This window comes from Polynucleobacter sp. UK-Gri1-W3 (assembly GCF_018881595.1).
In the GTDB taxonomy this organism is placed as follows: Bacteria; Pseudomonadota; Gammaproteobacteria; order Burkholderiales; family Burkholderiaceae; genus Polynucleobacter.
In genome coordinates this window covers 57,672-114,674 of the sequence record NZ_JACVQA010000007.1, presented here as the reverse complement: position 1 = coordinate 114,674, position 57,003 = coordinate 57,672, and the positions used below count along the sequence as shown (strand labels likewise).

Sequence of the window (57,003 nt, the reverse complement as noted above, 5' to 3'; positions counted from 1 at the left end):
TATCTAGTACTTGGTTATAGCTCTCCAAGACAGCGTTAATTTCTTGGTCCTCGATCTTACGATTTCGTTTTTGCAGTGGAGATGAATCCAAGACGGCCTTAGGGCGTTGCGGATATGGCCTGCCCGTTAGGGAGTTATAAATAACTGCGCACAAAACCAATAAAACAGCATTACCCAAGACCGGGAAAAGCACAAAATGAAAGTCTACCATTCCGCCCAAAGGAATCAAAAGGGCCAAAGCTGCAGCAGGCGCGTGTAAGCAACGCAAAGTAAACATTGCCAAAATTGCGAGCCCAACGGACAGGGGGATTAATAATGGCAATTCGTGAACAAACTGCGTACAAGCAACACCTATCAAAGCAGAAACGCAACTACCCCCTATAACCGCCCATGGTTGCGCCATTGGGCTTGAAGGCAAGACAAATAATAAAAATGCAGTGGCACCCATCGAGGCGACAATCCATGGTGATGCGTTTCCGTAACTTGCAAGCAATAAACCAAGACCCATTATTGCGAGCAAGCCCAGCACAACTCCTAAAGCCGATCTAAACCTCTCTAACCAAGAAACTGAGGTAGTTTCCGGAAGAAAAATGGTAATTAACTTTTTAAAAAAATGTCTCAAAAGCGATCTCATTAAAGGCTTATTTTGAATGCACCAAAAGTGGTACTAATTTTGCTATTGTATGCAAATCCCTGTTTATTCTTATTATTCCGAAAGATTAACCGCAAAATACTATGGAACAAAAACTACCCCTACCCCCTTTTACTAAAGAAACAGCAATTCAAAAAATTCGAATGGCTGAAGATGCTTGGAATACAAGAGATCCCGAGAAGGTTTCCCTGGTTTATACGGAAGATACTATTTGGCGAAATCGGGCTGAATTCCCTAAAGGCAGAGAACAAGTCAAAGAGTTTCTTCGCCGCAAATGGGCCAAGGAGCTTGACTACCGCCTGATTAAGGAATTATGGGCATTTACAGATAACCGCATTGCGGTTCGTTTTGCCTACGAATGTCATGATGACTTTGGTAACTGGTCGCGAAGCTTTGGTAATGAGAATTGGGAGTTCAATGAAAATGGTTTCATGATGAGACGTTTCGCTAGCATCAATGATTTACCCATTAAAGAATCTAACCGAAAGTTTTTTTGGCCCCTAGGAAGAAGGCCTGATGACCATCCAGGACTAAGTGATTTTGGCTTCTGATAATTTAGATTTACTCGGAGGCTTTGCTCATGCGCTGATCCATAGTCGCCAGCATGTTTCTCCTAAAAGACTGATTGCACCAGGCCCTAACCTACCCCAGAAATTAGAAATTTTGAATGCGGCTGGAGCCGCTCCCGACCATGGAAAGGTAACGCCTTGGCACTTTTATGAAGTCAGTCCCGAAAGTCGTAATTTATTAGGTGACTTATTTGCAGACGCACTCATAGCAAGAGACCCAAGCGCAACGCTAACTCAAATTGATGAAGCAAAGCAGAAAGCTTTTCGAGGCCCCTTGCTTTTATTGGCAACCGCTAAGCTGAACAATGAACTTGACAATATTCCCGAGCAAGAAAAACTCATCTCCGCAGGGTGTGCAATTCAAAATATTTTGCTAATGGCTAATGCTTTAGGATTTGGCTCAGGACTATCAAGCGGTAAGGCTCTTTACAGCCAAAAGATGAGGGAATTATTTTTATTTAAAGATAAAGAGGAGCCTCTGTGCTTCATCACTATCGGCACTATCTCGGTTCATAAGCCCAATAAGCATAGGCCTGATGCAAATTCTTACAGTTCAGTTTTCTAGCTGAATCTATTGAACTTTTTTAGCTTCTCAACAATTAATTAACCATGCCATCAAGGTGTGCTGAGTAATCGTTAGCTCAAATTGCATTAGTCACACATCCGGAATCAAATATTGCTTGAGTGGTAAGCGTACTGGTAAGCGGGAGTAATAAAGAAAAAGCCCCGGTTATGAGGCTAAGTCATTGATGCATATAGTGAAAAACAGAAAAAATGCCAAAAGTACTGGCGGAGACGAGAGGATTCGAACCTCCGATCAGAGTTTTAGCCCCGATGCTCCCTTAGCAGGGGAGTGCCTTCGACCAGCTCGGCCACGTCTCCGTACTTCTTACTAATACAACGCCTCACAGTTTAACGGATAACCGCTTCTGAGGGGTTAATTGCGCTTTTGGCTTACCTCTGGTCCAGCTCAAATGCCTTGTGCAAGGCGCGTACAGCCAATTCCATGTATTTCTCATCAATGACTACTGAGATCTTGATTTCACTGGTGGAGATCATCAGGATATTGATACCCTCTTCCGACAAGGTACGGAACATCTTGCTAGCGATACCAACATGTGAACGCATGCCTACGCCTACTACTGAAACTTTAGAAACCTTTGGATCACCAGAGATTTCTTTTGCTTCAATGTGCGCTTGAACAGTGTTCTTCAGAATATCCAAGGCCTTTTGGTAGTCGGCGCGTGGAACTGTAAATGTAAAGTCTGTCTTACCCTCAACAGATTGGTTCTGAATAATGATGTCTACATCAATGTTGGCATCCGCAATCGGGCCAAGGATTTGATATGCGATACCTGGACGATCAGGAACTCCAAGAACGGTAATCTTTGCTTCATCACGCGCAAAGGCGATGCCGGAAATAACTGCGGCTTCCATAGTGCTGTCCTCTTCAAATGTAATCAAGGTGCCCGACTTCATCTCTTGGTCTAAAGGCATCAATGGGTCTGTCAAAGAAGACAGAACCCGGGTTTTAACTTTGTACTTACCTGCAAATTCAACTGAACGAATCTGTAATACCTTTGAACCTAAGCTTGCCATTTCTAACATCTCTTCAAAAGTAATCTTATCTAAGCGATGCGCATCTTCACAGACTCGTGGGTCAGTTGTATATACGCCATCAACGTCTGTATAGATTAAGCATTCATCCGCCTTTAAAGCCGCTGCCATCGCTACTGCTGAAGTATCAGAACCACCGCGACCTAAGGTAGTGATGTTGCCGTTAGGATCTACACCCTGGAATCCAGTAACTACTACAGCACGACCTGCATTGAGGTCAGCCAGGATTTTTTTGTCATCGATACTCTTAATACGAGCTTTGGTGAATGCTGAATCAGTATGCACAGTTACCTGCCAACCAGCGTAACTCACTGCATCAATACCTTCGCGCATTAATGCCAGCGCCAGCAAGCCTGAGCTAACTTGCTCACCAGTCGATGCAATTTGATCTAACTCGCGGGGATGTGCATCAGGATTGATTTCTTTTGCAAGACCAAGCAAGCGATTGGTTTCACCTGACATGGCCGAGGGTACAACCACCACTTGGTGGCCTGCACGCATCCATTTGGCAACGCGCTTGGCAACATTGGCAATGCGCTCAGTCGAGCCCATTGAGGTGCCGCCATACTTGTGAACGATAAGAGCCATAAAAACCGTCTATTTAACTATCTATAACAAGGAAATGATTCCCTGGAGGTCTAAAAAGGGCTTATTTTACAGGGTTTTGCACCCATTCCGGGATCACGCGCCTGCCGGTGGATATCAGGTGCGGATAACTCAACCCAATTCCGGCTACAGCGATCAATTCATCATTGACGTAGAGCAAAGGTGCTTGACGCTCCCAGGGCGGCACATCAGCCTCCTGGTACAGGTTTTTGAGGGTTTTACGGGGGGTCCTGGGCTTAATCTGAACCTTCTCGGAGCCTATGCGTTCTCTGAGGGTGACTTGATTGTTCTCTTGCGCTGTTTTTAACCAATCCGCCGGGAGACCCAATTGCTTGGAGTTTGCAGGTAACGTTTTGAGAACCCAGCGCCCTTCATCTAAGTTGGCAACTTGCAACATGCCACGCCATAAGTAAATTTTTCTCTCGTCATGCAGCCACTCCAGTTTTGCATCTGTCTTGACTTTTGCAAGGTCACGCCACCAAGCTTGTAAACGCTCTTGAGATGGCATCGCCAACTGTTGCGTTTGTAACCAGTAACGCAATACATTGTTAGCCGCTGGTAGATCGTCTTTAGCCAATGCCAGCAAAGGAATTACTTTTAACTGATCATTACTAAGAATGCTTTTTCCATCCTGTTGTGCCAAGCGATTCAGTAAGGTTTGCGCTTCTCCAAGTAACTGTGAACTGCGCGCCATATTGACCAATGCCTCTGGCTGAATTTTTTCTAGTGCCGGAATAATTCTTTTGCGAACTGCATTGCGACGGTATTTAATATCTTGATTGCTAGGGTCTTCAATCCATTTGAGCTTATGTTCTTTTGCATAAGCCTCAAGCTCTTGTCTGCTTTGATTTAAGAGTGGCCGCCAAAGCGTGATACTTGATTTGGTGGAGACCTCCCTGCTTGTAGGCATACCTGATAAGCCCGCTACGCCAGAACCCCGCAGGAGTTGGAGAAGAACTGTTTCAGCCTGATCATTTTGGTGATGCGCTAAGAGCAAATCCTCAATGCCATATTCTTCACAAAGATCTGTGAGAGCCTCATAACGGCCTGCTCTTGCTCTGGCCTCGATATTGCCTTGCGCTTCTTCGGTATTGAGATGAAGAAGCCTGAAGTCAAAATGAATCTTGTATTTTTTAGCGAGCTTTTCGCAAAAGATCAACCATTCATCAGCAGGCTTTTGTAAGCCATGATGAATATGAAAGGCATAAATTTGATTTTTGTTTTGTATTGTTGCTTTAGCTTGCGCCTTACAAACCGTGTCGAGCAACACAACCGAATCGAGGCCGCCACTTAAGGCAACCGCAATTCGTTTTCCTAAATTAGGACTTTGCAGTGATTTCCTTGAACTTGCCATAACTCATCAAGCGCTCATGACGGCGCTCAAGCAATACATCTACTTTCATGCCATCAAAAGTTTTTAAAGACTCAGTAAGTGCCTTACGCATATTGCTCATCATATTGTCGTAATCACGATGTGCGCCACCAATAGGCTCGGCAACAATCTTGTCAATCAGACCTAAAGTCTTTAGACGTTGCGCCGTTAAGCCTAGCTGCTCGGCAGCCTCTGGAGCCTTATCAGCCGTCTTCCACAGAATGGAAGCGCAACCTTCAGGCGAGATTACTGAGTAAGTAGAGTTTTGAAGCATCAGAACGACGTCACCCATAGCAATTGCTAAAGCACCGCCGGAACCGCCCTCACCAATAATTGTGGCGATGATTGGAACTTCAAGTTCTGCTTGCACAAATAAGTTACGGCCAATCGCTTCAGACTGATTGCGCTCTTCTGCATCAATACCAGGGAATGCACCCGGAGTATCAACAAAGGTAAATACCGGAATACCAAATTTTTCTGCAAGGCGCATTAGGCGCATTGCCTTGCGATAACCCTCAGGTCGACTCATGCCGAAGTTTCGCAGAGCACGCTCTTTAGTATCGCGGCCTTTTTGATGGCCGATCACCATACAAGGTTGATTCTCAAAACGGGCTAAGCCACCGATGATCGATTGATCATCCGCAAAAGTACGATCGCCATGCAGTTCATGAAAGTCAGTAAATAAAGCGCCAACATAATCTAGCGTGTAAGGACGCTGCGGATGACGCGCTACTTGAGATACTTGCCAAGGCGTCAGATTAGCGTAAACGTCTTTGGTAAGTTGCTGACTTTTTTCAGCAAGCGTTTTGATCTCATCGGAGATGTCTACCGATGACTCATCTTGCACAAAACGCAGCTCTTCAATCTTTGACTCTAATTCAGCGATTTGTTGCTCAAAATCCAGGAAAGTCGTTTTCATGATCTGATTTTAATATTCAACTGGGTTTGGGTCGATACTTCTCCACATATACCAGGTGGCAACCGTACGCCACGGTGCCCAATTGGCAGCTACTTCACGGGCCTCATGGCGGCTGACAGGCTCTCCACTGAAGTAATTAAGGGAAATGGCCTTAATGAGACCAACATCGTCTAAAGGCAGAATATTCGGGCGGATCATATTGAAGATCAGGAACATTTCGGCAGTCCAGCGACCAATCCCCCGAATTGAGCTTAATTCCTTGATCACGCTCTCATCATCCATATCTTTCCACTGATTGGCATGTAGTCGACCAGAATCAAAGTGATCGGCTAAATCTCGGATGTACTCAACCTTGCGTCCAGACAAACCAGCAGCGCGTAACTCCTCTACAGAGAGCGCTAGGATATTTTTGGGAGTAACTTTCTTTTTACTGGCGGCAACCACTTTATTCCACACTGATTGCGCCGCAGCTACTGAAATCTGCTGCCCAACTATTGATCTTGCCAAAGTATTAAATGAATCACCGCGTGTCACTAAAAATCCGGATCCAATTTTAGGAATCAGTTTTTTCAGAATACGATCATGCTTCATCAACTCTTTACAGGCTTGCTCCCAATAATCAGGCGCAACTTCTTGCAAAATAGATTCCGTTTTCTCTACTTTTTCCATTTTGTCTTTAACTGCAGTCATTAAGCTCTACGCCATTCTGTTAAGCCACCGGGTTTGTCTTCGAGAACAATTCCCTGCTCTAGCAATGTTTTTCGGATCAAGTCTGCCTTTGCGAAATCTTTTGCTTGTTTAGCAGCAACTCGGGCCGCAATGTGTTCTTCAATTTGCGCAGAACTTAAGCCATCCTGATCTTTAGTGCCTGCTTGCAAAAACGCAGTTGGATCACGTTGCAAGAAATTCAAGGGCGCGCCTAGGGCCTTCAATGTATTTGCGAGCAACTGCTTTTCATCGCCTTGTGCACGATTCACTTCACTTGCCAGGTCGAAAAGAACTGCAATCGCTTCTGGCGTATTGAAGTCATCATTCATGGCATCAGCAAAGCGCTTTGCCCATGGATTGTTTTGATCTAAAGACATTGCTTGGTCTTGATGCGCTTGCGCCAAGGCTGTATATAGGCGAGCCAACCCAGAACGCGCCTCTTCAAGTTGTGCATCGCTGTAATTAATTGGGCTGCGGTAATGGGCCTTCAACATAAAAAAGCGCAGTACTTCAGGATCAAAACTCTTTAAGACGTCACGTATTAAAAAGAAGTTGCCCAGAGATTTGGACATCTTTTCTTCATTTACACGGATGTGTCCGTTATGCATCCAGTAATTCACAAAGGGGGCATCGTCTTCTTTGCGGTCTTTGCCATACAAGGCACCTTCGCTTTGGGCAATTTCATTTTCATGGTGCGGGAACTGTAAGTCTGCGCCACCACCATGAATATCAAAGTGTTCACCCAATAAATCACATGACATTGCCGAACATTCAATATGCCAACCAGGACGGCCCTCGCCCCACGGTGATTTCCAGCGCGTATCTGCTGGCTCTTCAGCCTTTGCGCTTTTCCATAAAACAAAATCAAGTGGATCACGCTTGCCATCGCCTACTGCAACCCGCTCGCCAGCATTTAATTCATCTAAGGTCTTGCCTGATAATTGACCATAGCGTGGCAATAAGCGCACAGCAAAATTTACATCGCCATCATTTGCCTGGTATGCCAATTCGTTTTCAATCAGCTTGCCAATCATGCCCTGCATCTGTGCGATGTAATCCGTGGCGCGGGGTTCTTGATCGGGGTGCATTAGGCCCAACTCATCAGAGTCAGCATGCATAGCGTCAATAAAGCGATTTGTTAACGCAGAAATTGGCTCGCCGTTCTCAATAGCCCTTTTGATGATCTTGTCATCAATATCGGTGATATTGCGGACGTACACCACTTCATAGCCGCTAGCCCTGAGCCAACGAACCACCATATCAAAGACAATCATGACCCTGGCGTGGCCAATGTGGCAAAAGTCATAAACCGTCATACCACAGACGTACATCTTCACCTTGCCCGGGACTATGGGCTTAAAGACCTGTTTTGAACGACTAAGGGTGTTATAGATTTGCAGCATAGGGCTATAAAGGTGGGGCAAGTAGCGCCAATTTGTTAGACTGAGCGCTGAGTATATCGAATGAGCCCGTTTCACACCCCTGCACCTATGCCCTACAACGCCCCAGCGCCACGTCCTACCCTCAATAAGGTCTTTACCCTAGCTTTTGCCACTTCGGCAATCCTGGCACTCTTATCAGGCTGCAGCACCCCTGCCCAGCAGCGTGCTGACGCAGAAATTGCGGCAATGAACGCTAAAGGAGTGGGCACCTCACAGACCGCAGCTCAACCTTATTTAGGTGGCTATAGCCCCATTGATACGCCAAGATTATCGGCAGATATTGGATATGACCCCTTAAATCCTGAGTTATCTGAGACTGTTGGCGTTCCATTTTTATCTTTCTTGATCATTGAGCCAGACCCCATTACTAAAAATGCTGTCCCCTCCGATGTAGAGAAACTCATCAAGGCACGCAAATATCAAGATGCAGTCACTCAAATTAATGTGGATCTCAAAAAGACTCCACGCAATGTGCAGTTACGTTTTGTAAAGGCACGCTTGCAAATTGAGATGCGCCAGTTTGATCAAGCTAAAAAAACTTTGATTGAGATTACTCAGCAGTTTCCAGAATTGCCTGAGCCTTATAATAATCTTGCTGCGATTGCCGCTAACCAAGGGCAATGGATTGAAGCGCGAGATTATTTGGAGCTGGCATTAAAACTGCGCCCTAGTTATGCAATTGCATCTGCCAATTTAGGTGAGATCTATATTCGTCTTGGCGCCCAAGCCTATGAGGATGCCGCCAAAAATGCACTGTTAAATCAACGACAGTATGCCAACCGCGCTAAGGCACTTTTAGATGTCCTAAAACCTCCGGCGAAACGACCCGTAAGTCGCACCCCCAATCCCGCATTCAACCCTGCAGTAAATCCAAGTCCGGATTCACTGCCAAGTAACAACCCATCCACTAACCTTCCAGAAAGTAGATCTAATAATGGCGAAAGTACTCCTAAAAACCAATAAGGGTGACATCACCCTGACTCTTGATGCAGCTAAGGCACCTAAAAGTGTTGCTAATTTTTTACAGTATGTAAAAAGCGGTCATTACGATGGCACGATTTTCCATCGCGTCATTGATAACTTCATGATTCAAGGTGGCGGCATGACTGCTGGCATGAAGCAAAAGCCAACTGGCGCAGAAATTGAAAACGAAGCGAATAATGGCCTCAAGAATGATCGCTACACCGTAGCTATGGCTCGCACAAGTGATCCACATTCTGCTACTGCTCAATTCTTTATCAATGCCAATGACAATGATTTCCTGAACCACACCGCTCCTAATGCTCAAGGCTGGGGTTATGCTGTATTTGGCAAAGTCACAGACGGCATGGATGTGGTCGACACCATTCGCAAGGTAAAGACTGGTAGCTCTGGTTTTCATCAAGACGTTCCATCAGAAGATGTTGTCATCGATAAGGCAACTGTTCTCGAGGAATGATTCCGCAATACGCGAGCGCACTGCTCATATCGGATCTACACCTGACGCCGTCAATGCCCTTGACGGCGCAACGTTTTTTTGACTTCTGTGAAAAAGAAGCTCCAAAAGTCGAGGCGGTGTTTATTCTGGGTGACTTGTTTGAATACTGGGTGGGTGATGATGCAGCGGCATCCTCCCCCTTCCAGCAAGAAGTTCAACGCACAATCGCCAATCTTTCTACCAAAGTAAAAACTTACTACTTACACGGTAACCGGGATTTTTTAATCGGTAAAAGTTTTATTAAGAAAACGGGTATGACGCTCTTGTCAGACCCAAGCACAGTTGAGATTGCTTCGCAAAGTTGGGTACTCGCGCATGGTGATGCTTTATGTACTGCCGATATCGGCTACCAAGCATTTCGTCACTGGGTCAGAAAGCCCTGGATACAAAAAATATTCTTAGGTTTGCCGCTCAATTGGCGCAAAGCAATCGCGCAACATCTACGAAGCAATAGCCATAGTCAATACCAAGCACAGCAACGTCCTAGATCACATCAAGTCAAAATGGATGTGACGCAACAAGCATGTGCCTCTGTAATAAAAGATCAATCTGGAAACAGATTAATTCATGGGCACACCCACTTGCCTGCCCATCATGAAGAATCTTTAGGCGCTCAAAATTGGCAGCGCTGGGTTTTATCGGATTGGGACCTTGATCACCCCGAGAGCCTGCCCCCTAGGGCAAGCGCTTTGCTTATCGATAGTGCTGGAGCGCGCTATCTCGACCTGATTAAGAGCTAAGTTCTACTCTCTACTCACCACCCAGATCGAGTGATCCATTAAGTAACCGAGTATTTAGAAAGCGATTGCACCATCTGCGCAAAGATGCGTGGGTTTGCTGCCATCACTTCACCACTTTTCAGAAAGCCCTCTTCTCCGCGATAGTTGCCTATCAATCCACCTGCCTCAGTAATGAGTAAAGCGCCTGCTGCCATATCCCATGGCTTGAGATCACTCTCAAAGAAACCATCGTAGCGACCAGCGGCAACGTAGGCCAAATCTAATGAAGCTGCACCTGGGCGACGTAAGCCCGCACATTGACGTGACATCTCAGCAAAAATCTTTAAATATTTTTCCAAGTCTTGGTCTTCGCGATATGGAAAGCCGGTGCCGAGTAAAGAATTTGCCAGACGATCTTGCGCAGCAACACGTAAACGCCGACGATCCAAGTAAGCTCCAGCACCACGTGTCGCGGTGAATAATTCATCGCGGGTTGGGTCATAAACTACGGCTTGTTGAGTTACGCCATTTACTGCAAGCGCAATTGATACTGCGTATTGCGGAAAACCATGAATGAAATTGGTTGTGCCATCAAGAGGATCAATGATCCAAACATTTTCTGCATCGGCATTACGCTCGCCTGTTTCTTCAGCCAAAAATCCATGAGTTGGATAGGCTTCGCTGAGCGTTTCAATGATGGCCGCTTCAGCGGCTTTGTCCACCTCGGTTACAAAGTCGTTATGTTGTTTACGGTCAACCTGCAAGCGCTCCAAATTCAAGGAAGCACGATTGATGACTGTTCCAGCGCGACGGGCGGCCTTTACGGCCACATTTAACATGGGATGCATAGTATTGATGGACAAATTAAATAAGAACAAGCTCCTTGTAATGCCTACAACTTGGGTAAATTGCACGACAATACGAAGCTAACAAATTGATTCTAAACGATTAGCTTCCATAACACCCCATTGACCGCCCTAAAACCACACTAAAGCGCATTAATGAATATTGATATAGCCAAATTACTTCGCTGGGTTTTGGTCGAGACCAGTCATCCAGGAAACGTAGGCTCAGCTGCTCGCGCCCTCAAAACTATGGGCTTTAGCGATCTACGCCTCATTAATCCCAAGATCAAGGGCGTGGCCGCAAGTGCTGAAGCGATAGCACTGGCTAGCGGTGCTGCAGATGTCCTAGAGAGCTCCTTAGAAAGCAATTCTTTAGCGTCTGCGGTAGAGGGATGCTCGCTTGTTTTGGGGCTTACTAGCCGTGATCGGGAGTTTGGACCCCCTGCTCTGGACTGGGAGACTGCCCGCGCATTAATATCAGATGCAACTTTGAGCGGTAGAAAGGTTGCTCTTCTCTTTGGCCCAGAGAGAACGGGTCTAGATAACGATCATTTAGTCTTGTGTACTCACAGAGTCTGGCTGGATGCCAATCCCGCCTACCCCTCCCTAAACCTCGCCCAAGCATTGATGGTGTGTGCCTATACCCTCAGAGAGACATTGCTTCGAAATGCTGGAGAACCTCACTCTTTAGCAAATCGTGAAGAAATGGCTGACTTTGCCGATCCCGCTGCTGTTGCCGCCATGCTGGAGCATTGGCGCGAGGGTCTAGAGGCAATTGGCTATTTAGACCCAGCCAACCCTAAGAAGCTCATGCCCCGTATACAGGCTCTTTTTGCCCGCAGTCGCCTACATAAAAAAGAGATTGACCTACTACGCGGAATTGCAAAACAGATGCTCCTGAGAAAATAAGCGCATCCCGTTAAAATCAAGCCATGTCTAATCCCTTTTTCGACCAAGTCGACTCCATCATTGCCAGAGACCCAGCTGCACGTAATCGTCTCGAGGTCATCACTTGCTACCAAGGTTTGCATGCAGTTTGGTTTCATCGCCTCTCCCATTTTTTATGGAATGTAGGTCTGAAATGGATTGCACGGGTACTCTCCATGCTTGCACGCATTCTGACGGGTATAGAAATTCATCCTGGCGCAAAGATTGGTCGTAGAGTATTTCTAGATCATGGGCTTGGTATTGTGATTGGTGAGACTACTGAAATTGGCGATGACTGCACTATTTACCAAGGTGTAACCTTAGGCGGTACTTCTCTTTATAAAGGCGTTAAACGTCACCCGACCTTGGGCAAAGGAGTCGTAGTTAGCGCTGGCGCAAAAGTACTTGGCGGGTTTACTGTTGGCGATGGCGCGCGCGTTGGTTCTAATGCTGTTGTTCTAAAAGAGATTCCTGCTGGCGCTACTGCCGTTGGAATTCCTGCGCGAATCTTGCATCCAGACTTGCCGCAAAGTCCCGATAGCAAAACAAAAGAATACTTTTCTGCCTACGGCGTTACACCCAATGTAGATGATCCCGTATCAATGGCCCTTAAGGGTTTAATCGATGCAACGATCGAGCAAGAAGCCAAAATTGCAGCGCTTGAGAAAGCCCTTGCCAAGTTAAGCAACGCCCCTGGAAGCGCTGATGCTGCTGGCTCAAGCGATACTAAGCGTGATCTTGATGCGATTAAAGAATGGCTGAAAGAGTAGGACTTTAGGAGCGGCGCGAAAAAAATGATGTAAACAAAAAAGGAATAGCGCGCTATTCCTTTTTTTCTAGCGGCGTTTTGAATTAATGCAATGTGCGCGGACTAGCATTATCTCCAACTGATGCCCCGCCTGGAAAATCTTCATCATCATCGTCATTTGGCATACCGAATGAAAAACTCTCGCCGCCCTCTGGGTGACGATTTTCAATCTCATCATCGGTAGCAACGCGAACATCTTCGACCTGAACCCAAAAACGCAAAGCCATTCCGGCCAAAGGATGATTGCCATCGAGCACCACTTGATTATCGGCAACATCGGTCACGGTGTAGATTAAGGGCTCATCATCAGTATCTGCATCCTCGGCACTGGCGCCTTCTTCGGTATCGGGTATACCTTCAAACTGCATACCCACTTCCAGAGGCTCAGGAAAACGCGTGCGTGGCTCAATCTTCAATAGCTCAGGATCGTACTCACCAAACGCCTCATTTGGCTCGAGCTGAATCGTAGCCTCATAGCCAATATCTTGGCCATCTAGCAATGTCTCAATTTTAGGAAAAGTACCTTCATAGCCACCGTGCAGGTATACCATCGGAGAATCTGGTTCTTCAATGACATTATTTTGCGCATCGGTTAGCTTATAGCGAAGGGATACGATAGTATTTTTTTCAATCTTCATGCGGAATTTGTCGAACATTCGTTTTTAACCAGTTTTTTAAAAAGCTTTTTACCTTTTACTTTATGACCTCATTTTACTTGAGCAAACCCTACGAACCACCCCAGGCTCCTGCAAAGCTTCCTTTAGCAGAGCCCTGGGCCTTATTTGGGGGCATTAGCCCAAATCAGTTCATGGCACGCCACTGGCATAAGAAGCCCTTACTCATCCGAGGAGCAATTCCGGCATTCGCCCTCTCAGCCCAGTCCGGCCAATCGCTTGATAGCCCTATTCCCGGCCAAGAATTGCTTAAATTTGCCCAGCAAGATGTGGTGGAATCGCGCCTGGTGAAATCTAAGCCCTGGAGCTTTAGTAGCGGACCATTTGCCAAAAAAGCAATTCCCTCAGTTGATAAACCCAATTGGACTTTGTTGCTCCAGGGCATGGAAGCACATCACCCTGCTGCGGCCAAAATCCTCTCTTGGTTTCGCTTTATTCCCGATGCTCGCCTGGATGATTTGATGGTGAGTATTGCTGGCATTGGTGGCGGCGTTGGCCCACACTTTGATTCATATGACGTCTTCCTAATTCAAATGTCCGGTAGAAGACAATGGCGAATTTCACAGCAAAAAGATTTAAGCCTCAACCCAAATCTGCCACTAAAAATTCTAAAAAACTTTAAGCCTGAGCAAGAATGGACTTTAGAGCCAGGCGATATGCTGTATTTACCACCACACGTAGCCCACGATGGAATCGCCTTGGATGCAGGCTGTCAAACATGGTCTGTAGGATTTCGTTCACCCAGCTTTAAGGAATTGCTGCAAGAAGGTTTGTGGCGCTTAGCAGAATCCTTAGAAGACATCCCTGCACTAGAAGCTAAGTTTGCAGATCCCAAACAAAGCGCCACTCTGTTTGCCGAGCAATTACCTGATGAGCTCATCAAGCAGCTTGGCTCGAAACTCAAGGAATTGAAACTGAATCAAATTGATGGATTTCTACCCGGAATTACCGCCTACCTTTCAGAGCCTAAACAACAAGCCTTTTTTGACGGTCCAGAAGAGCCCCTTAGCCCAGCAGAGTTTCTAAAGAAATTGGGTTCCATGAGCCTGGTGCCACAACCCCAAACACGTATTCTGGCGCTTGGAAGACAGGTTTATTGCAACGGAGAGACTATGACCCAGGGACAAGCTCCAGACATTATTTCGGCCTGGCAGGCTCTCTCCGCCCAGAAGAGACTGAAGACCAATGGACTCAAACACCTTGGTAAATCCAGCCTTTATGAGGCCTATTTGGCTGGATGGCTAGTTTTTCAGACCTGAATTCTCAGATGGATATAATAATCGCTGGAAACTACTTAGGGATAATCCCTCGGTAAATCCAGAAAACAATTACCGGTAATTGTTGTTAATTTTTTTAAAGGAATCTATAAATGAAGAAGTCACTCGTATTCGCTGCTATGTTAGCAATCGCCTTGGCCGCTTGCGGTAAAAAAGAAGAAGCAAAACCTGTTGAAGCTGCTCCTGCTGCTGCTCCTGCTGCTCCTGCAGCTGAAGCTCCTGCTGCTGCTCCAGCTGCTCCAGCTGCTGACGCTAAGAAGTAATCTTCTTCATGAAGAAAAAAAGCCGCTGAAAAGCGGCTTTTTTATTGACTGTAAAAAACACTTACTTTGTTAGTTGATCCGTTAACAAGGTCAACAACTGAAAACCTGCAGGCGTATTTTCTGGCTTACCTTCAGCATTTTGCACATAGACATTGGCAGAGTTCTCGCCGGTACTCTTCACAACTACCTGATATTTTTTAGCCTTCAGACTTGAATCATCCTTGCTACTAAAGAGGTTGGTGAAAAAGCCTTTGGTATCGCCCAAATCTTTTGGATTAACGTAACGCACATAGTAAACGCCAGTAGAGCGATTACGATCTTCAACAGTAAAGTTTGAACGATCAAGTGCCAAACCAACATCTCGCCAAGAACGATCAAAACCGGCACTCAACTGAATATAGGCTTGATTAGCACCTTCTTGTACAAACTTCGCTTTAGGGGTTTTAGGGCCAAGCGGAACGGCTACCATTGCCTTGGCTTGCTCTTGAGTCATACCCAGACGCTCCATCAGGCGCGCCAAGAAGACTGCCTCTAACTCAGGGTCATTCGGACGAGGCGTCCATACAGTAGAAATACAATTTCCAGTGGAGTCAGAAGTGCATTTTTCAATGGCACCACGTTGTGTAATATAAATCTCAGTCTCGCCAGGTTTAGAAACTTCTAAGCGGGTCTTATATTTATCGCGCTCACCTGTGTCATACAACGTATCTAAAGCGCCACCAAGAGTCGAACGTATCCAATCTTGCGCAATCTTCGCACGATTTTCTGCCCAGTCAGTTTCCATAATTCCAGTGGATGGAGAGTCAACGACTAAAAGGAAGCCATTCTCTTGCCAGAAATCTTTCACTTGTGGATAAAGTTCAGGGGCTGGCTTTTCAACCACTAACCAACGACGCTCGCCATCACGTGCAATGCGCATACCAGGAATACCGGTCATCACAGTGCTACGCATTTGCACTGACTTCTTAACAGCAGCGTTGTACTCAGACATTGTGGCGGTTCCATCCTGAACGATGTAACGGCGATCAGCTTGAGCAGTGATGAGATCAGGAGGGTAAGACAAATTTGGACCGCGCACAGCGCCAGAGCTCTTATAGTCAACGGTGTCGTTAGTAGCAACCGATTTACATGCTGTTAGTACAACAGATGTAGCTAACAGTAGAGCCAATATCGATAAGTTTCGACGCAATAGTTGGAGCAAATTCATCATAATAAGTTGGCCTGTTTTAATGCTGCCTTCAAAGGCTCGCGCAAGGAATTACTTAAGGGTGTTAATGGCAAACGAATGCCAGCAGTAATCTTGCCCATTTCGTGTAACGCCCACTTCACGGGGATTGGGTTAGCCTCAGTAAACATCGCCTTGTGAACTGCAATCAATTGATATTGGATTTCACGGGTTCTCTTCACATCGTCTGACATTGCTGCAACACAAAGTTCATGCATTAAACGTGGGGCGATGTTTGCGGTGACAGAGATATTGCCTTTGCCACCCATCAGCATCAACATAGCAGCTGTGAGATCGTCTCCAGAAAACACTGCAAAGTCTTCATGGCCAGCTCGCTTGAGATCACTGATTAATAGGGTTCCACGCTCTAAGCTACCAGTCGCTTCTTTAATGCCGATAATGCCTGGAACATCCGCTAAACGAACCACAGTGTCGCCAGCCAAGTCGGCAACTGTTCTACCAGGAACGTTGTACAAAATTACCGGCAAATCAACTGACTCAGCAATCTTTTTAAAATGGGCAAACATCCCGTCTTGTGTTGGCTTGTTGTAATACGGTACTACTTGCAAGCTAGCATCAGCGCCAACTTGCTTAGCAAATTTGGTTAATTCAATCGCTTCAATGGTGGAGTTGCCACCGGTACCTGCGATCACTGGAATGCGTCCAGCGATCTGCTCTACCGTCACGCGAATCAACTCGCAATGCTCTTCAACCGAAACTGTAGGAGACTCGCCACTTGTGCCAACGATGACAATGCCATCTGTACCTTCGGACACGTGCCAATCCAACAAAGAACGCAAGCTAGCGTAATCCAAGCTGCCATCCTCGAACATAGGAGTAACAATAGCCGGCATGCTTCCGGCTATGGGTTTTTTGCTACCTTTGGAATGCGCTGTATTTGTCACAGAATATGCACCGATTTTTAGCTGTCTTAACCCTGAAATTGTAACGGAATGCGGTGTTTTGGCTCGCCTTTTACAGCACATAGGCGCTGAACCATGGCTGGTTTGGGTTGATCTACGTAAATATCCTCATAAGCCACCACGTAAAGCCCATGGCGGGAGGCAAAAGTGAGCAATTCCCCTGGGTTTAAGAGGAAATTGGGGTTGGATGGCTTACCAAAGTCTCCGTTACCCAGAGCGAAGGTTTCATAGATCAAAACGCCCTCTTTTCCCAGCATTTTGGGAAGTTCATCGAGGTGGGGGCGATAAAGATAGTTTGTCACCAAAATAGCGCTGAACTGAGAACCCATTAGCGGCCATTGGGCCTCTTCAAGATGAAGGCGTCTAGGGCTGATGGATGGATTGCCCAGTGCCTCTACAGTCTCGATATCTTGATCAACTGCTAGCACCCGATAGCCCATGCTAGCGAGCAACTCAGAGTGTCTACCTGATCCACAAGCTAAATCTAGAACCACTCCATCCTTTGGAATAAGTGGTGCAAATCGCTTCACCCAAGGTGAAGCACTCGCAATTGCATCATGCATATTGGGCAAGTTCAAACCTCAGTCGTAAGCAAGACCCATAGCTTCGCGAACCTCACGCATAGTTTCTTGTGCAACCTTACGAGCTTTATCGCAGCCATCAGCAATGATGGAGCGCAGCAGACTAGGATCATCTAGGTACTTTTGAGCGCGCTCAAACATCGGCTGTTGTTCGGCCAGAATGGCATCGATTACTGGCTGTTTGCACTCTAAACAACCAATACCCGCTGATTTACAACCCTTTTCAACCCATTGTTTTGTCTCATCATTCGAGTAAACGGTATGCAGTTGCCATACGGGGCAGCGTGCCGGATCACCGGCATCGGTTCTACGAACCCGGGCAGGATCAGTAGGCATGGTGCGGATCTTTTTAATCACGTCTTCGGGATTTTCACGAATGCTGATGGTGTTTCCATATGACTTGGACATCTTTTGACCATCAATACCGGGCATGCGTGAGGCCGTTGTTAGCAATGCTTGTGGTTCAGGCAGAATAATTTTGCGTGAACCCTCCAAGAAACCAAAGAGTCTCTCGCGATCAGCCATGGATAGGCTTTGCGCATCTTGCAATAAGGCCTTAGCTTGCTCTAAGGCCTCATCATCACCCCGCTCTTGGAAAGCGACACGTAATTCAGCGTACATCTTGGCACGTTTACTACCAAGCTTCTTGACAGCCTCTAAAGCTTTTTCTTCAAAGCCTGGTTCGCGGCCATAGAGATAATTAAAGCGACGCGCGACTTCACGGGTCATTTCTACGTGTGGCACTTGATCTTCGCCTACGGGCACAAACTGTGCGCGATAAATCAAAATATCAGCAGCCTGCAACAGCGGATAGCCTAAGAAACCATAAGTTTGAAGGTCTTTTTCCTTGAGCTTCTCGATTTGATCTTTATAGGTCGGCACCCTTTCCAGCCAGCCTAGCGGGGTTCCCATGGATAGTAATAAAAAGAGTTCAGCGTGTTCCGGTACTTTGCTTTGAATAAACAAAGTTGCCTGATTTGGATCTACGCCAGTTGCCAACCAATCAATAACCATATCCCATACAGATTGCTCGATCACATCCGGAGTTTCGTAATGGGTAGTTAATGCATGCCAATCAGCCACAAAAAAGAAGCAAGGGTATTCGGACTGCAAGCGAACCCAGTTCTTTAAAACACCATGGTAATGACCAAGGTGCAAGCTACCAGTTGGTCGCATGCCAGAGAGAACGCGTTCAGCAAACATCTGTATTCTTTTTCTAAGTGATTAAGTAATTAATAAATTAATGAAAGGCAGACCATACCGGAGTGAGATGGTCTGGTAAGTGAGGCAAGTTACCCAAATCAATATGACTCTCATTCGGATCATGAAAGTCCGAACCGCGAGAAGCCAAAAAGCCATATTGCTGCGCAATCTTTGCAAAAGTTTTGTATTGGTCTGGACTATGACTTCCAGTAATCACCTCAATGGCCAAGCCTCCAATGTCCTTAAAGTGCTTGTAGAGCTCATCCATTTGCATGTCGCTGAGTCTGCTGTAACGACCAGGATGAGCAATAACAGCTACGCCACCTGCAGACTTAATCCAATGCACAGCGTTATCCAGCGTAGCCCACTGATGGGGAACATACCCTGGCTTTCCCTCAACTAAATAATTTTTAAATACATGTTCAGTATTACGGCAGACGCCCTGCTCTACCAAGAAGCGAGCAAAGTGAGTTCTGGAAATCAATTCATGATTGCCGGCAAAATGCAATGCGCCCTCATAAGCACCAGGAATACCGGCTTTGAGCAATTGCTCGGCCATCAGTTGCGCACGATTTGCTCGACCATCGCGCGTACGACGCAAGCCCTCAATAATTCCAATATGGTCTGCATCAATCCCAAGGCCAACAATATGAATCGTCTCACCCATCCAAGTGACGGAGATTTCCACGCCAGAAAGGTAATCTATATTTAAAGCACTAGCTGCTTCACGCGCACGCTTTTGCCCACCCAATTCATCATGATCGGTAAGAGCCCACAAATGCACGCCATTTGCTTTAGCGCGCTCGGCTAAATCTTCAGGCGTCAAAGTTCCATCAGAAATTACTGAATGGCAATGCAAATCGGCATTTAGGGGGAAAAAGCTGCTCATGACCCTATTTTAGGTCAAGCTGGTGTCAATTACCCGGCGCGGCGCATCTAGGTAGTCACGAGACTGCATCTCGATCAAACGGGATACTGTTCGGGAGAATTCCGCAGTAATTTGACCTTCTGTGTACAAATCTGGGGCTGGGACCTCTGCAGAGATGATTAACTTGATCTTATGGTCGTATAAGACATCGATTAACCAAATAAAGCGACGGGCTTCATTAGTCATTCTGGGGGGCATATAGGGGACTCCCGACAGAATCACCGTATGAAATTGGTTTGCAATTTCGAGATAGTCGTTTTGGGAACGCGGCCCACAACAGAGAGTCTTAAAGTCAAACCACACCACACCGTCAGCCATATGCAAGGGCCGTAATTCACGCGACTCAATATTTAAGACTGGATTACGGACCTCATTTTGATTGCCAATCAGCGTTTGGAACATTTGACCAAGCATTGCCTGCGTTTCCGCATTAACCGGAGTGAGATAGGCTTCGACTTGCGCCATCTGCACACGGCGGTAATCATTGCCTGCATCTACGTTCAGAACATCAAGCTTTTCTTCTAATAGTTTGATAGCAGGAAGTAATCTATCGCGATGCAATCCATTTGGATAGAGCTGATCGGGGCGATAGTTTGATGTCATTACAAATTGCACGCGATCCACAAAGAGTGCATCAAGGAGGCGATACAAAATCATCGCATCAGCGATGTCATTAATATGGAACTCATCAAAGCATATGAGGCGATAGCGATTAGAAATCCGCTTTGCAAGCTCATCTAGAGGATCGGCCATTCCTGAGAGTTCATGTAATTCCCGATGGACTTCACGCATGAACTCATGAAAATGAATGCGGATTTTCTTTTCCAATGGGGATGCCGCATAAAAGCAGTCCATCAAGAAAGATTTGCCGCGTCCTACCCCACCCCACAGATACAAGCCTCGGGGCAGTGTTGGTTTGAATATTTTCTTCTTTAAGGTATTGCTGCGGATTTCTTTATAGGCAATCCATTCATCTTCACATTCCTGAAGACGCTCAACAGCACGAAGCTGCGCGGGATCACTGTGATACCCGCGCGCCTTTAACTCTTGTTGGTAAAACTCAATGGTTTTCAATTACATATTTAATGCACGTGAGTCTGTCGCCAACGCCGCTTCGCGCATCACTTCAGACAAACTTGGATGTGCATGACAGATACGAGCAATATCTTCTGCTGCTGCTTTAAATTCCATTGCAACCGCTGCTTCCGCAATTAAGTCAGATGCATTGGCACCGATAATATGTACGCCAAGAATCTCATCAGTCTTAGCATCAGCCAACACTTTGATGAAGCCATCGGAACGACCCATACCTAAGGCACGGCCGTTAGCTGCAAATGGGAACTGACCTGCTTTGTAAGCAATGCCAGCCTCTTTGAGTGCTTGTTCAGTTTTACCAACCCATGCAATTTCAGGGTCAGTGTAAATAACCCAAGGAATGCAGTTGTAATCGATATGGGGTTTTTGACCGGCAATCACCTCGGCTACCAAGACACCTTCGTCTTCTGCTTTGTGTGCCAACATTGGGCCACGCACTACGTCACCAACAGCGTAAACGCCAGGCGCTGCAGTAGCGCAAGTGTGATCATCAATAGGAATGAAGCCACGCTCATCCACTTTGAGACCAATCTTATCTAAACCTAATTTATCGGTATTGGGTACACGGCCGACAGAAACAATAAGGCGATCGCATTCCAACTTAGCAGCTTTACCAGCGCTATCGGTATAATTTACTACTACACCTTTCTTGTCCGCTTTAACATCACCAATCTTCACGCCAGTATGAATATCCAAGCCTTGCTTAGCAAAGAGCTTTTGGGCTTCTTTAGCGATACCAATATCGCAAGCGCCCAAGAATGAAGGCATAGCTTCAAGCACAGTCACTTCAGCCCCGAGACGGCGCCATACAGAACCCAGCTCCAAGCCGATAACACCAGCACCGATAACACCCATTTTTTTAGGGGCGGAATCAAACTTCAGCGCGCCTTCGTTGTCGCAGATTAAGACATTGTCAACAGTAATACCTGGGAGGTGACGGGCCTTAGAACCAGTAGCAATAATCACATTCTTTGCAGTAACCGTTTCTTTATCTTTGCCATCAATCTTTACTTGATAACCATCGGCACCTTTGCCTTCAAAAGAAGCATGGCCTTTTAACAATGTGATTTTGTTCTTGCGAAACAAATACTGAATACCGCCAGTCATCTTGGTAACGATGTCATCTTTACGGGCAATCATCTTGCCAGTGTCGATGCTGACTGCACCTACTTTAATTCCATGGTCAGCAGCGTGATGGTTGATCTTCTCGAACTCTTCAGAAGAAGCCAACAAGGCTTTAGAGGGAATACAACCAACGTTTAAGCAAGTACCGCCCAAACGGGGCTCACCCTTAGGGTCATCATAGGATTGAGATTCAGCACAGGCAACCTTAAAACCGAGTTGCGCTGCACGAATTGCGGCGATGTAGCCGCCAGGGCCACCACCAATTACTACTACGTCAAAAGTTTGGCTCATGATCTTCCCTTCTTACAAATCAAGGAGAAGGCGTGAAGGATCTTCTAAAGCATCCTTCATAGCAACCAAACCGAGCACAGCCTCGCGACCGTCAATGATGCGGTGATCGTATGACAAAGCTAAGTAGTTAATTGGGCGAACAACCACTTGACCATTTTCAACTACAGCACGGTCTTTAGTCGCATGGATACCCAAGATTGCAGATTGTGGTGGGTTGATGATTGGGGTAGAAAGCATGGAGCCGAATACTCCACCGTTAGAAATGGAGAATGTGCCGCCAGTCAACTCTTCAATAGACAATTTGCCATCGCGAGCCTTAGCGCCGAACTCAGCAATCTTCTTCTCGATATCAGCCAAATTCATTTGGTCAACATCACGCAAAATTGGAACTACCAAGCCGCGTGGTGAGCTCACTGCAATGCCAATATCAAAGTAACCGTGGTAAACGATGTCATTGCCATCAACAGAAGCGTTTAGAAGTGGGAATTTCTTCAAAGCGTGTGTTGCTGCTTTAACGAAGAAAGACATAAAGCCCAACTTCACACCATGAACTTTTTCAAACTGATCTTTGTATTTATTACGCAATGCAATCACTGGACCCATATTGACTTCATTGAATGTTGTCAAGATAGCGTTATTTGCTTGGGACTCTAACAAACGCTCAGCAATACGAGCGCGCAAACGACTCATTGGTACGCGCTCTTCTGGACGATCGCCAGTTGGAATTGGAGCGCTTGGCAATGCAGCAGACTTAGCGCCACCAGCAGAAGCATTTAATGCATCGCCTTTAGTGATGCGGCCATCACGACCAGAGCCGGCAACTTGACCAGCATCGATATTTTTCTCAGCAAGAATTTTTGCAGCTGAAGGTGCTGCGGCCGCGCCAGCTTTGGCAGCAGGAGCGGCTGCTTTTGCTGGAGCTTGGGCTGCAGCGACAGGTGCTGCTGCTGGAGCCGGTGAGGCAGCAGCAGGAGCGGCGGCGGCAACAGCAGTGCTATTAATCTTTCCAATTAACTGCTCAGCAACTACAGTGCCACCATCAGCAACAACAATTTCTGTCAAAACGCCAGCAGAAGGAGCTGGAACTTCGAGAACTACTTTATCTGTTTCGATTTCGATCAAGATCTCATCCTGACCTACTGCATCGCCAACCTTCTTTTTCCATTGCAACAAAGTTGCTTCAGCAACTGACTCGGAGAGTTGTGGAACTTTAACTTCGAAAATAGCCATGATTAATCCTGTTTATATGTATGTGTATATGTTCAATTATGAAAACGATTATTTCGTGATCACGTAACCTTTGAGCTTGGCAAACGCCGCATTCAATAAAGACTTCTGCTGTTCTTGGTGGAGATGGGCATAACCACAAGCTGGTGAAGCAGATGCAGGACGGCCCGCATAGCCCAACTTCATGCCATCAGACATGTTTTCCAAGATGTTGTGCTGTACAAAGAACCAGGCACCTTGGTTTTGTGGCTCATCTTGACACCACACTATGTCTTCCAATTTCGGATATTTCTTCAACTCAGCAGTCAAGGCCTTATGCGGGAATGGATATAACTGCTCCAAGCGAATAATGGCAACATCACCAATCTTCTTCTCAGTGCGCTGCTTAACCAAGTCGTAATAGACCTTACCAGAGCACATTACCAAACGAGTTACTTGTTTGGCGTCGATAGAATCATCACGCTCACCAATAATGGTTTGGAAACCACCTTTAGTAAATTCAGACAAAGGTGATGCCGCTTCTTTATTGCGCAACAATGATTTTGGAGTCATCAAGATCAGCGGTTTGCGGAACTGACGAATCATCTGACGACGCAATACGTGGAAGATTTGCGCAGCTGTTGTTGGCTGAATTACTTGCATATTGGTATCGGCACACAATTGCATAAAGCGCTCAAGACGTGCAGAAGAATGCTCTGGGCCTTGGCCTTCATAACCATGCGGCAACATCATGACTAAACCATTGGCGCGACCCCACTTGACTTCACCAGACGCGATGAACTGGTCAATCACCACTTGCGCTCCGTTAGCGAAGTCGCCAAACTGAGCTTCCCAAATGGTGAGAGTATTTGGTTCTGCGGCGGCATAGCCATATTCAAAACCAAGTACTGCCTCTTCAGAAAGAATGGAATCAATCACCACGAATGGCGCCTGATCTTTAGTGACATGCTGAAGCGCGATGTAAGTACCGGTATCCCACTTCTCACGATTTTGCTCATGCAAGACCGCATGGCGGTGAGTAAATGTACCGCGTCCACTATCTTCACCAGATAAACGCACTGGGTAACCACTAGCGACCAAGGATGCGAAAGCCATATGCTCACCCATACCCCAGTCAACATTAATCTCACCACGACCCATAGCGGCACGGTCATTAAATACCTTGGCTACTAATGGATGCGCCTTGAAACCTTCTGGAATCGTAGAAATCTTTTCAGCTAAGCGCTTCCACTCAGTTAACGGAATAGCTGTATCGGATTCATCGGTCCACTTCTTATTGAGGAACGGAGACCAATCCACTGCAAACTTACCTTTGAAGTTACTCAAGACTGGATCCGAAGTTTGCTTACCTTCGTCCATTGCAGCGCGATACTCTTTGACCATCAGATCGCCCGTACCTGCAGGCAATACGCCTTGAGCCTCTAACTTGTCAGCATATAACTTACGAGTACCTGGATGTGCGGCAATAATTTTGTACATCAATGGCTGAGTCATTGCTGGCGTATCTTGCTCGTTATGGCCAAGCTTACGGAAGCAGATGATGTCAATCGCAACATCCTTATGAAACTTCATGCGGAACTCAACAGCTAACTTGGTTGCCAACACTACCGCTTCAGGATCATCACCATTCACGTGCAGCACAGGGGCATCCACAATCTTCATGATGTCTGTGCAATACAAGCTTGAGCGCAAATCGCGTGGATCTGATGTCGTGAAACCAATTTGGTTATTAATAACGATGTGTACCGTACCACCCGTGGAGTAGCCACGAACTTCTGACATCGCCAATGTTTCTTGCATCACGCCCTGACCTGCAATCGCAGCATCACCGTGAACTAACACTGGCATGACTTGCTCACCCAACATATCGCCACGACGCTCCATACGAGCACGCGCAGAACCCTCAACTACCGGGTTAACGATTTCTAAATGGGATGGGTTAAATGCTAATGACAGGTGAACCGGACCACCAGGAGTAGAAATATCGCTTGAGAAGCCTTGGTGATATTTAACGTCGCCTGCCGGCAAAGTTTCTGGGCCCTTATGCTCAAACTCGGCAAACAAGTCTTTTGGCATCTTTCCCAATGTATTAATCAATACGTTAAGGCGACCACGGTGGGCCATGCCAATCACCATCTCTTGAATACCTTTATTACCAGAGTCGCGAATCAACTCATCCATACAGGCGATGAAGCTCTCGCCTCCCTCAAGAGAGAAGCGTTTTTGACCAACATACTTAGCCTGGAGGTAGCGCTCAAGACCTTCGGCAGCGGTTACGCGATCCAAGATTTGACGCTTCTCTTCCACATTAAATTGTGGGGTTGAGCGGATGGACTCTAATTTTTCTTGCCACCACTTCTTAATCTTCTGGTCGGCAATAAACATGAACTCGACACCAATGGTGCCGCAGTAAGTCTCGCGCAATGCTTGGAGCAAATCGCGCAAGGACATTTCGTTTCGACCGAAGAATGTATTGCTAGTATTGAAGACGATATCCATATCGCCATCAGTGAAACCATAGAAAGCGGGATCTAACTCAGGAATGTCCTGGCGCTCTGTCCGCTTGAGTGGATCTAAGTTTGCCCAGCGATTACCGACGTTACGATAAGCGGCAATTAACTGCTGAACAGCAACGCGTTTGCGGCCCATCTCTGAGTCAGCCGAATCAGAAATCGTTCTGATGGGGCCTTGCTTTGCGCGCTCAGCAAATGAAGCAACAATTGGTCCATGGGCAATGTCAGTTCGAGATGAACCGTCAACTGCTGGAACCTGTTTCACGTTATCGAAATAATCTCGCCAATGATCAGCTACCGAAGCTGGATCGTGCAAGTAGGATTCGTAGAGTTCCTCTACGTAGGGTGCGTTTCCGCCGAAGAGATAGGAGCTATCTCTTTGATCCTGCATCATGATGCTCACCTTTCATCGGGTTTCCCGAATAAAAACTGTGGTTAAAACCATTCGTTACACGGCTCTACCGTATGGCGAATTGATCTGTGCGAATACTGTTGCTACATTAGTAATTTAACACGAATAGCCATAGGTACATAAAGGGCTTTCCCTGATTTCATGAGATTTGCGGGGTATTGCCCTATTAAATCAAACTAATAAGAACTTTCCTACTTTGCTTTAAGGGTTTCCCGACAGATTCAAATGATTTTGATTTTTATTCTCTAAATCTTCAAACAATTAAATGAAATTAAGGGAAATATGAAATCGATTACCCCGGAAACGGAATACCTCAGTACTCGTCAAAGCGCCAAGATTTTGCAGGTTTCCCTAGGCACCGTTCAGAAAATGGTGGAATTGGGCGAACTCATCGCCTGGAAAACCCGTGGAGGCCATAGACGCATATTGGCCAGCTCCTTAGAGCAGCAATTACAACGCAGAAAAAGGGCTATGCGACAGAAAACTACCCAAAATTGTGTAGCCATGGGGATATTCAGAAGATCTGAAAATGGTCAGGAATTAATAGAATCCATTGCTGATTGGCAACTTAAAGTAGATATGGAGATGTCCGTAGATAGCCTGGAGGGGCTAATGAAGGCCGTTTCCATAGCCCCAGACCTCATATTCTTAGATGCCCTCATTCCGCCCGTTGAACAGGTGCATTTAATACATTATCTTAGTAAAAACAAGGACACACAGCGCATACCTATTCTAGTAGATGAGGGTTTTATCAAGCTTCACCCCGGTGTAGTTGCATTAGCGGATGAAAACTCTGGCGGCAAACATCCCTTGAGTGAAAGCATCAAGCAAGAGCTGGCGAATGGCTTAATTGACCTCAATCCACTCATCATTGGCTATCCGGCTACCAACCCAGACGCAGAAGAAAACTGGACTGAAGGATCTAGACACGGACTATTAGAGCCACTTTTTGTAGAGGCGCTTGCTCGAAAGTGTACATAAGGGCTGATGTAGGTGCAAATAAAAAGGCCGCTATACGCGGCCTTTTCAATTAAAACTCATTAAATACAATAACTTATATCAAATAGCTGCTACGATCTCTGCCTTCAATCCACTTAGGCGCCTTGCCACGGCCTGTCCAAGTTTCACCTGTAGATGGGTTGCGGTATTTAGGTGCAACTTTGCCGCCAGCGCTCTTACCACCCGCTTTACGGCTAAATAGGTCTGATGCGTTTAGTCCATATTGCTCAATAATGAGCTTTGCCTTGGCGATACCATCCGCCTTTTCGTGGGCAATTGCTTCTTTAATCTGTTTATCCAACTGTTCGCGTTGGGCTAAAAGCTCTTGATAAGAAGGCATATTGTTTTCAGTCTCCGAATAATAAATTGGTTAATACAACCTGTAGTGGCCATATAAGAACTTTTATTATATATAAACTAATAAAAATCGCAATATAGATTATTCGAGATATTAACCTTTAATTATTAGTGTTAAATCAATTAAGCTTAATAAAAGACATAATATTTATAATTACTATATTTAATCAAGGTGTTTTTGACTTTCTCAGCATAAAGGTACCACTCGATTTAGCAGTTACCTCCCCCGCTTCATTCAGCACAATCGCTTCGCAGTAATTAATCGTTTTGCCTGATTTGAGAATGGTGCCCTCAACTATGATTTTGCCGGTGCTGGGACGCAAGAAGCTCACCGTCATATCAATGGTCATGGCGCCCAAAGGAACCTCGGAAATGCTTCTGGCTGCAGCTCCCATCGCAAAATCCAGCAAGGTCATGATGACGCCACCGTGAGCTATACCAAAACTATTCTCATACTCAGGCTTCAATTGCAGACTAATGCGTGACTTGCCATCTTTCGCAAACTCAGGAACAACGCCCAAGTGAGCTAAGAAAGGAATCTTGAGCCCAAAATATTCAATAGATTTATCGGTACTTGTCATGGATATATTGCTTTAGAAATGAGGGGATGAATATGATTGGTCGGGGCGAGAGGATTTGAACCTCCGACCACATGCACCCCATGCATGTACGCTACCAGGCTGCGCTACGCCCCGACGAAAGACAAAATTGTATCAGTAACTATTTAGAGAGAATCTGCAGGACGGCTTGTAATTCTTCACGCAGACGCAGGTCGCCGCGAGCTTCTTCCAGACGATTTCGTGCGCCACTGATCGTAAAGCCCTCTTCATAAAGAAGTGAGCGAATTTTTCTGATCAAGACTACCTCATGGTGCTGGTAGTAACGACGATTGCCACGACGCTTTTGGGGGCTGAGCTGTGAAAACTCTTGTTCCCAGTAACGCAGTACGTGGGAACGGACACCGCAAAGATCAGCCACTTCACCAATCGTGAAATAACGCTTCGCGGGTATCGGGGGAAGTTGAGAGCTCAGCAGTGCTGAGCTGGCATCAAACTCGGTTTTCTCGAGCATGTGACTCCACTACATCTTTAAGCTTTTGACTTGCGTGAAACGTAACTACGCGTCTAGCAGCGATCGGAATCATTTGACCTGTCTTTGGATTTCGGCCAGGACGAGCCGATTTATTGCGCAACTGGAAATTACCAAAACCAGAGATCTTCACTTCTACACCAGCCTCAAGAGATTGGCCAATACGATCAAAAAATGCATCGATCATATCTTTTGCTTCACGCTTATTCAGTCCGACTTGATCAAAAAGAGCTTCAGAGAGCTCATTCTTGGTAACGGTATCGTTAGAAATCAATTCAGTCATTGCTAGTCTCTTTGGTAACTAATTAATTATTTGATTGATGCTTAATATTAAACCTAGCGCAAACGGGCTGCGCACTTTTTCTCTACCGCACCCAATAAAGATGCCATTACTGCATCAATTTGGGGATCCTGCAATGTTTCATTAGGGTTTAACAGGGTGACGCGGAAAGCCAAACTCCTCTCATCATCTGCCATGCTACTTGATCCGGCCTTAGGCTTGAACTCATCAAAGAGTTCAATATTACGTACGAAGTTTTGTTTACTAGCAGCCATTGCATCCAATAAAGATTGCGCAGACACACTTTGCTTCACTACTAAAGCTAGGTCACGCTGCACAGCTGGAAATTTACTCAACTCTTCAGGCACAGGTAAACCAAGCTCACGAATCGGATCTAAATCTAATTCAAATAAGACTGGTGCTTGTGGCAACTCATAGGCTTGCTGTAATCCAGGGTGCAATTCACCAATCCAACCAATTGCAATATTAGATTTGCCAGCTTTTAATAAAACTTGAGCTGAGCGACCTGGATGTAAGGCGGGATGCTGCGCAACTTCAGTAACAAAATGCAGAGGATCTAAAACACGCTCTAGGTCGCCCTTCACATCAAAGAAGTCGACTACACGGGTTGCATTGGCCCATTGCTCGGGCACAAAAGATCCATAAGCTAAGCCGCCAATTTTTTGCGGCTGGAGAAAGCCGGCTACCTTGCCAGCTTCCTCTTGAGCGTTAGCGTCACGCTTGAATACGCGACCAGTCTCAAACAGGCGTAAACGCCCTGCTCCGCGGTTTAAATTAGACTTGAGGTTGCCCAATAAACCACCCCATAGAGTGCTGCGCATGACGCCATACTGATTGGCGATTGGGTTGAGCACCTTAATGAGGTCTTGTTCTTGTGCGCCTGCAAGACGCTGTTCACTCTCTAGATCGGTGAATCCAAAATTTACAGCCTCTTGATAGCCTTGCAAAGCCAAGCGCTGACGTAGCAAATGAATGCCGCGTTTCGCTTCCGCTTTAGCGCTCATTTTCAATGAAGCTACTGGCGGTTGATCGGGAATATTTTCGAAGCCGTACATGCGTGCAACTTCTTCAATCAAATCTTCTTCTATCTCAATATCAAAACGATAGCTTGGAGGCGTTACAACAAAAGCATCGCCTTCTTGCTTGAATTCAAAAGCAAGGCGCTTAAATACATCGGAGACTATTTCTTTGGTAAGTGGAATTCCAATGACTTTTTCCGCTCTGGCCAAGCGCATTTTGACTGGCTTACGCTCAGGCACATTCAATATCTGGTCATCTATTGGGCCAGCTTGACCACCGCATACCTCAATAATTAAGGCACTGAGATACTCTAAGCAATTGACAGTATTTTGCGGATCTACGCCACGCTCAAAGCGGTGAGCTGCATCGGTGCTGAAATTAAAGCGACGGGCACGACCTTGTATTGCCGAAGGCAACCAATAGGCTGCTTCAACATAAATATTCTTGGTGTCATCCGATACGGCGCAATGATTGCCGCCCATAATGCCGGCTAATGCCACTGGACCAGATTGGTCGGCCACTACGCCAGCATCTTGCAACTTGCCCGCAGAGTCAGGGCCCTGCAAGATGACTGTCTGGCCATTCAAAAGCTCAAGGGTTTCACCTGCCTTAGCCCAACGAACGGTGATATCGCCATTTAACCTATCGATATCGAATACGTGGGTAGGTTGACCCATTTCTAACATCACATAATTAGAGAGATCCACCAAAGCAGAAATGCTTCTTTGGCCGGCGCGCGATAAACGTTGCACGATCCATTCTGGCGTTTTAGCCTGTGGATTGACACCACGAATTACGCGCCCCGCAAAGCGACCACAAAGCTCTTTATTTTCTATCGCGACTTTGCGCTTATCGTCTATTGATACAGCTGGCGGAGTCCACTTGGGCGCGCAGAGCGCAGCACCAGTAATAGCAGACACTTCTCTCGCCATGCCCATCAATGAGAGGCAATCAGCTTTATTAGGGGTTAACTTAATTACAAAGATTTGATCATCAAGATCTAAGTATTCGCGAATATCTTTTCCAACTGGGGCATCAGCTGGAAGCTCCAAGATACCCTCGTGATCATCACCTAAGCCAAGTTCGCGACCAGAGCACAGCATGCCTTGGCTTTCTACACCACGCAGCTTGCCTACCTTGATCATGAATGGCTTTCCGCCTGCTTCAGCTGGCGGCAATTCAGCGCCAACCATAGCGCATGGAATCTTAATACCAGCACGCGCATTAGGCGCGCCACAAACGATTTGTAATTCTTGTCCTGTACCTGCGTCCACTTTACATACACGTAAACGGTCCGCATCTGGGTGCTGCTCAGCAGACAAAATCTGCGCAATCACAATCTTAGTAAATGCTGGAGCTACTGAATGCTGCTCTTCAACTTCTAAACCTGCCATTGTCATTGCATGACCAAGCGCATCACTATCAAGTGATGGGTTTACATACTGACGAAGCCAAGATTCTGAAAATTGCATAGCGCGATCAAAGGTTAAGTAGTAATGATGTTTTTAAGCAGGAAACTGCGCCAAGAAACGCAGATCGTTTTCAAAGAAGAGACGTAAATCATCCACGCCATAACGTAGCATTGTTAAGCGCTCAAGACCAGAACCAAAGGCAAAGCCGGTATAGCGCTCTGGGTCTATGCCCATATTGCGCAATACATTTGGATGAACCTGCCCTGCTCCAGAGATCTCTAACCAACGACCGGCGAGCTTGCCGCTACCAAAGGCCATATCAATCTCAGCCGATGGCTCTGTAAATGGGAAATACGAAGGACGGAAGCGAACCTGTAATTCATTGGTTTCAAAGAAAGTTCTCAGGAAATCGGTGTACACGCCTTTGAGATCTGCGAATGAAACACTTTCTGCAATCCATAAGCCTTCCACCTGATGGAACATCGGTGAATGCGTTGCATCGCTATCCACACGATAAGTTCTACCCGGAGCAATCACTTTGATTGGTGGCATTACATCAGCGTTAGCGTATTTTTTTACATGCTCGCTCGCGTAACGAACCTGAATCGGGCTGGTATGCGTACGCAATAACAAAGGCTTCTCATTGGAATCTTTGCCATCGATATAAAACGTATCCTGCATTGAGCGTGCAGGATGATTCTCAGGACTATTTAAGGCGGTGAAATTAAACCAATCGGTTTCAATTTCAGGTCCGTCTGCTACATCAAAACCAATTGAGCGGAAAATCTCTTCAACACGTTCCCAGGTGCGCATCACTGGATGCAAGCTACCTACTGCTTGGCCACGGCCAGGCAAGGAAACGTCAATAGACTCCGCCGCAAGGCGTTGCATCAACACAGCATCAGCTAAAGCTTGGCGACGCTCTTGTAATGCAGCTTCTACTTGAGTTTTGATTTGATTAATTTGGGCGCCAGCACTCTTGCGCTCCTCAGGCGACATTCCACCAAGCGCTTTTAAACGCTCAGTGAGAACACCTGACTTACCGAGATACTTGGCTTTCGCGTCCTCTAGAGCTGCCGCATCGGCAGCTCCGAGGAAATCACGTTTAGCATCCTCGACAATGTGGTCGAGAGAAACCATTGCAGCTTAGTTTAGAAAACTAATTAAGCTGCAGCGTTTACTACGGATTTGATCCGAGTAACCAAAGCAGCAAAAGCTGCTTTGTCAGCAATGGCCATATCAGAAAGTACTTTGCGGTCGAGTTCGATCGCTGCTTTCTTCATACCATTCATGAATACGCTATAGGTCATGTCATGCTGACGAACTGCCGCGTTGATACGAGCAATCCACAAAGCACGGAATACACGTTTCTTATTGCGACGGTCACGATATGCATATTGACCAGCACGCATAACCGCTTGCTTAGCAATACGGAATACGTTCTTACGACGGCCACGGTAACCTGTAGCAGCATCGGTGATTTTCTTATGACGGGCTCTTGCTGTAACCCCACGTTTGACTCTTGGCATTTAATTCTCCTAATCTAGTCTGAGGTTAAGCGTATGGAAGCATAGAGCGAATTGACTTAACGTCAGCTTTCGCAACTTCTGTGGAACCACGGAGGTGACGCTTATTCTTTGTGGTCTTCTTGGTGAGGATATGGCGTTTGAAAGCCTGTCCTCGTTTAATCGTTCCGCCTGCGCGAACCGTGAAGCGCTTTTTAGCGCTACTCTTGCTCTTCATCTTGGGCATAAAGCACCCCTTCAATTACTTGTGCAACATAGGTGGTAACCGACGGTTACTCTTCCTGTACCCAGAAGCACTTCAAACTACCGGCATCCTCAGTTATTCACTAAGAGCACCTCCCTACATAAGAACCAGGTAGAACCTAGTTACTTAGCCTTACGAATGGGGGCCAATACCATCACCATCTGGCGGCCTTCCATTTTTGGAAACTGTTCGACTTGACCAAACTCAACGAGGTCCAGCTTCAAACGTTCCAACATTCTGACTCCGATTTCTTGGTGGGCCATTTCACGACCCCGAAACCGCAGCGTAATCTTTGTCTTATCGCCATCTTCCAAAAAGCGGATTAGATTGCGTAGCTTTACACCATAGTCACCATCATCAGTACCAGGGCGGAATTTAACTTCCTTCACCTGAATTACTTTTTGCTTCAGCTTAGCTTCATGCATCCGCTTGGCTTCTTGGTATTTGAATTTGCCGAAGTCCATGATGCGGACTACAGGTGGCACAGCCGTCGGAGCAATTTCAACCAAATCGGTCTCTTTCTCTTCTGCTAAAGCCAAGGCTTCACTCAACTTAACTACACCGATGGGTTCCCCATCCATTCCAATCAAACGCACTTCAGGAGCAGTAATTTCCCGGTTAATGCGCTGCAATTTTTCAGTAGCGATCTTCTTAATTCCTTTAAAAAAACAATAAAAACCGTTCTAACCCTAGCTAGGCTCGGGTCCGACTTTCTGGGATATATCCTGCTGGAGTCGGGTAACGAAGGCATCAAGAGGCATTACACCTAAATCCACTCCGCCACGGGCACGAACGGCCACCGTATTACTTTCAGATTCTTTATCCCCTACAACTAGCAAAAATGGGATCTTCTGTAATGCATGCTCACGTATTTTATACGTAATTTTCTCGTTCCGCAAATCAGATTCGACTCTAAACCCTTGTTTTTTCAGTAATTGCTGCACTTTTTGTGCATATGCAGCAGAATTTCCGGAGATATTGAGCACTACAGCCTGGGTTGGAGCTAGCCAAACTGGCATGTTTCCAGCGTGATTTTCGATCAAAATGCCGATAAAACGCTCTAAAGAGCCCACAATTGCCCTATGTAGCATGACCGGGGTCCTGCGACTATTGTCTTCAGCCACGTATTCAGCACCCAAACGGGCTGGCATCGAGAAATCCACTTGAATCGTGCCGCACTGCCAAGTACGCCCAATCGAGTCCTTAAGGTGGTATTCGATCTTCGGACCGTAAAAAGCGCCCTCGCCTGGTAATTCTTCCCATTCTTGACCTGAAGCCTTTAAGGCCCCACGAAGGGCTTCTTCTGCTTTGTCCCAAATCGCATCATCACCAACGCGTTTGGCAGGACGCAAGGCCAACTTCACAGCTACTTCAGTAAACCCAAAATCTTGATACACAGCGCGTACCGCTTTATCAAAGTTGGCCACTTCAGACTGAATTTGATCTTCTGTACAGAAAATATGGCCATCGTCTTGTGTGAAACCACGCACACGCATCAAACCATGCAATGCACCAGATGGTTCATTGCGATGGCATTGTCCAAACTCACCAAAACGCAATGGCAATTCACGATAGCTATGCAAACCAGAGTTATAAATTTGCACGTGGCCTGGGCAGTTCATCGGCTTTAATGCATAAGCACGATTCTCCGACTCAGTCGTAAACATATTTTCTTTGTAGTTTTCCCAGTGACCAGACTTCTCCCAAAGCGCACGATCCAAAATCTGTGGCGCTTTGACTTCTTGGTAGCCTTCTTGCTGATACACGCGACGCATGTATTGCTCAACTTCTTGCCAGATTGCCCATCCTTTTGGATGCCAGAAAATTAAACCTGGTGCTTCTTCTTGGAAATGGAATAAATCGAGTTGCTTGCCAAGACGACGATGATCGCGCTTCTCTGACTCTTCAAGCATATGCAAGTAAGCGTCTTGATCTTCTTTACGAAGCCATGCGGTGCCGTATATGCGTTGCAGCATCTCATTCTTGCTATCGCCACGCCAGTAAGCCCCAGCAAGCTTCATCAACTTAAATACCTTGAGCTTGCCGGTAGATGGCACGTGTGGGCCACGGCATAAATCAGTGAACTTGCCCTCAGCGTATAAGGAGACATCTTCACCCTGCGGAATGCTAGCAATCAATTCTGCTTTGTAGTTTTCACCCTGCTTCTTGAAAAACTCAACGGCGTCATCGCGCGGCATTACTGTGCGAGTAACTGGCTCATCTTTTTTAGCGAGCTCAGTCATTTTCTTCTCTAGAGCAACTAAGTCATCTGGAGTGAATGGACGATGATAAGAGAAGTCATAGTAAAAACCATTCTCGATTACTGGTCCAATCGTTACTTGCGCTTCCGGGAATAATTCTTTTACTGCGTACGCCAATAAGTGTGCTGTAGAGTGACGCACAATCTCGAGCGCCTCAGGACTCTTGTCGGTGATGATGGCTAGCTGACTATCTTTGTCGATTACAAAACTGGTATCGACCATCTTGCCGTCGACGATGCCACCTAATGCAGCTTTTGCAAGGCCGCTACCAATGCTTTGCGCAACATCTGCGACGCGGACTGGGGCCTCAAACTCACGTTTTGATCCATCGGGTAGAGTAACTACAAGCATGACGACTCCATCTTATTTACTGAACTTCCGTTTTACTTCGATGACCTAAAAATAAAGCGCGGCAGCTTTTGGGCAACCGCGCTTTGGGTCCTATTCGTTGGTAGGCTCGATTGGACTCGAACCAACGACCCCCACCATGTCAAGGTGGTGCTCTAACCAGCTGAGCTACGAGCCTATACAGCCATAGAGTTTATCACCGGCGGCGCACTTGGGTGACGCCTTTAACCTCTTCTAGGCTATTTTGAACCAGCCGAAGCACTTCCGAATCCTTCACCTCAATCGTTAAAAGGATCTGGGCTAGACCTTTTTTGGCTGATTTACGCAGATCAATGACATGTACGCCTTGACGGGTAAGAATCTCAAAGAGCTCCCGCATTAACTCGGGTCGATCTAAGCCTGCCACGACCAAATCCGCTGGAAATACACGTTTTTGCTCTTGATTTACCAATGGATCTGCAGCCGAAGCTGTCCAGGCCGTTTGGATTACCCGCTCTGGCGCTCTTTCGAGAAGACCTCTAAAAGTTTTGCAGGAGCGACGATGAATCGAGACACCTCTGCCTTGGGTCACAAATCCCGCTATGGAGTCTGGTGGAACGGGTCGGCAGCAACGCGCCAACTGCGTTAGCAAAGATTCCACTCCAACCACTAAAACATCACCACCCCGCCCCGCTTTATGACTGCTATTACGTAAAACGATTTCTGGTGTCGCTGGTTTTATCTCTGGATTTAACTCAGCTTTGTTATCAACAGGCTTTGTAGATTGACCGGCTTCCTCATCATCAAGAGCATTGAACCAAGCCCGCACTCGCTGACGCGCCCTTTGCGAGCGAACATAGTTTTTATCTGGGCTAATCCAATCTCGTGATGGGCCGCCGTGTTTGACGGCAATGATCTCGATGGTCTGGCCATTCTTCAATGCCGTTTCAAGAGGCACCATTGCACCATCTACCCGAGCACCCCTGCAACGATGACCTAGGTTGGTATGAACTGCATAAGCAAAATCAATTGGTGTGGAACCCTTTTCCAGAGAGATTACTTTTCCTAGAGGGGTGAGTACGTAAATATGATCATCAATCTCATGGTGCTTGAGTTGCTCCCAAGCATCTTCTTTCCAGGAGATAAGCTGACGGGCCCAGGCAATCTGCCTTTCATAGGCAACTTCAGCACTGTGTGTACCTTGTTGATGATTGATGCTGGGCTTATTGGTTTTTGCGGAATTGGGCGGCGTCGCCATACCAATATAAGCACCTTCTTTATAGCGCCAATGTGCAGCTAAGCCATATTCAGCTTGCTGATGCATTTCTTGTGTACGTACCTGAACCTCAAATGCGGTACCGTCATCATTCATCACTACGGTGTGCAGAGATTGGTAACCGTTAGGTTTAGGGCGGGCTATGTAATCGTCAAACTCTCTTGGTACCGGCTGCCAAACGTTATGAACAATTCCTAATACGGCATAGCAGGATTTGACATCATCGACCAAGACCCGAAACGCTCGGACATCATAAAGATTTGCAAAGTCTAATGCTTTGCCTTCCATCTTTTTCCAAATACTGTAAATGTGTTTTGGCCTACCAAGCACTTCGCCTTGTATCTGCGCCACTTTTAGTTCGCCCTGTAGCTGCAAGACAATTTGATCGATAAATGATTGACGCTCAATCCGTTTCGCATCCAACATTGTGGCAATGTCACGATAAGTCTGAGGAGATAAAGCTCGAAAGGCCAAGTCTTCCATCTCCCACTTCATTTGCCAAATACCCAAACGATTAGCTAATGAGGCATCTATATTGAGAATCTCCTGCGCCCAGGCAGCAGGCATCTCTATCTTTTCTTTTGTTACCCAGCGCAAGGTCTGCAAGCGAGATGCGAGGTAGATCAGCACTACCCGCAGATCATCGCCAAATGCCAATAGCATTTTGCGCAGCATTTCTTCTTGACCGGTGACACTTATTCCACCATCGTCACGTACTAATTTTCCCTGTGCTTGACGCAAGCCACGATAGCCAATGAGTAACTTTGCAGACTCTTCACCAATGAGTTTGATGAGCGCCTCTTTACCATGCGTGCGAGCAATGTTACTTGCCGCAGTTAATGTAGCTTCATCTAAATTAAGGGTTTGCAGTATTTGTGAAACACCAGCCGAGTGCAGCTCAGCTGGCTCTCCATACCAGGCGTCTTGAAATAGCGCTGCTTTTTCTGGTTGATGAGAAGCGTTTGCCATTGGCAACTAAGAATAGTTAATGAAAATTAACCGAAGAACTCTTTTGCTAAAGCAATTTGCTCTGTTTTTACGAATGCAGGTGCATGACCCACATTAGGAATCTCAATACTACGTGCATAAGGATTAACTTTGCACATCTGTGCAACGGTAGCCGCTGACAGCAGGTCTGAATCACCGCCACGTACGATCAACATCGGAATATGGATTTGTTTGAAGGCATGCCACATTGCCATCTCACCAGCTTTTGCCATAATCGGATTAACAGAGGCAAACGGCACAGCAATATCAGGGTCGTAATGCATGATCCATTTACCATCCTTTTGAATCAACATGGGGCCGTTATAAGTCTCCCACTCCTCTGAAGTGTGGTCGCCAAACGTGGCACAGATTTCATTTAAGCGCTGAAGTGCCTGCGTGCGATCGGCAAAAGTAAATGGTTGCCCTACGTATGAACCTAGACGCTTAATTGCCTCCGGCTCAATCTTTGGACCTACATCATTGATGATCATTCTGCGAATCGGAGAGTTAGGCATTGCGGCATACACCATACCAATTAAGCCACCCATAGACGTGCCCAACCAATCAACTTGTGATACATCCAGCTTCTTAACTAGCGCAGCAATATCAGCAACGTACTGGGGGACTGCATAGAGTATTGGGTTAGTTAAGCGATCTGAGTCACCTCTTCCAACTATATCTGGACAAACAACGTAATAGTCTTTACACATCGCCTTTGCAAGAGTCTGAAAGTCGCTGCCTCGTCTTGTTAGACCATGAACACATAGCAATACTTTATTGCCGGGGTTTCCCCAAGCGTGATACGCCATACGGTGTTTCTCCTCACCGCTGGAACAATCCACAAAGAAAGTATCACCGTCATGAAATACATTTGCTGCCTGAGCGGCATTGTGAATTTCATGGTCTGCATGATCATGTTGATGATCGTGATCATCACCAACCTCTTCTGGCTGCAATGTCACATGATCAATACCGTGCTTATCCAAGAGCATTGCATTAATTCTGGCCATAATTTTAGGCCATTCTTGCATCTCGGCGATTTCAATATGGCCAATCAAGGCTGGGAAACTAGGCGTCATCTCCCACACGTGCAGATCATGTACTGCCAGAACACCAGGAATATTCTTTAAATCAGTGCCCACTTGTAAGTAGTCAATGTGAAGAGGCACACCCTCCATCAAGAAGTGATAAGACTCATGAAGAATAGAAATGGTGGATTTCAGGATAAGGAGTGAGACCAAAATAGAGAGGATGGCATCAATTGGCATCCAACCTGTCAGCTGAATCACGACACCTGCAATCAATGCAGCAACCGATCCCAATAGATCGCCCATGACATGAACAAGTGCTGCACGGGTGTTAACGCTTTGCTTATCGCGCGATAGAACCCAAGCCACAACGATATTCATTAGCAAGCCAATAGCGGCTACAACCGTAACTGTGAAGCCATCAACCTTATGGGGGTCATAGAAGCGGCTAATTGCCTCAATGACAATCCACACCACTAGAACAAGCATTGCAATACTATTTACAAATGCAGCTAGCGCCTCTGCACGTCCAAAACCAAATGAATGTTTTGGGGATGGCGGACGACGAGAAATAATTTGCGCTAATAAAGCGAGGCCTAAAGCTGCCGCATCGGTCACCATATGACCGGCATCCGATATCAAAGCCAGTGAATTAGCGAAATAGGCTGCAGCGCCCTCAACCCCTGAGAAACCTAAAGTTAGTACTAAAGCAATTAACAGGAGGTTTTGATTGGAAACTTGTTTGCTGTGGGTATGCTGCGCATCGCCCTTTTTATGGGCATGTAAGGAAGGATCTGCCCCAGATTGATTCTGGGGTTTAGATGGCCTCGAGTGGAAATGATGGGAGCCCGACATGGTGAACCCATTATTCCATTAATTGATAAAGTCGATTAGAAACCTGTTGTGTCAACAGGGGCTCCAGTTTTAGCAATAACTTCTTCCTTAGTCACGCCTGGAGCCAATTCAACCAACTTCAAACCTTTAGGGGTGATGTCAAGAACACACAGATCTGTGATGATCTGGCTAATCACACCTACCCCGGTCAAAGGCAAGGTGCACTTCGGCAAAATCTTGAGCTCTTCCGTGCCATCTTTTTTCTTGGCAACGTGCTCCATCAACACAACAACGTGCTTTACGCCTGCAACTAAATCCATTGCACCGCCCATACCCTTAACCATTTTTCCTGGGATCATCCAGTTAGCCAAGTCGCCATGTTCGCTTACCTGCATTGCACCCAAGATCGCGATGTTGATTTTGCCGCCACGAATCATGCCGAATGAATCGGCAGAAGAAAAAATAGATGAGCCAGGCAAAGTCGTAATTGTTTGCTTGCCAGCATTGATTAAATCAGCGTCAATGGTTTCTTCGGATGGAAATGGGCCAATACCTAACAATCCATTTTCAGACTGCAGCCACACTTCCATATCTTTTGGTACGTGATTAGCTACCAATGTAGGCATACCAATACCCAAATTCACGTAGTAACCGTCTTTTAATTCTTTAGCAGCACGTGCTGCCATCTCATCTCTAGTCCAAGGCATCTTGATCTTCCTAAATATTCTGTTCTATTGCTGTTCTATGGCTTTACTGTTCGGGGAATTACGCTTTTGCACTCAAAGTGCGCTGCTCGATACGCTTTTCTGGAGTCTTATGAAGTACCAAGCGATGCACATAGATACCAGGTGTATGAATCTCATCGGGATGTAGTTGACCGTTCTCCACAATCTCCTCTACCTCTGCAACAGTAATCTTGCCAGCCATTGCAACCACTGGATTGAAGTTACGTGCCGTGTAGCGATAAACCAAATTACCGGACTTGTCTGCTTTCCAAGCTTTTACTAAAGAGATATCGGAAATGATTGAACGCTCCATGATGTATTTCTCGCCATCAAATTCTTTTTCTTCCTTACCTTCGGCAACTAAAGTACCGACACCAGTTTTGGTATAGAAAGCAGGAATACCACAACCACCTGCACGTAATTTTTCAGCCAAAGTACCTTGTGGCGTGAACTCCAACTCCAACTCACCAGCCAAATACTGACGTTCGAATTCTTTATTCTCACCAACATAGGATGCAACCATCTTTTTCACTTGACGTGAATTGAGCAATAAACCTAAACCAAAGCCATCTACACCAGCATTGTTAGCAATTGCAGTGAGGTTCTGAGCGCCCAGATCCTTAACCGCTTGGATCAAAGCTTCAGGAATGCCACAAAGACCAAAGCCGCCAACAGCCAATTTTTGTCCGTCTTTTAAGATATCCCGCAAGGCATCTACTGCCGATGGGTAAGTTTTATTCATTACTTTTGTCCTAATATTGCCAAAATGGGTAAAAAAGCAATCATAACGCTTCAGACCCAATGATTGAGACCGTCTTGGCACTAAGGTGGTTTTTGACAGTTAGAACTAAACTATTAGGGCTTAAATGCCCTATTTTGAGAAATTTCGGAGAAATTGTATGAATGCTGCAGAGCTGGTTGAGCAATTTGGCCCCAGAGATTCCATGGACTATGACTTGGTCATTGTTGGGGGCGGTCCTGCAGGTTTGTCGGCCGCTATTAAAGCCAAGCAATTGGCCGGCGCCTCCGGAAAAGAAATTAGCGTCTGCGTATTGGAAAAGGGTTCTGAAATCGGTGCCCACATTCTTTCTGGCGCTGTAATGGATCCAAAAGCGCTCACTGAGTTATTTCCTGATTGGAAAGAGCTGGGTGCACCGCTCGATACTCCGGTGACACAAGACCAATTTTTGTTTTTGACAAGCGATAACTCATTTCAAGTTCCAAACTGGATGTTGCCGCACTGCTTTAAGAATGAAGGCAACTATATTGTCAGCCTTGCGAACGTAACCCGCTGGCTCGGTCAACAAGCAGAAAATCTCGGTGTTGAAATTTTCCCTGGCTTTCCGGCTGCAGAAATTCTTTATAACGAGCAAGGCGCAGTCAGCGGCGTAATTACAGGCTCAATGGGTTTAGATAAAGAGGGTAATCCAACCGATCAGTTTCAGCTTGGTATGGAATTACGTGGCAAGTACACCCTCTTTGCTGAAGGCGCACGCGGTCATCTTGGCAAGCAGCTCATTTCTAAATTTGCATTAGACAAAGATGCAGACCCACAGAGCTATGGCATTGGCATTAAAGAGCTCTGGGAAGTAGAGCCATCCAAGAGCAAGCCTGGGCTTGTTGTTCATACTGCAGGCTGGCCATTAGAAAGCGATACCTATGGCGGTTCATTCCTTTACCACCTTGGCGATAACAAAGTTGCTGTTGGTTTAGTGGTTGGACTTTCTTATAAGAACCCCTACCTCTCTCCCTTCGAAGAATTCCAACGCTACAAACTTCATCCAAAGATTCGCGAAACATTTGAAGGTGGCAAACGCATTTCTTATGGAGCGCGCGCCTTAACTGCGGGTGGTTTAAATAGTCTGCCCAAAACAGTATTTCCTGGTGGCGCTCTGATTGGATGCGATGCGGGCTTCTTAAATGCTTCTCGCATTAAGGGAAGTCATGCTGCAATTAAAACTGGCATGCTTGCTGCCGAAGCTGCAGTCGCTGCGATTAATGAAAACCGCTCAGAGGATGTTTTGTCTGCTTACCCAACCGCATTCCAAAACAGTTGGTTGCATACCGAACTCAATCAAGCGCGCAACTTTAAGCCATGGATGTCCAAAGGACTTTATCTCGGCACATTGATGGTGGGGTTGGAGCAAAAGGTTTTAGGCGGCAATATGCCATGGACTGTGCATTTAAAACATGCCGATCATGAATGCTTAGAGCCAGCAGCACAGCACAAGCCAATTGACTATCCAAAACCAGACGGCAAGATCACGTTTGATCGTCTATCTTCTGTGTTTATCTCCAATACCAACCACGCCGAGAATCAACCAATTCATTTAACCCTGAAAAATGATTCTGTACCAGTAGATATCAATCTCAAAACCTATGCAGGTCCAGAGCAGCGCTACTGTCCTGCTGGCGTTTATGAGTATGTTGAACAAGATGGTAAGCCTCGTTTGCAAATTAATTCGCAAAACTGTGTGCATTGCAAGACTTGTGACATAAAAGATCCAACTCAAAATATTGTCTGGGTTACCCCTGAAGGTGGCGGTGGTCCAAACTACGCATCCATGTAAGGCAATGTCATACAGCAAACCCCGGTCACATGCCGGGGTTTTTTATCTCAACACGAAAAAATAAATAGCGTTATATTTAAGCCATGATGATCCTACACACAATGCTTCGCGTCGGCGACCTCAATCGCTCCATTAACTTTTACACCAAAGTTTTGGGTATGAATTTATTACGTACGACTGAGCGTCCGGAGCAAAAATACTCACTCGCCTTTGTCGGTTTTGGTAAAGGGAACGGCGATGGTCAATCTGAGATTGAGCTGACCTACAACCATGGCGTTCAGTCCTATGACCTGGGCACAGCCTATGGACATATCGCAATCGAAGTTCCCGATGCCTATATCGCTTGTGCGGCCATCAAGGCAGCTGGGGGGGATGTCACTCGTGAAGCTGGGCCGGTAGCAGGCGGCGATACCATCATTGCTTTTGTTACTGATCCTGATGGTTACAAAATAGAGCTCATTCAGCACTAATCGTGGCAGAGCCCGATTCGTTTCAATTAGAAATAGTTGATCGCTTAAGCGATATTTCCGCAAGCGAATGGAATGCTCTCCTTCCGAAAGATGCAGGACCTTTTCTTCGCCATGAATTTCTCAGTGCATTAGAGGAGACGGGATGTGTTGGCGGTAATACTGGTTGGCAGGTTGCTCACCTTACGCTAAAAAATGAACAGCAACTAATAGGCGCCCTGCCCCTCTATCTCAAGCAACACTCTTATGGAGAATTTGTATTTGATTGGTCATGGGCTCAAGCTTATGAGCAACAAGGAATGCAATACTTTCCCAAAGCGCTCTGCGCTATTCCCTTTACCCCAGTTCAAGGCTCGCGCGTTCTGAGTCTTGGCCAGAGCAATATTGATGCCAGCCTAGTTGCTAGACGTTTGATCGAAGGCTTAAAGGCCTTGGTTCTGCAAAATAATCTGTCATCAGCGCACGTCTTGTTTCCATACGCAGACGAGGTGGAGTCCCTGAAGGAACAAGGTTTTATGTTGCGGGATTCAGTGCAGTTTCATTGGCACAACCAAGGCTTTGATGATTTTGAGCAGTTTTTAGCTGTTCTTACTATGAAGCGTCGTAAAAATATTCGGCGCGAGCGCGAACAGGTAGCAAGAGAGTCTATTCGCTTCAGACATGTTCCAGGCATCGCATCTACTGACGCTGATTGGGAATTCTTTTATCGCTGCTATGCAAACACCTATTTAGAGCATCGCTCTAGTCCCTATTTGAATGAGGCTTTCTTAAAGCTATGGGCACAGCGTATGCCCGAAAATCTGCATCTCATTATTGCTGAGCGTAATGGTAGTCCAATTGCCGCATCACTGCTCGTAGTTGACCCTATAAATTCCAAGGCTTATGGCAGATATTGGGGCGCTATTGAGCATGTGCCCTGCTTGCACTTTGAAACTGCTTACTACCAGGCGATTGAATATTGCATTTCTCAAAAGATACAGACTTTTGAAGGTGGAGCCCAAGGAGAGCACAAGATGGCGCGAGGCTTTTTGCCAACGACCATACAGTCAGCGCACTTTATCGCCGACCCTCAGTTCGCTAAAGCAGTGCAGCACTTCTTAGATCGTGAGCATCAAGGCATAGGGGCTTATGTAGATGAGCTCGCCGAGCACAGTCCTTTGAAATCGTCTAAAGTACAGCCATGAATTCTGAAGACACCAAACCGCCCCTGCAAGATGGCTCGCACTCCCTCTCTACTGGAGACGCAGACTCTGATTCACCTTGTATTGGTGTGTGCACTACGCTTTACGATGAAATCTGCCAAGGTTGTGGTCGTACTTTAGGTGAAGTAAGTAATTGGGTATTTTTTTCGCAGGAAGAGAAAGACTTGGTATGGCAGCGTATTCGTGCAGAAGGTACTGCAATGCGCTTTCAACGACAGGCCAAAGAAAACAAGCCCAGTTAATGGGCTTGTTGACTTAAACAGCGAATTGGTTTGCCTGCATCAGCCAGCTAATGCCTGGCTGCGTAGATATTCTTCATAAGTACCAGAGTAATCCTCAACCGTTCCATCCATCTTCACTTCTAAGATGCGATTGGCTAAAGCAGATACGAACTCGCGGTCATGAGAAACAAATATCAAAGTGCCATCGAATTTCTCAAGCGCAATTTGCAAGCTCTCAATGGATTCCATATCCATATGGTTGGTTGGCTCATCCATTGCTAGGACGTTATATTTTTGGAGCATGAGTTTGCCCCAAATCATTCTGCCCTTTTCACCACCAGAGAGAACCTTAACAGACTTACCAATATCATCTCCAGAGAACAGTAAGCGACCTAATGTGCCACGGATGACTTGATCATCGTCGCCAGTATTGCGCCACCAATTCATCCAATCCATGAGCAACTCATCTTTAGCAAACATCTCAGTGTTGTCTTGCGGCATGACACCAACATTTGCATTCTCAGCCCATTTCACATCACCGCTGTCTGCGGCAATACCTTCAAAGCGCTTGCTCAGAATAGTCTTTAGAAGCGTTGTCTTACCAGCGCCGTTTTGACCAATGATCGCAATCTTTTCACCAGCACGAATAGCAATCTTGAAGTTCTTGAAGATGGTACGGTCGTACGCTTTAGTTAGCGCATTGCACTCCACAGCCATGTTATGAAGTTTCTTCTCAGTATCAAAACGAATAAATGGGTTTTGACGTGAAGAAGGCTTTACTTCAACAATTTCGATTTTTTCTAACTGTCTTTGACGTGAAGTAGCTTGACGCGCCTTAGAAGCGTTTGCAGAGAAGCGAGCCACGAAAGCTGCCAATTCAGCAATTTTTTCTTTGGCTTTTACGTTAGAACTCAGTTGCTGTGTTCGCGCCTGCACAGAAGCAAGCATGTATGAGTCGTAATTGCCTGGGTAGACTTTCAATGTTCCATAGTCCATGTCCGCCATATGCGTACAGACTTCATTTAGGAAGTGACGGTCATGGGAAATGATGACGATGGTGCTCTTAATCTGATTGAGGATATCTTCAAGCCAATGAATGGAGTGAATATCCAAGTTATTGGTTGGCTCATCTAGCAACAAAACATCTGGGTCAGAGAACAATGCTTGCGCAAGCAGTACACGCAACTTCCAACCTGGAGCAACGTTGCTCATCGGGCCATTGTGTTGCTCGATAGGAATACCAATACCTAATAACAACTCGCCTGCTTTAGCTTCTGCTGTATAGCCACCATATTCAGCATACTTACCCTCAAGCTCAGCAGCCTTCATGTAATCTTCATCAGTAGCATCTGGGTTAGCGTAGATCGCATCACGTTCAGCAGCGGCCTTCCACATCTCTTCGTGCCCCATCATCACAACATCGAGTACGCGCACATCTTCATAGGCAAATTGATCTTGACGCAACTTACCTAAACGAATGCCAGGATCCAAGCTCACATTGCCGCTAGTTGGCTCAAGCTCGCCACCTAAAATTTTCATGAAGGTTGATTTACCGCAACCGTTTGCGCCAATCAGACCATAACGATTGCCGCCGCCAAACTTCACGGAAATGTTTTCAAACAGAGGCTTTGCCCCAAACTGCATAGTGATATTAGATGCTGACAGCACGGATGTTTTCTAGCTTTCTGAAATTCAATTGGATAGTTACCCCCGACTTTGGGGGCAAAGACCGTCATTTTAACGGCTTAGAGGTCTTTGTTGGCAGGAAGCTTCAGGTCTTGCTTAGACTTTGACCCTAAATGGGGTGAAATTCGTGTGAATATCGTAGAAATCCTCATTTTCCTTGCGCTTGAGTAAATTCACGACCCAATAGGTCATAGGGGTTGCTAGAACCTCCCAGGAGGTCTTAAGGACGTATTGAGCCAGCGCTACCTGAATGATTTCATGGGTTGGCCAAATGCCGTAAAAAGCCAATACATAGAAAAATGAAGAATCAACCATCTCTCCTACTGCAGTCGAGCCAATCGTACGCATCCAAAGAAAGCGTCCATGAGTCCAGACTTTCATTTTGGCCAAAACATAGCTATTAATAAGACTGCCGCACCAAAACGAGAACATGGAAGCTAAGGCAATACGCCAAGAGTTTCCAAAAACCATTTCAAGGCCCTTCTGGTAATTGGCCATGTAATCGCCAGAGGCAACCGGCAGGGCTATGACAATCTGAGCCATGATGGCTGCAAATGCAAGAGCAGCAAAACCCGCCCAAACCGCTCTACGATCGTAGGCGTAGCCATAGACCTCAGTCAGGATATCGCCAAAAAAATAGGCGATTGGGAAAAAAAGGATTCCCGCGCCAAATGGGACGGACCCAAAGTACGGCAAATCCACTACCGCCGCCTTGCCAGCACCAATAAAGTTCGAGCACAACAAAACGACCACAAAGGCAGCCAGAATGAGGTCGTAATAGCGATGACGTCTAGGTGAGTCCATAAGTGCAGAAAAATGGATAATACAAACAAGAATATCTGCATTCCTGAAAATTCGCAGGAAGCAGGCCAAAAGTAACGATAAAACCGTATATAGGATGACAAGGCAATGAGCAAAAGTAAGGCAAGCTTTAACTGGGCAGATCCCCTGCTTCTCGATACCCAGCTAACTGAAGAAGAGCGCATGGTGCGTGATGCAGCCGCTGAATACGCTCAAGGACGCCTCATGCCACGCATTCATGATGCTTATCGCAATGAAACAACCGACCCAGCCATCTTCCGCGAAATGGGTGAACTTGGTCTCCTGGGTATCACCATCCCAGAGCAGTATGGTGGTGCAAATTTGAACTATGTGTCTTACGGCTTAATTGCTCGTGAGATTGAGCGTGTTGATTCTGGCTATCGCTCAATGATGAGTGTGCAATCCTCTTTGGTCATGGTGCCTATCAATGAATTTGGTAGCGAAGCACAAAAGCAAAAGTACCTTCCTAAATTAGCTAGTGGCGAATGGATTGGTTGCTTTGGTTTAACAGAACCAAACTATGGTTCCGATGCTGGTGGCATGATTACCCGCGCTAAGAGAGTTCCTGGTGGATTTTCATTAACGGGCTCCAAGATGTGGATCTCCAATTCCCCGATTGCTGATGTATTTGTAGTCTGGGCCAAAAATGATGAAGGTATCATCCGCGGCTACATCCTAGAAAAAGGCATGAAGGGCTTAAGTGCGCCAAAAATTAGCGGCAAGATGGGTCTACGTGCCTCTATCACCGGTGAAATCGTGATGGATGAAGTATTTGTCCCAGCAGAAAATGAATTTCCCGAAGTAGAAGGCCTCAAAGGCCCCTTCACCTGCTTAAACTCAGCCCGCTACGGCATTGCTTGGGGCACATTGGGCGCTGCTGAATGGTGCTGGTATGCCGCTCGTCAGTACACCTTGGATCGCAAACAATTTGGCAAGCCACTAGCCGCCAATCAATTGATTCAAAAGAAATTGGCTGATATGCAAACTGAAATTACTCTTGGCCTTCAAGGCTGTTTGCGTTTAGGTCGCATGAAAGATGAAGGCATTGCCGCTCCTGAAATCACCTCCATCATGAAGCGTAACTCTTGCGGCAAGTCCTTAGACATTGCACGTATGGCACGCGATATGCACGGCGGTAACGGTATCTCTGATGAGTATGGCGTTGTGCGTCACATGCTGAACTTAGAAGTTGTGAATACCTACGAAGGCACTCACGATATCCACGCCCTCATTCTTGGTCGCGCGCAAACTGGTATTCAAGCTTTTAGCTAAGAGCCCGACTTGCTGATGATGGCCTTTGCAGCTTTGGCAAAGGCCTCGTCGCTATCATCCTGCAGCTTTACAAAATTCTCGATCTTGTATTGAGGAAAGTTCCGCACAATCGATGATTGATATGAGGGGTCGTAATGCTTTACGAGCAACTCCTCAACCAGCTCTGGAAAATTACCTGCATCAATGGCTTCATTCCATTTGGAGATTTGTACTTTTCCATAATGGGTAGTGAGCAAGGCTAACTTCTGTTTGAAATTGTCGGTATCCGTTAAAAAGTGATGGTATTCACGAATCAACCAAGAGACACGAGTTTGGGTACTCGACCGCAATTCAATACAAGCACCATTACGAATTTTTTCCATCAAGGCATCAGGCACATGCAGGCCCCCTACCTTTTTGCTTTCAGACTCGACATAAACGGGCTTCGCCGGATCAAGCGTACGCAAGGCATTCCATAAAGCAGTCTCAAAGCCTTTTTGGGTCGGTTGATCAATATTGGGCTCATTACCCAATACGGAGCCACGGTGCACAGCCAAGCCCTCTAAGTCCAGAATCTGAGCACCGAGAGCGCCAATATCATGCAGGACTCTCGTTTTGCCGCTCCCCGTCATTCCACAAATCACCTGAAATGAAAACTGACTAGCCATTTGATCTAGGCCATCAATGACAGTTCTTCTAAAACCCTGATAACCACCTTCAAGTTGTTTCGCCTTCCAGCCAATCCGATTGAGGATGTGGGTAAACGCACTGCTTCTCTCGCCACCACGCCAACAATAAATTAATGGCCGCCATTCGCGAGGCATTTCTAATAAATGATTTTCAAGGTGGTTAGCAATATTTCTTGAGACTAATGCAGCGCCGAGTTTTTTAGCGGCAAAAGGAGACTCTTGTTTGTAGAGCGTACCAATTGTGATGCGCTCCTCATTATTCAGAACCGGATAGTTAACTGCCCCTGGAATATGATCCAGCGCAAATTCTGCTGGAGATCTGACATCAATAACCAAATCAAACTGATCCAACTCTGATAAAAATTGTTCGGATCTTAGGATATGCGGATTACTAGGTTGCACGATCGACTAGCGCAACTTTTCTAATACATGTTCCGGCCAAGGAGCAGACTTATTGGTGGTGAGATCTACCCAAACCATGGTTGCGCCACCGATAGCAGCCTCAACCTCCGGCGCAGTAGTCAATGCCATGCTGGTATAGAGATCAAGGCTCGTTCTTCCCACTGCGCCAATAGAGGTCTTGAGAATTAAATCACCCGGGAAGGTGAGTTGTTGATAGAAGTTGCAAAAGCCATTGAGCATCAACATAGATTCACGGCCAGGAGCAACGTCGTAACCCATGGAAGTAATCCACTCGCAGCGCGCTTGTTCCATATATCTAAAGTAAACAGTATTGTTCACGTGTCCATACGCATCCATATCACCCCAACGAATGGGCATGATCATTTCATGAACCAGTTTTCTTTCTTCTGGAATGGCGATGCGCATAGATTGAAGAACGCTTTCTTAACTTAACCCACTTGCAGCGCAAGTTGATATAGGTTAGTTGAGCGTGCGCCAGAACGGCAGAATGCCAAAACTGGGCCAGGCATTGTCTTTAACAAACGCGCCATCTCTCTCACTTGTTCAACAGTCATAGCACTAGGCACGACCGGTAAATAGGCATAATTTAATCCCAACTTTTCGGCTTCCGCCTGAATACTTGCACTAGTTGGTTGATCTGGCCCGCCCTCACCATCAGGACGGTTATTGATCACGCTTTTATAACCCATTGCCGCAATTTCAGCCAAGTGGCTTGGATCGATCTGACCAAGAGTGCCAAACTGATCGTTATGACAAGAAATAGGAAGACTCATAAAAACCCTCTACATTCAATAATTCGTAATAGGGTCATTCTAAATCAGGCCTATCAGACTTGGCTGGAAACCTTTTTATGAGCCGAGAAGAAACGCTCGCAGATTTCCATACCCACAAGCATGGCAGCAACAAACACTAAGGCTTTCAGGTGACCAGCACCCAGGGCCACCAATGCTGGACCAGGACAAAAACCAGCAATTCCCCAGCCTGCACCAAAAATAAGACTGCCAACAATCAGGGGTTTCGTGATATCTCTGCGCGTTGGGATATGCAATGCGCCGCCAAAAAAAGCTTCTGTTCTCTTACTCACTACGTAGAAGCCGCCAAGGCCTACCAAAACGGCACCTAACATCACAAACATCAACGAAGGATCCCAGTTACCGGCTAAATCTAAAAATCCCAACACCTTCTGAGGATTACTCATGCCCGAGATGATTAAGCCCCAACCAAATAGAACGCCGATAGCATACTGACTCAAAAGACCAAAATGTTTTTTCATCCTAGGCCCCGATCAAATGACGAAGAATAAAAACAGTCAGAAAGCCTGCGCCCATAAAAGAGAGGGTAGCAACAAGAGATCGCGGCGATAAACGCGAGAGCCCACAGATGCCATGACCGCTAGTACAACCAGATCCGTAGTGAGCACCAAAGCCAACCAAAAGACCGGCGATCACAATGGCAATCCAATCAGACTCAATTTCAACAATTGGGAATATCCCAAAGAACAATGCCGCAAGAAATGGTGCGGAGACTAGACCCAAAACCAAGCTGACTCGCCATGCTGAATCAGTCAGCTTGGGATGTAATAAACCAGCAACAATTCCACTGATACCTAAAATGCGCCCGTGAAGCAATACGTAGAGAGCCGCAGCAACTCCAAGAATCATCCCCCCCAATAAAGAAGGAATGGGCGTAAACGAGAACCAATCAATTTGCATAACTTGTATCCGGTCTATTTAAGCGCAAGGATTAGGAGCAAGGCGCATTTGTAAGTAACGCAAACCTATGTAAGCACCCAGAAAGAATCCTGGAATTGCTAAAAAAGATCCAAGCGCTAGTGTTGAAATTCCGCTCAGACCCTGCCCAATGGTGCATCCCAAAGCAGTGATACCACCAAAGCCCATTAAGGCTCCGCCAATTAAATGGTTGGCAGTATCTTCTGCATTCAAAAAACTCTCCCAGCGAAAAGTTTTTGTTATCAACGAAACGATTGCTGAACCACAAACCATGCCCAGCACAGCAACGACACCAATAGTGAGTACTTTAGAGGTATCGCTATAGAACATGAGCCACTCCAATGAGTATGCATATGGGGCAACAAATGAAAGGCTTTCTATCTTGCCTGAGTTGGTGGCTACGAATACCTCTTCTAAAGTATTAGGGTCCTCGGCAACAAACGCTAAGTAACCAGAAATCCACCATACCGCACAGATTGCAAGGCCCACCCCCAAGCCAGCTAGAAGATTTTTAGCTGTCCAAAATGATTTATTGGCAAGCGCAAAAAGAACAAAAGATCCACCAATAATTAACCCGAGCAACAAATGCGCACTTGCACGACTCTGACCAAACCAAGAGCTCACAATGCTTGGTAGATCTTGGTTTGAATTTAGCGTAATGAAAAATGTATCTAAAGCATTAATACGAATCACCGCCAAGAATCCCCGCAGCGTCATATAAGCAACTAGACCCAAGACCAGAAATACTACTAACGATTTAAGGTTGCCTCCACCAATGCGAATGAGTGTCTTACTTCCGCAGCCTGAGGCTAGGACCATACCAAGACCAAACAGAGTGCTGCCAACCAAAATAGAGAGATACATTAGTTTGCTGGAGGTGTAGATAGACTTGGTGATATCTATTAACCCAAATGAAGACATGAGCATCACGCCTAAGATTGCAATTCCAATAGCTAAAAACCACTGACGCAATCTAGATAAGTTTGACATCACATATAGATCAGCAATCGCACCCATTGTGCAAAAGCTCGTTCGCTGCATGATTGCGCCGAGCAACAAAGTTACAACAAAGGTTGCCCACAGTGCTTTTTGGCTAATAAAGGAGATGTCTACGATGTCCATATTTCTATTTTACGTGTCTGCTAGCGAGAATTAGGGCTTTATATAGGCGTAATGGTCTAGATACTGCAGGTCGGCAATCTTCACCACACCAGAAGGCGTGAAGTCCGCATCTAAAAGGAATTGATTTTTATTAAGATTGCGATTCTTTAGGGTAATTTCGCAAACTTCAAATACCACCCCACGGGATTTAAGTGCGGAAACCAATGGGCCATATTCAATGTTATTTTTCTGATCTTTGGCACCTTCCATTAGAAGATCTACTCCTGCTGCATGGGTAACGACAATAATCTTGGTTTGAGGCGCAGTATCAAGATGGTTGCGAATATTACGCAATCCTTTTAAGCCCTGAGCCTGAGCGTCATCAATGTGATACACCACTTTAGTTTGCGCAAAAGCTGGCTCACAAAAAAATATACCAACAGATGCAATAGCGCTCAGTACCAATACTTGTTTTAAAAGCTTGGAAAAGTAGTTTGATTGGTTCATGTTGTTAGAAATCACCTGATAGATTACTTAATAGATTCAATGCCGGCATTTTTAACGAGCCCTTTGATAATTGGCTCATTTAATTTCTTGGGCTTAATGATCTTTGCTTCTTTTAAATGTCTGGACATTAAATCCCAGATTGGCTCTGAATTGGATAATTTAGCTTCCTCACTCACTGGGGCCCACCCTGCAACGCGATAATTTTTATCAGCCTCGATGAGTGATCCATTAAGCCTCATTTCAGAGATGCGCTTACCCATACTGGCATTGGGATCAATGGTGTATTGCAATCCGCCAACCCTAACCATATCGCCGCCCTGCTGATAATAAGGATCGGGGTTAAATAAGTTATCGGCCACATCCTCCAGGATAGTCTTGATAGTTTCACCAGTCATATTGGAGGCGGTAGTGTATGGATAGGTTATGGCGGTCTGATCCAACAAATGTTCCATCGTGATTGCCTGACCCGGCAATAAAGATGTTCCCCACCTAAAGCCTGGTGAGAAAGCAATTTCTGCATTCTTTTGCGCCATCAAGCCATCCAAAATAACTTGATCAAAGCTGCCATTGAAATTACCGCGACGATACAAAAGATCATCTGTCATCGCCAGATTTTCATTAAGACGCGCTTCGAATGGCTTACGAATTTGCGTAATCAGCTGACTCATTTTGGGGTCTGGCGTAATCAAGCTTGAAAATACGGGGAGCAACTTATAGCGAAAATCAACCACCTTCCCACCCTTGACATCAAAATCAAGGACGCCCAAAAATTTACCGTTCGATCCTGCATTGGTGACTAAAGTGACTCCACCTGCATTTTTAACCTTTATAGGAATTGGCACTCCATCATGCGTATGACCGCCCAAGATTGCATCTAAACCTCTCACTCTTGACGCCAGCTTAAGGTCAACATCCATGCCATTGTGAGATAGCAATACCACTGCCTTAGCACCCTTTCGGCGCACTTGATCAATGGTTTTTTGCAGATTTTGCTCTTGTATTCCAAATGTCCAATTTGGCGTGAAGTATCTTGGGTTGGCAACCGGCGTATAGGGAAAGGCTTGACCAATAATCCCCACTGGCACACCATTCATCTCACGCATCACATAAGGAGCAAAAACTTCATCGCCGAAATCAGTGGTTGTGATATTTTGTGCAATAAAAGAGATCTTATTTTGGAAATCCTTTTGCACAATCTCCATCACCCGCTTCTCGCCAAGAGTCATCTCCCAGTGAGCAGTCATAACATCTACACCAAGCTCAAGTGCTGCATCCACCATATCCTGACCCTGCGTCCAAAGCGCAGTTCCTGAGCCCTGCCAAGTGTCTCCACCATCTAGAAGCAAAGCACCAGGCCTTGATGCTTTTAGCTGCTTAATCAGAGTTGCGAGATGGGCAAAGCCACCCATTTGGCCATATTGATGAGCTGCAGCCGTGAAATCTAAATAAGTAAAAGCATGAGCATCACGCGTATGAGATGCAATCTTATTGGCTTTTAAAAAATAATCGCCCACTTGGTGTGGCGTTTTTCCTGCTTGTGGCCCCACACCAATATTGACATTGGGCTCACGAAAATACACCGGGAGAAGTTGGGCATGGCAATCTGTGAAATGCAATAAATGCACATTACCAAAGCGAGGTAGATCATAAAAAGATCTTGCTTGTGCTTGAGCAGAAGCCAATTCCGATTGCAGGCTCATACCGCCAACTGAGGCAATGGCTAAAGCCTGTATAAACTCCCGGCGATTGAGTGACATGAGGACCTGTTATTGATTAACAGGAGACTGAGGATCTAAGAGCAAGGCCATTACATCTTGCATTTGCTCTTGCGTTAACAATTTGAAATGCCCAAAGCGCGGCATATTACTGCAAGCGTTATATGCTTTTGAATTGTTAATGCGATTCCAGGTATAAACCAATACCTCTTTGGAGTAGCCGCGATCTTTACCGTAATTCCAAAGACTTGGGCCCAAATTACCGTAAGAGATTTCTTTTTTATTGATCTCATGACAGTTATAACATCCGCCACCATTCACGGTATCCGGCTTATCACTCCAGGTTGCACCGCGGCCACTTTGGGCAATCGCCTCACCATTCTTCCAATCTCCAATATATTTACCATCGGTAGGCTGAATAATTGAGGCCATATTCATCTTCTGGATTTCAATAGCCTTAGCAGCACCCTGCTTTGTGTTTACTAGCTTAGGATCAGAGCAAAACTTTTGCGTTTCATCTTGCTTGATCCGATCTAAACCAGCAATACCTTCAGCCCTAAAGCCTTCAGAAATCATTTTCTGGAACTTTGCATCCAAACCAGATTGGGCAAAGGCAGCACAAGAGAGCGTAGTGAGAAACGTAGCTGACAGCAGTAATTTTATTTTCATAGTCATTGGCCTTAACGTTTCAAGCCGGGAGTTTGCATCGTGCCACCATTCGCATTAACTGCCATGTACATTGATACTGCTGTTAATAGATCTGAGCCGTAAATTGGGAATGGAAAGCGCTGCTGGCGGTAACAATCATTTAAGCGTAAGCCCATAGTCCAAAATTGACCGCTAGAAACGCGGTACGCAGGCCAAGAGCCCCATCCAGCGGCTGCACCAGCTTGCGTCGTTAAATTAGGAAGATCTTGCAATCGAATTCTCTTGCCATTTGATCCATGGCAGGTTGCACAGGAGAAGTCCATTGGACCACCCTCATAATAAAAAGCACGCTTACCTAATTCATAAGCTTCTTTTTCTTTTGGATGCTGCGTACTGACTTTGATCTTTTGATCTTTGGATGCAGTAACAACATACGCAACCAACGCATCCATATCCTTCTTTAAACCTTTTTGAAATGGTGCGTCCACAATCTCTTGTGCTGAAATACCTTGCAAAGTAGACATGCAAGTGATCAAACGAGACTCCAAATCTTGCACTTTATTGGTATCGGCAAAATATCTCGGCAACTGTGCTGCAGCGCCCTTTATAACTCCGGGGCCAAGCCCTAGGTTACATTTTTCAAGTGTGGCATTTTTAGGCCCTGCAGGCTTCATCCATAATTCAGCGCCAGCATCCTCATAGAGCTCTGAAGGATTGCCATCAGCAATCATTTGACGATATTTAGCAATTTCATCTGCAGTTGATTGAGCAAAACCGGTTGAGGCAAAAAAGAATGCCCCACCTGCTAGAAGCAACCCAAACACAGGGCTTAGTTTTTTTCTCATGATCTATTTAAGAAACAGTGGCTTCATCACTACGTTTATCACCCTTAGTGTCGACCCAGCTCACAACCAATTTATCGCCCTTGGAGCCTTTGTACTTAAAGTTCAAGAACGGGTCTTTAGAAATAGCTGAGCCAAAGTCTGCGGAGAAGACTTCTTTACCCTGAGCCTTAACCGATACTGTAGAAATAAACCATGCTGGAATTAATTTGCCGGAAGCATCTTTGCGTTGACCGGATTCCATGTCATGCTTCATCAAAATTTTGACATCCACAATTCCATTTGATTCGGCTGCCCGAATGCGCATTGGATCACCCATCGTATTTCCTTTACTTTTTTTATCTA

59 protein-coding genes and 3 tRNA genes (1 of these 62 cut by a window edge) are annotated in these 57,003 nt (G+C 46.1%); 15 read left to right on the top strand and 47 right to left on the bottom strand.

Going from position 1 to position 57,003, the window contains the following annotated elements; all coding sequences use genetic code 11:
- Positions 1–520 carry the 5' portion of an HPP family protein gene (locus tag ICN36_RS07775; RefSeq protein WP_215360113.1) on the bottom strand. The gene continues 518 nt to the left of window position 1, outside the view, so the window shows 520 of its 1,038 coding nt (coding positions 1–520); the start codon lies at positions 518–520; the stop codon falls past the left edge of the window.
- 215 nt (positions 521–735) lie between these two features.
- On the opposite strand from ICN36_RS07775, the gene ICN36_RS07770 reads away from it, so the two are divergent.
- Both ICN36_RS07770 and ICN36_RS07765 read left to right on the top strand, forming a co-directional pair.
- On the top strand, positions 736–1,203 hold the full coding sequence (locus ICN36_RS07770) for a nuclear transport factor 2 family protein (protein ID WP_216227833.1): 468 nt from the start codon (positions 736–738) through the stop codon (positions 1,201–1,203).
- The gene (locus tag ICN36_RS07765) at positions 1,193–1,786 is read left to right on the top strand and encodes a nitroreductase (RefSeq protein ID WP_216227832.1); all 594 of its coding nucleotides are present in this window, start codon (positions 1,193–1,195) and stop codon (positions 1,784–1,786) included. The genes ICN36_RS07770 and ICN36_RS07765 overlap by 11 nt, the downstream gene beginning before the upstream one ends.
- Before the next feature lie 222 nt (positions 1,787–2,008).
- Here ICN36_RS07765 and ICN36_RS07760 read toward each other — a convergent pair.
- The 6 genes from ICN36_RS07760 to cysS form a co-directional block, all read right to left on the bottom strand.
- Positions 2,009–2,103 (bottom strand) — tRNA-Ser (locus ICN36_RS07760).
- Positions 2,104–2,175: 72 nt separating this feature from the next.
- Positions 2,176–3,426: an aspartate kinase gene (locus ICN36_RS07755; protein WP_216227831.1), complete on the bottom strand. Its 1,251-nt coding sequence runs from the start codon at positions 3,424–3,426 to the stop codon at positions 2,176–2,178.
- A 61-nt stretch (positions 3,427–3,487) separates the two neighbouring features.
- Entirely contained in the window at positions 3,488–4,798 is a 1,311-nt protein-coding gene (gene tilS, locus ICN36_RS07750) for a tRNA lysidine(34) synthetase TilS (RefSeq protein ID WP_216227830.1), read from the bottom strand.
- Entirely contained in the window at positions 4,764–5,735 is a 972-nt protein-coding gene (locus ICN36_RS07745; RefSeq protein WP_216227829.1) for an acetyl-CoA carboxylase carboxyltransferase subunit alpha, read from the bottom strand. Before ICN36_RS07745 ends, tilS begins: the two co-directional genes overlap by 35 nt.
- Before the next feature lie 9 nt (positions 5,736–5,744).
- A complete protein-coding gene (locus ICN36_RS07740) occupies positions 5,745–6,425 on the bottom strand; it encodes a DNA-3-methyladenine glycosylase (RefSeq protein WP_216227828.1) in 681 nt (226 codons plus the stop codon).
- On the bottom strand, positions 6,425–7,846 hold the full coding sequence (gene cysS, locus ICN36_RS07735; protein ID WP_216227827.1) for a cysteine--tRNA ligase: 1,422 nt from the start codon (positions 7,844–7,846) through the stop codon (positions 6,425–6,427). The genes ICN36_RS07740 and cysS overlap by 1 nt, the downstream gene beginning before the upstream one ends.
- Positions 7,847–7,906: 60 nt before the next feature.
- On the opposite strand from cysS, the gene ICN36_RS07730 reads away from it, so the two are divergent.
- From ICN36_RS07730 to ICN36_RS07720, 3 genes are read left to right on the top strand one after another with little or no spacing between them, the layout of a single operon-like run.
- On the top strand, positions 7,907–8,848 hold the full coding sequence (locus tag ICN36_RS07730; protein WP_216227826.1) for a M48 family metallopeptidase: 942 nt from the start codon (positions 7,907–7,909) through the stop codon (positions 8,846–8,848).
- Entirely contained in the window at positions 8,820–9,323 is a 504-nt protein-coding gene (locus ICN36_RS07725; RefSeq protein WP_216227825.1) for a peptidylprolyl isomerase, read from the top strand. The genes ICN36_RS07730 and ICN36_RS07725 overlap by 29 nt, the downstream gene beginning before the upstream one ends.
- A complete protein-coding gene (locus ICN36_RS07720; RefSeq protein WP_216227824.1) occupies positions 9,320–10,102 on the top strand; it encodes a UDP-2,3-diacylglucosamine diphosphatase in 783 nt (260 codons plus the stop codon). The genes ICN36_RS07725 and ICN36_RS07720 overlap by 4 nt, the downstream gene beginning before the upstream one ends.
- Positions 10,103–10,140: 38 nt before the next feature.
- On the opposite strand, the gene ICN36_RS07715 is transcribed toward ICN36_RS07720, so the two are convergent.
- On the bottom strand, positions 10,141–10,929 hold the full coding sequence (locus tag ICN36_RS07715) for an inositol monophosphatase family protein (RefSeq protein WP_216227823.1): 789 nt from the start codon (positions 10,927–10,929) through the stop codon (positions 10,141–10,143).
- A 153-nt stretch (positions 10,930–11,082) separates the two neighbouring features.
- On the opposite strand from ICN36_RS07715, the gene ICN36_RS07710 reads away from it, so the two are divergent.
- Positions 11,083–11,835 carry an RNA methyltransferase gene (locus tag ICN36_RS07710; protein WP_216227822.1) on the top strand — a complete coding sequence of 251 codons (753 nt, stop codon included), beginning with the start codon at positions 11,083–11,085 and terminating at the stop codon, positions 11,833–11,835.
- Between the two features lie 23 nt (positions 11,836–11,858).
- Positions 11,859–12,623 carry a serine O-acetyltransferase gene (gene cysE, locus ICN36_RS07705; protein ID WP_216227821.1) on the top strand — a complete coding sequence of 255 codons (765 nt, stop codon included), beginning with the start codon at positions 11,859–11,861 and terminating at the stop codon, positions 12,621–12,623.
- Positions 12,624–12,705: 82 nt separating this feature from the next.
- Here the strand turns inward: cysE and ICN36_RS07700 are convergent, their stop codons facing one another.
- The gene (locus tag ICN36_RS07700; protein WP_216227820.1) at positions 12,706–13,299 is read right to left on the bottom strand and encodes a peptidylprolyl isomerase; all 594 of its coding nucleotides are present in this window, start codon (positions 13,297–13,299) and stop codon (positions 12,706–12,708) included.
- 62 nt (positions 13,300–13,361) lie between these two features.
- Between ICN36_RS07700 and ICN36_RS07695 the strand changes: the two genes are divergently transcribed.
- Entirely contained in the window at positions 13,362–14,594 is a 1,233-nt protein-coding gene (locus ICN36_RS07695; RefSeq protein WP_216227819.1) for a cupin domain-containing protein, read from the top strand.
- 110 nt (positions 14,595–14,704) lie between these two features.
- Positions 14,705–14,875 (top strand): hypothetical protein, encoded by a 171-nt coding sequence (locus ICN36_RS07690; RefSeq protein WP_215392539.1) that lies wholly within the window; start codon positions 14,705–14,707, stop codon positions 14,873–14,875.
- 61 nt (positions 14,876–14,936) lie between these two features.
- Here the strand turns inward: ICN36_RS07690 and bamC are convergent, their stop codons facing one another.
- The 9 genes from bamC to ICN36_RS07645 all read right to left on the bottom strand — a co-directional run bounded on the left by bamC (position 14,937) and on the right by ICN36_RS07645 (position 26,380).
- Positions 14,937–16,082 carry an outer membrane protein assembly factor BamC gene (bamC, locus tag ICN36_RS07685; RefSeq protein WP_370623457.1) on the bottom strand — a complete coding sequence of 382 codons (1,146 nt, stop codon included), beginning with the start codon at positions 16,080–16,082 and terminating at the stop codon, positions 14,937–14,939.
- Positions 16,082–16,954, bottom strand: a complete 873-nt coding sequence (gene dapA, locus ICN36_RS07680; RefSeq protein ID WP_216227846.1) for a 4-hydroxy-tetrahydrodipicolinate synthase — start codon at positions 16,952–16,954, stop codon at positions 16,082–16,084. The genes bamC and dapA overlap by 1 nt, the downstream gene beginning before the upstream one ends.
- Before the next feature lie 77 nt (positions 16,955–17,031).
- Positions 17,032–17,586 carry a bifunctional 2-polyprenyl-6-hydroxyphenol methylase/3-demethylubiquinol 3-O-methyltransferase UbiG gene (locus tag ICN36_RS07675; RefSeq protein WP_216227817.1) on the bottom strand — a complete coding sequence of 185 codons (555 nt, stop codon included), beginning with the start codon at positions 17,584–17,586 and terminating at the stop codon, positions 17,032–17,034.
- Positions 17,587–17,604: 18 nt separating this feature from the next.
- Positions 17,605–18,807, bottom strand: a complete 1,203-nt coding sequence (locus ICN36_RS07670) for a tryptophan--tRNA ligase (RefSeq protein WP_216227816.1) — start codon at positions 18,805–18,807, stop codon at positions 17,605–17,607.
- Positions 18,808–18,844: 37 nt separating this feature from the next.
- Positions 18,845–19,696 carry a 3',5'-nucleoside bisphosphate phosphatase gene (locus tag ICN36_RS07665; protein ID WP_216227815.1) on the bottom strand — a complete coding sequence of 284 codons (852 nt, stop codon included), beginning with the start codon at positions 19,694–19,696 and terminating at the stop codon, positions 18,845–18,847.
- A gap of 9 nt (positions 19,697–19,705) precedes the next feature.
- Entirely contained in the window at positions 19,706–20,809 is a 1,104-nt protein-coding gene (zapE, locus tag ICN36_RS07660; protein WP_216227814.1) for a cell division protein ZapE, read from the bottom strand.
- Complete coding sequence (lpdA, locus tag ICN36_RS07655; RefSeq protein WP_216227813.1) at positions 20,810–22,246, bottom strand: dihydrolipoyl dehydrogenase; 1,437 nt, start codon at positions 22,244–22,246, stop codon at positions 20,810–20,812.
- 12 nt (positions 22,247–22,258) lie between these two features.
- A complete protein-coding gene (gene odhB, locus ICN36_RS07650; protein ID WP_216227812.1) occupies positions 22,259–23,476 on the bottom strand; it encodes a 2-oxoglutarate dehydrogenase complex dihydrolipoyllysine-residue succinyltransferase in 1,218 nt (405 codons plus the stop codon).
- 48 nt (positions 23,477–23,524) lie between these two features.
- Complete coding sequence (locus ICN36_RS07645; RefSeq protein ID WP_216227811.1) at positions 23,525–26,380, bottom strand: 2-oxoglutarate dehydrogenase E1 component; 2,856 nt, start codon at positions 26,378–26,380, stop codon at positions 23,525–23,527.
- A gap of 300 nt (positions 26,381–26,680) precedes the next feature.
- Here ICN36_RS07645 and ICN36_RS07640 point away from each other — a divergent pair, with 300 nt between their 5' ends.
- Positions 26,681–27,379, top strand: a complete 699-nt coding sequence (locus ICN36_RS07640; protein WP_216227810.1) for a helix-turn-helix domain-containing protein — start codon at positions 26,681–26,683, stop codon at positions 27,377–27,379.
- Between the two features lie 73 nt (positions 27,380–27,452).
- On the opposite strand, the gene ICN36_RS07635 is transcribed toward ICN36_RS07640, so the two are convergent.
- From ICN36_RS07635 to ICN36_RS07560, 16 genes are all read right to left on the bottom strand, one after another.
- A complete protein-coding gene (locus ICN36_RS07635; RefSeq protein WP_216227809.1) occupies positions 27,453–27,737 on the bottom strand; it encodes an H-NS family nucleoid-associated regulatory protein in 285 nt (94 codons plus the stop codon).
- 184 nt (positions 27,738–27,921) lie between these two features.
- Positions 27,922–28,335, bottom strand: coding sequence for a PaaI family thioesterase (locus ICN36_RS07630; protein ID WP_216227808.1), 414 nt, complete (start codon positions 28,333–28,335; stop codon positions 27,922–27,924).
- A 37-nt stretch (positions 28,336–28,372) separates the two neighbouring features.
- Positions 28,373–28,449, bottom strand: a tRNA-Pro gene (locus ICN36_RS07625).
- A gap of 25 nt (positions 28,450–28,474) precedes the next feature.
- Complete coding sequence (locus ICN36_RS07620) at positions 28,475–28,825, bottom strand: MerR family transcriptional regulator (protein ID WP_216190180.1); 351 nt, start codon at positions 28,823–28,825, stop codon at positions 28,475–28,477.
- Positions 28,803–29,126 carry an integration host factor subunit alpha gene (locus ICN36_RS07615; protein ID WP_215392528.1) on the bottom strand — a complete coding sequence of 108 codons (324 nt, stop codon included), beginning with the start codon at positions 29,124–29,126 and terminating at the stop codon, positions 28,803–28,805. Before ICN36_RS07615 ends, ICN36_RS07620 begins: the two co-directional genes overlap by 23 nt.
- A 53-nt stretch (positions 29,127–29,179) precedes the next feature.
- Complete coding sequence (gene pheT, locus ICN36_RS07610) at positions 29,180–31,636, bottom strand: phenylalanine--tRNA ligase subunit beta (protein ID WP_216227807.1); 2,457 nt, start codon at positions 31,634–31,636, stop codon at positions 29,180–29,182.
- A gap of 33 nt (positions 31,637–31,669) precedes the next feature.
- The gene (pheS, locus tag ICN36_RS07605) at positions 31,670–32,716 is read right to left on the bottom strand and encodes a phenylalanine--tRNA ligase subunit alpha (protein ID WP_216156758.1); all 1,047 of its coding nucleotides are present in this window, start codon (positions 32,714–32,716) and stop codon (positions 31,670–31,672) included.
- A 23-nt stretch (positions 32,717–32,739) separates the two neighbouring features.
- Complete coding sequence (gene rplT / locus ICN36_RS07600) at positions 32,740–33,105, bottom strand: 50S ribosomal protein L20 (RefSeq protein WP_011902675.1); 366 nt, start codon at positions 33,103–33,105, stop codon at positions 32,740–32,742.
- Positions 33,106–33,130: 25 nt separating this feature from the next.
- Positions 33,131–33,328, bottom strand: a complete 198-nt coding sequence (gene rpmI / locus ICN36_RS07595) for a 50S ribosomal protein L35 (protein WP_011902674.1) — start codon at positions 33,326–33,328, stop codon at positions 33,131–33,133.
- Positions 33,329–33,468: 140 nt separating this feature from the next.
- Positions 33,469–33,993 (bottom strand): translation initiation factor IF-3, encoded by a 525-nt coding sequence (gene infC, locus ICN36_RS07590; protein ID WP_216196610.1) that lies wholly within the window; start codon positions 33,991–33,993, stop codon positions 33,469–33,471.
- A gap of 42 nt (positions 33,994–34,035) precedes the next feature.
- The gene (thrS, locus tag ICN36_RS07585; RefSeq protein WP_216227806.1) at positions 34,036–35,958 is read right to left on the bottom strand and encodes a threonine--tRNA ligase; all 1,923 of its coding nucleotides are present in this window, start codon (positions 35,956–35,958) and stop codon (positions 34,036–34,038) included.
- Positions 35,959–36,056: 98 nt separating this feature from the next.
- A tRNA-Val gene (locus ICN36_RS07580) sits at positions 36,057–36,133 on the bottom strand.
- Between the two features lie 18 nt (positions 36,134–36,151).
- Positions 36,152–38,179, bottom strand: a complete 2,028-nt coding sequence (locus tag ICN36_RS07575) for a bifunctional (p)ppGpp synthetase/guanosine-3',5'-bis(diphosphate) 3'-pyrophosphohydrolase (RefSeq protein WP_216227805.1) — start codon at positions 38,177–38,179, stop codon at positions 36,152–36,154.
- A gap of 26 nt (positions 38,180–38,205) precedes the next feature.
- Positions 38,206–40,080, bottom strand: coding sequence for an alpha/beta fold hydrolase (locus ICN36_RS12130; RefSeq protein WP_216227804.1), 1,875 nt, complete (start codon positions 40,078–40,080; stop codon positions 38,206–38,208).
- A 35-nt stretch (positions 40,081–40,115) separates the two neighbouring features.
- The gene (locus ICN36_RS07565) at positions 40,116–40,766 is read right to left on the bottom strand and encodes a CoA transferase subunit B (protein WP_216227803.1); all 651 of its coding nucleotides are present in this window, start codon (positions 40,764–40,766) and stop codon (positions 40,116–40,118) included.
- A gap of 58 nt (positions 40,767–40,824) precedes the next feature.
- Positions 40,825–41,526: a CoA transferase subunit A gene (locus ICN36_RS07560; protein ID WP_216227802.1), complete on the bottom strand. Its 702-nt coding sequence runs from the start codon at positions 41,524–41,526 to the stop codon at positions 40,825–40,827.
- A gap of 157 nt (positions 41,527–41,683) precedes the next feature.
- Here ICN36_RS07560 and ICN36_RS07555 point away from each other — a divergent pair, with 157 nt between their 5' ends.
- The 4 genes from ICN36_RS07555 (at position 41,684) to ICN36_RS07540 (ending at position 45,265) form a co-directional block, all read left to right on the top strand.
- On the top strand, positions 41,684–43,354 hold the full coding sequence (locus tag ICN36_RS07555) for an electron transfer flavoprotein-ubiquinone oxidoreductase (RefSeq protein WP_216227801.1): 1,671 nt from the start codon (positions 41,684–41,686) through the stop codon (positions 43,352–43,354).
- Positions 43,355–43,437: 83 nt separating this feature from the next.
- Positions 43,438–43,824, top strand: coding sequence for a lactoylglutathione lyase (gloA, locus tag ICN36_RS07550; RefSeq protein WP_216227800.1), 387 nt, complete (start codon positions 43,438–43,440; stop codon positions 43,822–43,824).
- On the top strand, positions 43,824–45,005 hold the full coding sequence (locus tag ICN36_RS07545) for a GNAT family N-acetyltransferase (protein ID WP_370623456.1): 1,182 nt from the start codon (positions 43,824–43,826) through the stop codon (positions 45,003–45,005). The genes gloA and ICN36_RS07545 overlap by 1 nt, the downstream gene beginning before the upstream one ends.
- Positions 45,002–45,265 carry a DUF1289 domain-containing protein gene (locus ICN36_RS07540; RefSeq protein WP_216227798.1) on the top strand — a complete coding sequence of 88 codons (264 nt, stop codon included), beginning with the start codon at positions 45,002–45,004 and terminating at the stop codon, positions 45,263–45,265. Before ICN36_RS07545 ends, ICN36_RS07540 begins: the two co-directional genes overlap by 4 nt.
- 39 nt (positions 45,266–45,304) lie before the next feature.
- On the opposite strand, the gene ICN36_RS07535 is transcribed toward ICN36_RS07540, so the two are convergent.
- Positions 45,305–46,912, bottom strand: a complete 1,608-nt coding sequence (locus tag ICN36_RS07535) for an ABC-F family ATPase (protein WP_216227797.1) — start codon at positions 46,910–46,912, stop codon at positions 45,305–45,307.
- Between the two features lie 114 nt (positions 46,913–47,026).
- A complete protein-coding gene (locus ICN36_RS07530; RefSeq protein ID WP_216227796.1) occupies positions 47,027–47,734 on the bottom strand; it encodes a queuosine precursor transporter in 708 nt (235 codons plus the stop codon).
- 105 nt (positions 47,735–47,839) lie between these two features.
- Here ICN36_RS07530 and ICN36_RS07525 point away from each other — a divergent pair, with 105 nt between their 5' ends.
- A complete protein-coding gene (locus tag ICN36_RS07525) occupies positions 47,840–49,024 on the top strand; it encodes an acyl-CoA dehydrogenase (RefSeq protein ID WP_216227795.1) in 1,185 nt (394 codons plus the stop codon).
- Here the strand turns inward: ICN36_RS07525 and mnmH are convergent.
- From mnmH to soxZ, 11 genes are read right to left on the bottom strand one after another with little or no spacing between them, the layout of a single operon-like run.
- The gene (gene mnmH / locus ICN36_RS07520; RefSeq protein ID WP_216227794.1) at positions 49,021–50,094 is read right to left on the bottom strand and encodes a tRNA 2-selenouridine(34) synthase MnmH; all 1,074 of its coding nucleotides are present in this window, start codon (positions 50,092–50,094) and stop codon (positions 49,021–49,023) included. The two genes, ICN36_RS07525 and mnmH, sit on opposite strands and share 4 nt — an antisense overlap.
- A gap of 6 nt (positions 50,095–50,100) precedes the next feature.
- Entirely contained in the window at positions 50,101–50,520 is a 420-nt protein-coding gene (locus ICN36_RS07515; RefSeq protein ID WP_216227793.1) for a thioesterase family protein, read from the bottom strand.
- A gap of 23 nt (positions 50,521–50,543) precedes the next feature.
- The gene (locus ICN36_RS07510; protein ID WP_216227792.1) at positions 50,544–50,888 is read right to left on the bottom strand and encodes a TIGR01244 family sulfur transferase; all 345 of its coding nucleotides are present in this window, start codon (positions 50,886–50,888) and stop codon (positions 50,544–50,546) included.
- A gap of 53 nt (positions 50,889–50,941) precedes the next feature.
- Positions 50,942–51,388 carry a YeeE/YedE family protein gene (locus tag ICN36_RS07505; protein ID WP_216227791.1) on the bottom strand — a complete coding sequence of 149 codons (447 nt, stop codon included), beginning with the start codon at positions 51,386–51,388 and terminating at the stop codon, positions 50,942–50,944.
- 1 nt (position 51,389) lies between these two features.
- Entirely contained in the window at positions 51,390–51,827 is a 438-nt protein-coding gene (locus ICN36_RS07500; RefSeq protein ID WP_216227790.1) for a YeeE/YedE family protein, read from the bottom strand.
- An 18-nt stretch (positions 51,828–51,845) separates the two neighbouring features.
- Positions 51,846–52,967: a YeeE/YedE family protein gene (locus ICN36_RS07495; RefSeq protein WP_216227789.1), complete on the bottom strand. Its 1,122-nt coding sequence runs from the start codon at positions 52,965–52,967 to the stop codon at positions 51,846–51,848.
- A 30-nt stretch (positions 52,968–52,997) separates the two neighbouring features.
- Positions 52,998–53,453, bottom strand: a complete 456-nt coding sequence (locus ICN36_RS07490; protein ID WP_216227788.1) for a DsrE family protein — start codon at positions 53,451–53,453, stop codon at positions 52,998–53,000.
- Positions 53,454–53,476: 23 nt separating this feature from the next.
- Positions 53,477–55,210, bottom strand: coding sequence for a thiosulfohydrolase SoxB (gene soxB / locus ICN36_RS07485; RefSeq protein WP_216227787.1), 1,734 nt, complete (start codon positions 55,208–55,210; stop codon positions 53,477–53,479).
- A 9-nt stretch (positions 55,211–55,219) separates the two neighbouring features.
- The gene (soxX, locus tag ICN36_RS07480) at positions 55,220–55,837 is read right to left on the bottom strand and encodes a sulfur oxidation c-type cytochrome SoxX (RefSeq protein WP_255531274.1); all 618 of its coding nucleotides are present in this window, start codon (positions 55,835–55,837) and stop codon (positions 55,220–55,222) included.
- An 11-nt stretch (positions 55,838–55,848) separates the two neighbouring features.
- Positions 55,849–56,661, bottom strand: a complete 813-nt coding sequence (soxA, locus tag ICN36_RS07475; protein WP_216227785.1) for a sulfur oxidation c-type cytochrome SoxA — start codon at positions 56,659–56,661, stop codon at positions 55,849–55,851.
- A 7-nt stretch (positions 56,662–56,668) separates the two neighbouring features.
- Positions 56,669–56,977 (bottom strand): thiosulfate oxidation carrier complex protein SoxZ, encoded by a 309-nt coding sequence (gene soxZ / locus ICN36_RS07470; RefSeq protein WP_216227784.1) that lies wholly within the window; start codon positions 56,975–56,977, stop codon positions 56,669–56,671.
- Positions 56,978–57,003 lie beyond the last annotated feature (26 nt).

Bases quoted from the DNA above. Each gene is read 5' to 3' on its own strand.
- ICN36_RS07620 (WP_216190180.1), bottom strand. From the start codon at position 28,825: ATGCTCGAGAAAACCGAGTTTGATGCCAGCTCAGCACTGCTGAGCTCT.
- soxZ (WP_216227784.1), bottom strand. From the start codon at position 56,977: ATGGGTGATCCAATGCGCATTCGGGCAGCCGAATCAAATGGAATTGTG.
- ICN36_RS07670 (WP_216227816.1), bottom strand. From the start codon at position 18,807: ATGTTTGCTGAACGCGTTCTCTCTGGCATGCGACCAACTGGTAGCTTG.
- gloA (WP_216227800.1), top strand. From the start codon at position 43,438: ATGATGATCCTACACACAATGCTTCGCGTCGGCGACCTCAATCGCTCC.
- cysE (WP_216227821.1), top strand. From the start codon at position 11,859: ATGTCTAATCCCTTTTTCGACCAAGTCGACTCCATCATTGCCAGAGAC.
- bamC (WP_370623457.1), bottom strand. From the start codon at position 16,082: ATGAATTTGCTCCAACTATTGCGTCGAAACTTATCGATATTGGCTCTA.
- ICN36_RS07770 (WP_216227833.1), top strand. From the start codon at position 736: ATGGAACAAAAACTACCCCTACCCCCTTTTACTAAAGAAACAGCAATT.
- ICN36_RS07505 (WP_216227791.1), bottom strand. From the start codon at position 51,388: ATGAAAAAACATTTTGGTCTTTTGAGTCAGTATGCTATCGGCGTTCTA.
- ICN36_RS07665 (WP_216227815.1), bottom strand. From the start codon at position 19,696: ATGAGCAGCTTTTTCCCCCTAAATGCCGATTTGCATTGCCATTCAGTA.
- thrS (WP_216227806.1), bottom strand. From the start codon at position 35,958: ATGCTTGTAGTTACTCTACCCGATGGATCAAAACGTGAGTTTGAGGCC.
- odhB (WP_216227812.1), bottom strand. From the start codon at position 23,476: ATGGCTATTTTCGAAGTTAAAGTTCCACAACTCTCCGAGTCAGTTGCT.
- ICN36_RS07710 (WP_216227822.1), top strand. From the start codon at position 11,083: ATGAATATTGATATAGCCAAATTACTTCGCTGGGTTTTGGTCGAGACC.
- ICN36_RS07695 (WP_216227819.1), top strand. From the start codon at position 13,362: ATGACCTCATTTTACTTGAGCAAACCCTACGAACCACCCCAGGCTCCT.
- ICN36_RS07755 (WP_216227831.1), bottom strand. From the start codon at position 3,426: ATGGCTCTTATCGTTCACAAGTATGGCGGCACCTCAATGGGCTCGACT.
- ICN36_RS07490 (WP_216227788.1), bottom strand. From the start codon at position 53,453: ATGAACCAATCAAACTACTTTTCCAAGCTTTTAAAACAAGTATTGGTA.
- ICN36_RS07640 (WP_216227810.1), top strand. From the start codon at position 26,681: ATGAAATCGATTACCCCGGAAACGGAATACCTCAGTACTCGTCAAAGC.
- dapA (WP_216227846.1), bottom strand. From the start codon at position 16,954: ATGCCGGCTATTGTTACTCCTATGTTCGAGGATGGCAGCTTGGATTAC.
- ICN36_RS07495 (WP_216227789.1), bottom strand. From the start codon at position 52,967: ATGGACATCGTAGACATCTCCTTTATTAGCCAAAAAGCACTGTGGGCA.
- ICN36_RS12130 (WP_216227804.1), bottom strand. From the start codon at position 40,080: ATGTCGGGCTCCCATCATTTCCACTCGAGGCCATCTAAACCCCAGAAT.
- soxB (WP_216227787.1), bottom strand. From the start codon at position 55,210: ATGTCACTCAATCGCCGGGAGTTTATACAGGCTTTAGCCATTGCCTCA.
- ICN36_RS07745 (WP_216227829.1), bottom strand. From the start codon at position 5,735: ATGAAAACGACTTTCCTGGATTTTGAGCAACAAATCGCTGAATTAGAG.
- soxA (WP_216227785.1), bottom strand. From the start codon at position 56,661: ATGAGAAAAAAACTAAGCCCTGTGTTTGGGTTGCTTCTAGCAGGTGGG.
- tilS (WP_216227830.1), bottom strand. From the start codon at position 4,798: ATGGCAAGTTCAAGGAAATCACTGCAAAGTCCTAATTTAGGAAAACGA.
- ICN36_RS07530 (WP_216227796.1), bottom strand. From the start codon at position 47,734: ATGGACTCACCTAGACGTCATCGCTATTACGACCTCATTCTGGCTGCC.
- ICN36_RS07525 (WP_216227795.1), top strand. From the start codon at position 47,840: ATGAGCAAAAGTAAGGCAAGCTTTAACTGGGCAGATCCCCTGCTTCTC.
- ICN36_RS07720 (WP_216227824.1), top strand. From the start codon at position 9,320: ATGATTCCGCAATACGCGAGCGCACTGCTCATATCGGATCTACACCTG.
- ICN36_RS07515 (WP_216227793.1), bottom strand. From the start codon at position 50,520: ATGCGCATCGCCATTCCAGAAGAAAGAAAACTGGTTCATGAAATGATC.
- ICN36_RS07510 (WP_216227792.1), bottom strand. From the start codon at position 50,888: ATGAGTCTTCCTATTTCTTGTCATAACGATCAGTTTGGCACTCTTGGT.
- ICN36_RS07540 (WP_216227798.1), top strand. From the start codon at position 45,002: ATGAATTCTGAAGACACCAAACCGCCCCTGCAAGATGGCTCGCACTCC.
- ICN36_RS07675 (WP_216227817.1), bottom strand. From the start codon at position 17,586: ATGCATGATGCAATTGCGAGTGCTTCACCTTGGGTGAAGCGATTTGCA.
- ICN36_RS07565 (WP_216227803.1), bottom strand. From the start codon at position 40,766: ATGCCTTGGACTAGAGATGAGATGGCAGCACGTGCTGCTAAAGAATTA.
- rpmI (WP_011902674.1), bottom strand. From the start codon at position 33,328: ATGCCCAAGATGAAGAGCAAGAGTAGCGCTAAAAAGCGCTTCACGGTT.
- rplT (WP_011902675.1), bottom strand. From the start codon at position 33,105: ATGCCAAGAGTCAAACGTGGGGTTACAGCAAGAGCCCGTCATAAGAAA.
- ICN36_RS07630 (WP_216227808.1), bottom strand. From the start codon at position 28,335: ATGACAAGTACCGATAAATCTATTGAATATTTTGGGCTCAAGATTCCT.
- cysS (WP_216227827.1), bottom strand. From the start codon at position 7,846: ATGCTGCAAATCTATAACACCCTTAGTCGTTCAAAACAGGTCTTTAAG.
- ICN36_RS07555 (WP_216227801.1), top strand. From the start codon at position 41,684: ATGAATGCTGCAGAGCTGGTTGAGCAATTTGGCCCCAGAGATTCCATG.
- ICN36_RS07690 (WP_215392539.1), top strand. From the start codon at position 14,705: ATGAAGAAGTCACTCGTATTCGCTGCTATGTTAGCAATCGCCTTGGCC.
- ICN36_RS07740 (WP_216227828.1), bottom strand. From the start codon at position 6,425: ATGACTGCAGTTAAAGACAAAATGGAAAAAGTAGAGAAAACGGAATCT.
- soxX (WP_255531274.1), bottom strand. From the start codon at position 55,837: ATGAAAATAAAATTACTGCTGTCAGCTACGTTTCTCACTACGCTCTCT.
- ICN36_RS07700 (WP_216227820.1), bottom strand. From the start codon at position 13,299: ATGAAGATTGAAAAAAATACTATCGTATCCCTTCGCTATAAGCTAACC.
- ICN36_RS07575 (WP_216227805.1), bottom strand. From the start codon at position 38,179: ATGGCAAACGCTTCTCATCAACCAGAAAAAGCAGCGCTATTTCAAGAC.
- ICN36_RS07715 (WP_216227823.1), bottom strand. From the start codon at position 10,929: ATGCATCCCATGTTAAATGTGGCCGTAAAGGCCGCCCGTCGCGCTGGA.
- ICN36_RS07725 (WP_216227825.1), top strand. From the start codon at position 8,820: ATGGCGAAAGTACTCCTAAAAACCAATAAGGGTGACATCACCCTGACT.
- ICN36_RS07645 (WP_216227811.1), bottom strand. From the start codon at position 26,380: ATGATGCAGGATCAAAGAGATAGCTCCTATCTCTTCGGCGGAAACGCA.
- ICN36_RS07635 (WP_216227809.1), bottom strand. From the start codon at position 27,737: ATGCCTTCTTATCAAGAGCTTTTAGCCCAACGCGAACAGTTGGATAAA.
- ICN36_RS07730 (WP_216227826.1), top strand. From the start codon at position 7,907: ATGAGCCCGTTTCACACCCCTGCACCTATGCCCTACAACGCCCCAGCG.
- pheS (WP_216156758.1), bottom strand. From the start codon at position 32,716: ATGGTTTCTCTCGACCACATTGTCGAGGATGCTAAACGTGATTTCCTC.
- ICN36_RS07560 (WP_216227802.1), bottom strand. From the start codon at position 41,526: ATGAATAAAACTTACCCATCGGCAGTAGATGCCTTGCGGGATATCTTA.
- lpdA (WP_216227813.1), bottom strand. From the start codon at position 22,246: ATGAGCCAAACTTTTGACGTAGTAGTAATTGGTGGTGGCCCTGGCGGC.
- pheT (WP_216227807.1), bottom strand. From the start codon at position 31,636: ATGCAATTTTCAGAATCTTGGCTTCGTCAGTATGTAAACCCATCACTT.
- ICN36_RS07500 (WP_216227790.1), bottom strand. From the start codon at position 51,827: ATGCAAATTGATTGGTTCTCGTTTACGCCCATTCCTTCTTTATTGGGG.
- ICN36_RS07615 (WP_215392528.1), bottom strand. From the start codon at position 29,126: ATGACTGAATTGATTTCTAACGATACCGTTACCAAGAATGAGCTCTCT.